The sequence below is a fragment of the Streptomyces sp. NPDC051172 genome, from assembly GCF_040682555.1.
Classification (GTDB): Bacteria; Actinomycetota; Actinomycetes; order Streptomycetales; family Streptomycetaceae; genus Streptomyces.
In genome coordinates this window covers 1-56723 of sequence record NZ_JBFBBE010000047.1, presented here as the reverse complement: position 1 = coordinate 56723, position 56723 = coordinate 1, and the positions used below count along the sequence as shown (strand labels likewise).

Sequence of the window (56723 nt, the reverse complement as noted above, 5' to 3'; positions counted from 1 at the left end):
CGAGGCCCTCGCCGCACTCGGTGCACTGGTACTGGTAGGTGGGCACTGTCTTCCTCCTGGCACTCTCACTCAATGAGTGCTAACGAGCGTCTATAGTGACGTATTCCTGAGGATCAGTCCACCGTCACCGGCACTCGGTGACCGACGCCACGTGCGACGGTCAGACTCCGGGGCCGTGCCACGAGCCGTGACCGAAGGGCCACGAGGGTCGTCAGCGCCAGTACGGTACCGGCCATCGGCACCAGGAATCCGGCCCCGCCCCAGAAGCGGTCCTCCAGCTGTCCGGCGACCGTGACGGCCGCGGCCTGGCCGAGTGCCACCGCGCCGGTCAGCCAGGTGAAGGCCTCGGTGCGGGCGCCCGCCGGGACCAGACCCTCGACCAGCGTGTAGCCGGTGATCAGCGCGGGCGCGATGCACATGCCGACGAGCAGGCCGAGACCGGCCAGGACGAGCACCGAGTGGGCGGCCCACAGGCCGGAGGCCGCCAGGGCGAGGGCGCCGTACCCGAGGACGAGTCGCCGCTGCGGGGCCACCTTCCAGGCGACGGCGCCGCAGACGATGCCGGAGAGCATGTTGCCCGCCGCGAAGACCCCGTAGAGGACGCCGTTCAGGCCGGGCTCGCCGATCGACTCGGTGAACGCGGCCAGCGAGACCTGCATACCGCCGAAGACGGAGCCGATGCCCAGGAAGGCCACGACCAGAACGCGCACACCAGGGACGCGCAGCGCGGAAACGTGCTCCACGCGCGCGTGCCCCGTCGCGGTGACCGCGGGCTGTGTACTCCTCTGCGCCGCGAACAGCAGACCGCCGACGAGCGTCAGCGAGGCCTCGGTCACCAGGCCGGCGGCCGGGTCGACGGCGGTGCACAGGGCGGTGGCAAGGAGCGGGCCGAAGACGAAGGTCAGCTCGTCCGTGACGGACTCGAAGGCGGCCGCGGTGGTCATCAGGGGCGAGCCCTGGAGCTTCACGCCCCAGCGGGCGCGCACCATGGGTCCGACCTGCGGCACCGAGGCGCCGGTCGGAACGGCCGCCGCGAACAGCGCCCACAAGGGCGCGTGGGCCAGCGCGAGCGCGGTGAGGGTCAGGCCCGACAGCGAGTGCAGCAGTACGCCGGGGATCAGCACGGCGCGCTGTCCGTAGCGGTCGGCGAGACGGCCGCTGTAGGGCGCGAACAGGGCCATGGAGACGCCGGTGACGGCCGCTGCGGCGCCCGCCGCGCCGTAGGAGCCGGTGGTGTGCTGCACCAGCAGCACGATGGAGATGGTGAGCATCGCGAACGGCTGGCGTGCCGCGAAGCCGGGGAGCAGGAACGTCCAGGCGCCGCGGGTGCGCAGCAGCTGTCCGTAGCCCGGGCGGGAGGTGACCGTGGATGCCACGGCCCGTGCCTTTCTGCCGCCTGGTAGCGCGCCCCTTTTCCCGGGTGGCGCCGAGAGCTGTCCTCTTGCGCGGAACTGCGGTAGATACCGGCGGTCCACTGCTCAGGGACGTCCCGGCCGCCATACGGTCGCGCCAGCACTGCGTCAGGCAGAGTTGGTTCGATCTGGGTGCGCCTTTATCGTACAGGGATCAGCGGCCGATGTGCCTGTGAATACGAGCACCATGCGGGCGTTCGCCTGCGATTATCCAGGGTGTGAACCGTACGAAACACACCATTAACGCCCCCCCGCCCCGTTCGTCCCGAGCCATCCGGCCAGCTTGCCGCCGTGGCCGACCGAACGCAGTCGCCGCTCGGCCGCGTCCCGCACCGGGTCCGTGGTGACGACGAGCAGTTCGTCGCCGCGCCGCAGCACCGTGGTGGGAAGAGGGACAAACGATTTTCCTTCGCGGACGACCAGGGTGACGGCGGCCCCGGGCGGCAGGCGCAGCTCGGCCACCTCGACGCCGTGCATCTTCGAGCCCTCCGGGATCGCGACGGACAGCAGATGCCCGCGCAGCCGCTCCAGTGGGGCCGACTCGATGCCGAGGTCGGCGGCCTCGGCGTCCTCGCCCAGCTGCAGCTTGCGGGCGAGCCAGGGCAGCGTCGGCCCCTGGACCAGGGTGTAGACGACGACCAGCACGAAGACGATGTTGAAGATGCGGCGGCTGGCGTCCACGCCCTGCACCATCGGGATCGTCGCCAGGATGATGGGGACCGCGCCGCGCAGCCCGGCCCAGGACATCAGGGTCTGCTCCTGCCACGGCACCCGGAACGGCACCAGGCACAGCACCACGCTCAGCGGCCGCGCCACCATGGTCAGCACCAGACCGATGACGAGCGCGGGCACCACGTCGTCGCCGAGATCGTGCGGGGTGACCAGCAGGCCGAGCAGGACGAACATGCCGATCTGTGCGATCCAGCCGAGGCCGTCGGCGAAACCGCGGGTGGCGGGCCAGTGGGGCAGCTTCGCGTTGCCCATCACCATCGAGGCGAGATAGACGCCCAGGAAGCCGCTGCCGTGCGCGAGCGCGCCACCGGCGTAGGCGGTGACGGCGATCGCCATCACGGCGATCGGGTAGAGGCCGGAGGCGGGCAGCGCCACGTGTCGCAGACCCCAGGACCCGAGCCAGCCCACCGCGAGGCCGATGGCCGCGCCGATGGCGAGTTCCAGAGCTATCTCGCCCAGCAGCACGTACCAGTGGGGGACCGGGCCTGCCGTGGAGAAGGCGACGACCAGGATGACGACCGGGGCGTCGTTGAAGCCGGACTCGGCCTCCAGCGTGCCCGTCACGCGCGCGGGCAGGGGGATCTTCCGCAGCACCGAGAAGACCGCGGCCGCGTCCGTCGAGGAGACCACCGCACCGACGATCAGCGCCTGCCGCCACTCCAGCCCGATCAGGAAGTGCGCGGCCGACGCCGTGACCCCGACGCTCACCGCGACCCCGCCCAGGGCCAGCGCGGAGGCGGCCGGCAGGGCCGGCTTGATCTCCTTCCACTTCGTGCCCAGACCGCCCTCGGCCAGGATCACGACGAGGGCCGCGTATCCGATGACCTGGGTCAGCTCGGCATTGCTGAAGTGGATGTTGCCGATCCCGTCCTGGCCCATGAGGACCCCGATCCCCAGGTACACGAGCAGGCTGGGGAGCCCGCTGCGCGAGGAGATCCGGACCGCTGCCACGGCGACGAGCAGGACGAGCGAGCAGACGAGCAGAAGCTGGTTGAGGTGGTGGACAGTCAGCGGCCGTTCCCTTCCCTGACTCACACGCATCCCGCGCGGGAGCTTACGTACATAGGACACGAAGCCGAGAAACTCCGCACCCAAGTACTTCGTTACCTTACCTAACTCTTGACGATTCCTTGACGCTCGCCGAGGCGGGATCGAACACCGGCCGCACCTCGTTCCCGACTCCGCGTCCAGGGGCGCGGAGCCCTGCGCCTATGGTTGCTCCAGCGCTCATTCAAAGTCACAGCCCCGCCTGCCGCTCGCGTTAGGACAGCAAGGACAGCGATGCCCCCCAACATCACCGCCACAACGGGTGACAAGCCCGGCAAGTCCGGCAGGAAGAAGGGGCGCAAAGCCCGATTGGTCGTGCTGGTACTGGTCCTGGCCATCATCGGAGGCGTCGCCTACGGGGCGTACTGGTCCATCAGCACCGTCCGGGCGTCGTTCCCGCAGACCAAGGGATCGATCACGCTCGACGGCCTGTCAGGACCCGTCGACGTGAAGCGTGACGGCAACGGCATCCCGCAGATCTACGCCTCCTCCGACGAGGACCTGTTCATGGCGCAGGGCTACGTCCAGGCGCAGGACCGGTTCTACGAGATGGACGTGCGCCGCCACATGACCTCCGGCCGGCTGTCGGAGATGTTCGGCAAGGACCAGGTCAAGGACGACGAATTCCTGCGCACCCTGGGCTGGGACCGGGTGGCGAAGAAGGAGTACGACACCAAGTTGTCGGCCTCCACCAAGAAGTACCTCCAGGCGTATGCCAAGGGAGTCAACGCCTACTTGCAGGGCAAGGACGGCAAGGACATCTCCCTGGAGTACGCGGCCCTGGGCTTCGTCAACGACTACAAGCCGGCGCAGTGGACCCCGGTCGACTCGATCTCCTGGCTGAAGGCGATGGCCTGGGACCTGCGCGGCAACATGCAGGACGAGATCGACCGCGCCCTGATGACCAGCCGTCTCGGCCCCAAGCAGATCGCCGACCTCTACCCGGACTACCCGTACAGCCGCAACAAGGCGATCGTCCAGGAGGGCCAGTACAACGCGCTCAGCAAGACGTTCGAGCAGAACGGCAGCTCGTCCACGAGCGGTACGTCCGGTACGGCGACGAGTGGCGCGACCGGCGCGTCCTCGTCGGCGACCGGCTCGGCCCTGACGAGCCAGCTGTCGGGTCTCTACAAGGTCCTGGACAACGTGCCCACGGCCGTCGGAGTGAACGGCCAGGGCATCGGCTCCAACTCCTGGGTCGTCGCCGGGGACCACACCATCACCGGCAAGCCGCTGCTGGCCAACGACCCGCACCTGTCGGCCTCGCTGCCGTCCGTCTGGTACCAGATGGGCCTGCACTGCCGCACCGTCTCCAGCAAGTGCCAGTACGACGTGACCGGTTACACCTTCGCGGGCATGCCCGGCGTGGTCATCGGCCACAACCAGGACATCGCCTGGGGCATGACCAACTCCGGTGTCGACGTCACCGACCTGTACCTGGAGAAGGTCTCCGGCGACGGCTACCTCTACGACGGCACGGTGCGGCCGTTCAAGACCCGCGAGGAGACCATCAAGGTCGCCGGCGGCACGTCCAAGACGATCGTCGTGCGCCAGACCGCCGACGGGATGCCTCTGCTCTCCGACCGCGACGACGAGCTCGTCACCGTCGGCAAGAAGGCCACCGTCAACACCGCCGCACCCGACCGCGGCGACGGCTACGGCATCGCGCTGCGCTGGACCGCGCTCGACCCGGGCACCTCCATGGACGCCGTCTTCGCCCTGGACAGGGCGTCGAACTGGAGCGACTTCCGCTCTGCGGCCGCCCTGTTCGACGTGCCCTCGCAGAACCTCGTCTACGCCGACAAGAACAACATCGGCTACACGCTGCCCGGGAAGATCCCCACGCGCGCGAAGAAGGACGACGGCTCGATCCCGGCGCCGGGCTGGGACTCCAGCTACAAGTGGACCGGGTACATCCCCAAGGCCGCGCTGCCGTACGAGTTCAACCCCAAGCGCGGCTACATCGTCACCGCCAACCAGGCAGTGATCGACAAGGACAAGTACCCCTACACGCTCACCACCGACTGGGGCTACGGCACCCGCAGCCAGCGCATCACCGACCTGATCCAGTCGAAGATCAACGGCGGCGGCAAGATCTCCACCGACGACATGCGCCAGATGCAGCTGGACAACAGCAGCGAGATCGCCAGGCTGCTCGTGCCCAAGCTGCTGAAGATCGACATCACGGACAAGGACGTCCGCGGGGCGAAGGACGTCCGCGAGGCCCAGGACCTCCTGGAGGGCTGGGACTACACCCAGGACGCCGACTCGGCGGCCGCCGCCTACTTCAACTCGGTCTGGCGCAACATCCTCAAGCTCGCCTTCGGCAACAAGCTGCCCAAGGAACTGCGGGTCGAGGGCCAGTGCCTGTGGGTCGATCCGGTCAACAGCACCGGGCCCGCGGACGAGACGAACAAGGTGCGCGAGTGCGGCGAGCGCGCCGTCGACCAGGCGCAGCCGGACGGCGGCGACCGCTGGTTCGAGGTCGTCCGCAACCTCATGGACGACCAGAAGAGCGACTGGTGGTCCACGCCCAAGTCGCTCACCCGGCCCGGGGCGAGCGACAACCGCGACGATCTGTTCAAGCGCGCCATGATCGACGCCCGTTGGGAGCTGACGGCCAAGCTCGGCAAGGACATCGACACCTGGAGCTGGGGCCGGCTGCACCGTCTGTTCCTGAAGAACCAGACCCTCGGCACCGACGGGCCCGCCTTCGTGAAGTACATCCTCAACCGCGGCCCCTGGAAGCTCAGCGGCGGCGAGGCGACGGTCAACGCCACCGGCTGGAACGCGGCGGGCGGCTACGGCGTCGTCTGGGTGCCGTCGATGCGCATGGTGGTCAACCTCGACGACCTCGACAAGTCGAAGTGGATCAATCTCACCGGTGCCTCGGGCCACGCCTACAGCGCCCACTACACCGACCAGACGAGCAAGTGGGTCAAGGGTGAACTGCTCGACTGGAACTTCTCGGACAAGGCCTTCAACAATACCCCGCCCGACTCGGTGGTCTTTAAGCTATTAACCCCCGCCCCACCCCCAGGGGTCACGGTTGGGCCCCTCCCCGCGCGCGTGGAGGGCACTTCTCATGTGAACCGCCGTACCCCGGACGGCGTCACCACCGCATGCACCGGCCGGTCGTGCGCCTCCTCCGGAACGTGCCCGACGACCTCCGAGTCGTACAGCAGCACCACCAGCGCGGGGTGGGCGTCCGCGCGCTCCAGACGCGTGAGGACGCGGTCGTACGACCCTCCGCCGCGCCCCAGCCGCATCCCGCGGGCGTCGACGGCGAGACCGGGTAGCAGCACGACGTCGGCGCCGGTCACGGCGCCCGGTCCGAGGCGTTCGCCGGCGGGCTCGAAGAGGGCCATTTTCCCGCCGTGTTGGATGCGCGCGAGGGAGCCCTCCCCGGCGTAGGCGCCCCAGTCGAGATCGTTGTCCGGGAGAAGGGCGGGAAGCAGGACGCGCACGCCCCGCTCGCGCAGCGCGTCCAGCAGCGCGAGCGTGCCCGGCTCGCTCCCCACGGAGACGTACGCCGCCACCGTGCGCGCATGCGCCAGCTCCGGCAGCCCGAGTGCGCGGCGGGCCAGCGCGTCCGCGGATTCCCGCACGTCATCGGCCGTCAATCTGTTTCTCACCGCGAGGAACTCTCGCCGCAACATTCGCTTGTCAGCCTCGGTCGCACGTCCGATGTGACTCATAGGTCGCACCCGTACCCTTCCATATGCGCTCATATGAGAGCCAATTAACCGGAGCCTCAGATTCCCAGCCAAGGCACCGGATATGGTTGCCGCCATGACCCAGTCGCACCCCAGGATCAGCAAGGCTGTCATCCCTGCAGCCGGCCTCGGCACCCGGTTCCTGCCGGCCACCAAGGCCACTCCCAAGGAGATGCTGCCGGTCGTCGACAAGCCGGCGATCCAATACGTGGTCGAGGAGGCGGTGTCGGCGGGCCTCGACGACGTCCTCATGATCACGGGCCGCAACAAGCGTCCTCTCGAGGACCACTTCGACCGCAACTACGAGCTCGAGTCCGCCCTCCAGAAGAAGGGCGACGCGGGCCGGCTCGCCAAGGTCCAGGCGTCCAGCGACCTCGCGACCATGCACTACGTGCGTCAGGGCGACCCCAGGGGCCTCGGCCACGCGGTTCTGTGCGCCGCCCCGCACGTCGGCCGCGAGCCCTTCGCCGTTCTCCTCGGCGACGACCTGATCGACCCGCGCGACCCGCTCCTCGCGCGCATGGTCGAGGTCCAGGAGCAGCGCGGCGGCAGCGTCATCGCGCTCATGGAGGTCGCGCCCGAGCAGATCCACCTCTACGGCTGCGCGGCCGTCGACCCCACCCATGACGCGGACGTGGTCAAGGTCCACGACCTGGTCGAGAAGCCGGCCGCCGCCGACGCCCCGTCCAACTACGCGATCATCGGCCGCTACGTCCTCGACCCGCACATCTTCGACATACTGCGCAAGACCGAGCCCGGTCGCGGCGGCGAGATCCAGCTCACCGACGCCCTCCAGCAGCTCGCGGCCGACGAGAAGGTCGGCGGCCCGGTGCACGGCGTGGTCTTCAAGGGCCGCCGCTATGACACCGGCGACCGCGGCGACTACCTGCGTGCCATTGTCAGACTCGCATGCGAACGTGAAGACCTGGGCCCGGACTTCCGGACCTGGCTTCGCAGTTACGTAGCCGAGGAGATGTAGCAACGTTGAGCAGCGCCGCGCCCCGCACCACCGGCCAGGACCACCTCTGGTCGGTGGACGAGCACCTGGAGGACATCCTCACGACCGTCCGCCCCCTGGAACCCATCGAGCTGCAACTCCTCGACGCCCAGGGCTGCGTCCTGGTCGAGGACGTCACGGTGCCGGTGTCACTGCCGCCGTTCGACAACAGCTCCATGGACGGGTACGCGGTGCGGGTCTCGGATGTCGCGGGCGCGAGCGCGGAGTTCCCTGCCGTCCTGGCCGTCGTCGGGGACGTCGCGGCGGGCCAGGCCTCCCTGCTCCATGTGGGCCCCGGCCAGGCCGCCCGCATCATGACCGGCGCTCCGCTGCCGCCCGGCGCGGAGACCGTCGTCCCCGTCGAGTGGACCGACGGCGGTCTCGGCGAGGGCCCGGCGACCGGTATGCGCGCCCGGTCCCTGGCCCCAGAGGGCGCCGAGGGACATGTGCACGTGTACCGCCCGGCCGAGGCACGCGCGCACGTACGTGCGAAGGGCAGCGATGTGAAGTCCGGCGACCGCGCCCTCGAGGCCGGCACGGTCCTCGGACCGCCGCAGATCGCCCTGCTCGCCGCGATCGGCCGCGGCACGGTACGGGTGCGCCCTCGCCCGCGCGTGGTCGTCATGTCCACCGGCAGCGAACTCGTCCAGCCCGGCGAGAAGCTCGGCAGCGGCCAGATCTACGACTCCAACAGCTTCGCCCTCACCGCCGCCGCCCGCGACGCCGGCGCCATCGCCTACCGGGTGGGCGCCGTCGCCGACGACGCGGAGACCCTCCGCTCCACCATCGAGGACCAACTGGTGCGCGCCGACCTCCTGGTCACCACGGGCGGCGTGAGCGTCGGGGCGTACGACGTGGTCAAGGAGGCCCTGTCGTACGTCGGCGACGAGGACGAGCCGGGCAGCGGCATCGAGTTCCGCAAGCTCGCCATGCAGCCGGGCAAGCCCCAGGGCTTCGGCTCCATCGGCCCCGACCACACCCCGCTGCTGGCCCTGCCCGGCAACCCGGTGTCGTCGTACGTCTCCTTCGAGCTCTTCGTCCGCCCCGCCATCCGCACCCTCATGGGACTCGACGACGTGCACCGGCCGCGCACCCGCGCGACCCTCACCGCCCGCAAGGCGCTGACCTCGCCGAAGGGGCGCAGACAGTTCCTGCGCGGGACGTACGCCGACGGCTCGGTGACCCCGGTCGGCGGCGCCGGATCCCACCTGGTCGCGGCCCTCGCGCACGCCGACGCACTGATCGTCGTCCCCGAGGACGTGGAGTCCGTCGAGCCCGGCTCCGAGGTGGAGGTCGTCCTGCTCGGCTGAGTGCTCCCTGCCCGCGGTACCGTGTCGCGCACAACAGACCCACGCGCCGCACCGCGAGGGGCCCGGACGGGAGCGCCACACAACCAATGAGTACGGACGATCGACTGACCCACATCGACGACGCGGGCGCCGCCCGCATGGTCGACGTGTCCGGCAAGGACGTGACCGCGCGCACCGCCCGCGCCAGCGGACGCGTCCTCGTCTCGCCCCGAGTGGTCGAGCTGCTGCGCGGCGAGGGGGTCCCCAAGGGCGACGCCCTCGCCACCGCGCGCATCGCGGGCATCATGGGCGCCAAGCGCACCCCGGACCTCATTCCGCTCTGTCACCCGTTGTCGGTGTCCGGTGTGAAACTGGACCTGTCGGTCGCGGACGACGCCGTCGAGATCCTGGCCACCGTCAAGACCACGGATCGCACGGGCGTCGAGATGGAGGCCCTCACCGCCGTCTCCGTCGCCGCACTCACCGTGATCGACATGGTCAAGGCGGTCGACAAGGGAGCGGTCATCACGGACGTACGGGTGGAGGAGAAGACGGGCGGCAAGTCGGGCGACTGGAGCCGGACATGACGTATCGCGCTCTGGTCGTCACCGCCTCGAACAGGGCGGCCGCCGGTGTCTACGAGGACAGAGGCGGCCCGCTGGTCGCCGACTGCCTGAAGGGCTTCGGCTTCGCCGTCGACGGACCGCAGGTCGTGCCCGACGGGGACCCGGTGGAGGCCGCCCTGCGCGCCGCCGTGGACTTTGGCTACGACGTGATCGTGACCACCGGCGGCACCGGCCTTTCACCCACCGACCGCACGCCCGAGGCGACGCGCGCCGTGATCGACCACGAGGTGCCGGGCATCGCGGAGGCCATCAGGGCGTTCGGACGGGACAAGGTGCCCACCGCCGCGCTCTCCCGGGGGCTGGCCGGAGTGGCGGGAAGCACGCTGATCGTCAATCTGCCGGGCTCCACCGGCGGGGTGAAGGACGGCCTCGCCGTCCTGGAACCCGTCCTGGTCCACGCCGTCGACCAGATCCGCGGCGGCGACCACCCCAGACCCGGCTCCACCAGTGGGGGTGCGAGCTGAACAGCCCATCCTGGCCCGTCGTGCTGACGGACGGCGACATCGTCCTGAGGCCGATAAAGCTGCGCGACCAGCGGGTCTGGCGCGAGGTCAACCGGCGCAACCGGGACTGGCTGCGCCCCTGGGAGGCGACCATTCCGCCGCCCACTCCGAGCGGGCCGATCGCGCACCGGCCGACCTACCGCCAGATGGTCCGGCATCTGCGGTCGGAAGCGAACTCCGGCCGGATGCTGCCGTTCGTCATCGAGTACCAGGGGCGTCTGGTCGGGCAGTTGACGGTCGCCGGAATCACCTGGGGCTCCATGTGCTCGGGCCACATCGGCTACTGGGTGGACGAGTCGGTGGCCGGACGCGGAGTGATGCCGACCGCCGTGGCGCTTGTCGTGGACCACTGTTTCCGTACCGTCGGACTGCACCGCATCGAGGTCTGCATTCGCCCGGAGAACGGGCCGAGCCGCCGCGTCGTGGAGAAACTCGGATTCCGTGAGGAGGGCCTCAGACCGCGTTATCTCCACATCGACGGAGCCTGGCGCGACCACCTGGTCTTCGCTCTCACCGCGGAAGAGGTCCCCGACGGGTTGCTGAGCCGCTGGCAGCGGGCACGTACTCGGGGGAATCCCGCATAACCCGGGAGGCCGGAAGGACGGGAAGCCCGAGAAGTCCGGAAATTGAATACGTGTTCGAAATTGATCGAGTGGCGATCGCCTCAAGGCGCTAAATTCACGCCCTCGGTGGGGTGCTGATCGCATCGGTCACAAAAAAAGTTCGAAATATCAGCCAGATCGTGCGACACACCGGCTCAATTGGCAGATGGCCTCACGCAAACCCCTCTACCGTGTGAGGCGTGAGCAGCAGCGGCCTCATCTACGCAGTCATTGTCGGGGCCTGGGCCGCCTACTTGGTGCCGATGTGGCTCCGTAGGCAGGACGAGCTGAACGAGGCCCGTCCGACGGAACGCTTCAGCACCGCCATCCGGCTGCTGTCCGGACGGGCGGGAATGGAGCGCCGGTACGCCAAGGACCTGCAGGCGCGCTCCACCGAAGAGGGGGAGCCCAGCGCCGGTCGTCCGGACGTCGTCACCGACTCGGTGGACGTCCGGGCCTTCGCCATGCCTCCGACCCGTCCCCAGGCGCGCGCGGACGTACCGGCACAGGCGCAGGCGCCGGCGCGCGCGCAACCGGCGCGAGAACAGGCGGAAGCCCCGGCACCCGCGTCGGCCCCCGCCCCCGCGCGGAAACGGGTGCCCGCGGCCCGGCGTTCCCCCTCGGAGGAAGCCGCCCTGGCGCGCGCCCGGCGAATGAAGGCGCTCGCGCGACGCCGGCGCACCACCGTGATGCTCTTCATCGCGTTCACGCTCGGCGCGATCGTCGCCGCGGTCGGAGGGCTCGCGTTCCTCTGGGCGCCCGGCGTGCCCGCCGTACTGCTCAGTGCGTACATCGCATATCTGCGCTCCCAGGAGCGACGCCGGTTCGCCTACCAGATGGACCGGCGCCGGGCCGAGGACGCCGCCGAGCGGCTCCGTGAGCGCGCCCGCCAGCCGCGCCGCCGCACGGCCGCCACCGAAGCGGACGCCGACGAATCGGACGAGGGACCGGCGCAGGACGCCGACTCCGGACTGTCCGCGCTCGCCGCCGACCGACGTGCCCTCGTCGAGCAGACCGACCACGCCGAGTGGGTGGACCAGCAGCGCGAGCGGCAGCGGCGGCCCGGGCACGGGGACAGCTGGGACCCGGTGCCGGTGCCGTTGCCGACGTATGTGACCGCGCCGGTCGCTCCGCGGGCCACCGCGGACGTCGACCTCGGGGCGCCGGACACCTGGAGCTCGGCACGGTCGGGCTCCGTGGCCCGGGGCCAGGAGACGCAGGCCGCCGAGATCGCGGAACCGGCCCCCGCGGAGGACAAGGCGGACGACGACGGGCGCAGTGACGCCCGCCGGGCGGCTTCCGCGCGGCGGGCCCGGGAGCGGGGGCGCACACCGCTGTTCGACCAGTACGAGGACGGCGAGCGGCCCCGCGCGGCCAACGAGTAGCCCCCCGACCTGTGCCGCTGCCCCGGCGGCAGGCCGGGAACGGATTTCCAAGCACCCGGATCGGGGTGCTAGAGTTTCACTCGTTGCAAGGGCCTGTGGCGCAGTCCGGTAGCGCACCTCGTTCGCATCGAGGGGGCCAGGGGTTCAAATCCCCTCAGGTCCACCGCAACAACTGGTCAGGGAAACCTGAGGCAGTTGATGAGATCCCGTCCGATCGGAAGATCGGGCGGGATCTTTGTTGTGTCTGACGCTGTGCCTGACGTTCCGTCAGGCAAGCCTGTCACAGCTCCTTCGCGAAGCACCGGCTGCTGTCGTACGACCGGTAGTAGCCGAACTTCTCGCAGGGCTCGTAGCCGCTGGACGCGTACAGGGCGATGGCCTCCGGCTGCTTCGTGCCCGTCTCCAGGACCATCCGCAGGCGGCCGGCGGTGCGGGCGTCCTCCTCCAGGGCGGCCAGGATGCGCCGGGCGAGTCCGCGGCCGCGCGCCGCCTCCACCACGTGCATCCGCTTGACCTCGGCGTCCCCGTCGAGGTTGCCCTCGTCGTTGGTGTCCTGCGCGCGCCAGCCGCCCGTGGCCACGGGGGTGTCGTTCTCGTCGTACACGATGAAGTACACGCCGTTCGGCGGCTCGAAGTCCGCCGGGTCCAGCGATGTGGCATCCCCGCCGTCGCCGTAGCGCACGTGGTACTCCGCCTGGACCTCGTCGTTCAGCTTGACGGCATCCGGGTGGTCGAAGGAGACGCGACGTATAATCATGTGGGGAATCGTACGCCTATGCATAGAGGGGGTCCGGTCTCGATCCAGTGTGCCGGTATCGTTCCCGCGTGCTCACTGTGACCTCCGTCAATGTCAATGGACTGCGCGCCGCCGCGAAGAAGGGCTTCGTGGAATGGCTCGCCGGCACCTCCGCCGATGTGCTCTGCCTGCAGGAGGTGCGCGCCGAGCCGCAGCAGCTGCCCGAGCACGTGCGCACGCCCGACGGCTGGCATGTCGTGCATGCGCCGGCCGCCGCCAAGGGCCGCGCCGGTGTCTCCCTCTACACCCGCCGCGAGCCCGACCGCATCCAGGTCGGCTTCGGCGCCGCGGAGTTCGAGACCAGCGGCCGCTATGTCGAGGTCGACCTGCCGGGCGTCACGGTCGCCTCCCTCTACCTCCCCTCCGGCGAGGTCGGCACCGAGCGCCAGGAGGAGAAGTTCCGCTTCATGGACGAGTTCCTCGTCCATCTGAAGGCGCTGCGGGAGCGCGCCGCCGCCGGCGGACGCGAAGTCGTCGTCTGCGGCGACTGGAACATCGCCCACCAGCCGGCCGATCTCAAGAACTGGCGCGCGAACCAGAAGAACTCCGGGTTCCTCCCGGAGGAGCGGGCGTGGCTCACCCGGGTCTTCGACCCCGAGGACGGCGGCTACGTCGATGTCGTGCGCGCCCTGCATCCGGAGGCGGAGGGGCCGTACACCTGGTGGTCGTACCGGGGGCGGGCATTCGACAACGATTCGGGCTGGAGGATCGACCTCGCCGTCGCGACCCCCGGGCTGGCCGCCCGGACCGTCAAGGCGGTCGTGGAACGGGCGGCCACGCATGCGGAGCGGTGGTCGGACCATGCTCCGGTGACGGTGACCTTCGAGAGGTGAGGCCCCGGCGGATTCACGTCGACACGTGCTGCAGGGGCAGCTCGATGACGGCGTAGGCGATCCCCGAGAAGGCCAGTGCGGTGAACAGCGCCAGGGCCCGTTCCCTGTGCCGACGTGCCATCAGCAGCGGGATGCCGACCAGGAGTGCCGCACAGGTCCAGGCCTGCGGGGCGTAGTGGAGAACCCACGCGTACCGGATGGACTCCATGCCGAACACGCCCGCCAGTGCGGCCAGTGCGACGACTCGACGGGGTGCGGTGCGTCCGCACCGCCACCACGCCCCCGCGGCACCGAACAGCGGGCCGCTGAGGAGCGCCATCGCCAGCCACACCAGCGGCCAGAACGGACTGCCCATGCCGTTGCGGCCGAATTCGGCGTAGCCGTAGTAGCCGACGACCAGGCCGATCGTCGTGCACAGGCCGGTGAGCGCCGGCCTGCGGAGCGCCGGATGCCCGCCGGCCATCAGCGCGCCCGCGGCGAACGCCGGGACGCACCACACCGCCCCGGAGTTGGCGATCTGGTTGGAGGCGCCGGGGAGCCCGCCCTGGGCGAGGTTGGTGAGAATGCCGAGGCCGACTCCTGCCAGTGGCGCGGATATCCACCACCGGTCCGGCCCGAGGGTCGGGCGGATGCCTGTGCTGAGCGTCATGGGCGCGACTATACACGGCATCTATACGCAAAGTGTATAGACGGCGTCGCAGGTGGGTGGGAGGCCCCGGGGGAGGGCTATCCCCGCTTGCGCAACCGCCGGTCCAGTGCCAGCGACAGTTCCGCCTCCACCACGCTCCGGGCCAGAGGGCGCAGACGCTGCAGGTCCTCCTCGCCGGCGTGGCGCAGGACCAGTTCGGCGAACATCTCCGCCAGGTCGTCCACGTGTTCCCGGACCTGTTTGCCCGCTGCCAGGACTTCCGTGAGCGGGATGCCCTCGCTGACCAGGGCCGAGGAGACGTCCAGGAGGCGGCGGCTGATGTGGACGATCTCGTCGCCGTCGGTGCCGAGGTAGCCGAGGTCGAGGGCGGCGGCGAGGTTCTCGGGGGTGACCTGGCCCTCGAAGCGGGCGGCGAGCTCCTCGGGGGTGAGACGGACCGGTTCTTCCTCGGTCGGCTCGACGCCCAGGAGGTCGGCGACGTCCCGGCCGTGATCGAGGGCCTCCGCCAGTTCCGCGATGCCGGTGAGGGTGTGACCGCGTTCCAGCAACGCCGCGATCGTGTGCAGCCGGGCCAGGTGGTGGTCGTCGTACCAGGCGATACGGCCCTCGCGGCGGGGCGGCGGTATCAGTTTGCGTTCTCGGTAGAAGCGCAGGGTGCGTACGGTGATGCCGGCCAGGCGGGCCAGTTCCTCCATGCGGTACTCGCGCTTCTCGGTCACGGTCGCAGCCTATGTTGTACCGCCGGCACCCGCGGCGGAGCCGCTGATGTCACAGTCCTGCCCTCCCACCCCTACCCATCGGTACGGAGCTGCTCTACGCTCCCATTGCGCCAGTGTTCACTGGCGCAGTCGCGGGAGGAAGGGCGTCGGCATGGCTGAGCGGGAGCATGTGCGGGTGGCGGTGATCGGGTCCGGCTTCGGCGGGCTCGGGGCCGCTGTGCGGCTGCGGCGCGAGGGCGTCACCGACTTCGTCGTCCTCGAACGGGCCGGCAGCGTGGGTGGCACCTGGCGCGACAACAGTTACCCGGGGTGTGCCTGCGACGTGCCCTCCCACCTCTACTCCTTCTCCTTCGCGCCCCATCCCGGCTGGCCGCGCACCTTCTCCGGGCAGGAGCACATACGTGCCTATCTGGAGCACGTCACGGACGTCTTCCACCTGCGGCCCCACATCCGCTTCGACTCCGAAGTGAAGATGATGACCTGGGACGGCGAGAAGCTGCGATGGGAGATCGAGACCAGCAGCGGGTCGCTGTCCGCGGATGTCGTCGTCTCCGCGACCGGCCCGCTGTCCGACCCGAAGGTGCCCGACGTCCCGGGGCTCGACTCCTTCCCCGGCAAGGTCTTCCACTCCGCCCGCTGGGACCACGACTACGACCTGCGCGGCAAGCGCGTCGCCATGGTGGGGACGGGCGCCTCCGCCATCCAGATCGTGCCCGCCATCCAGCCCGAGGTCGGCCGGCTCACCCTCTTCCAGCGCACCCCGCCCTGGGTCATGCCGCGCGTCGACCGCGCCATCAGCGGCGCCGAGCGGGCCCTGCACCGCGCGCTGCCCTTCACCGCGCAGGCCCGCCGCGGACTGCTGTGGGGGATCAGGGAGCTGCAGGTCCAGGCGTTCACCAAACACCCCGACGAGCTCGGTTTCGTGGAGCAGTTGGCCAAGCGGAACATGGCGCGGGCCATCAAGGACCCGGCCCTGCGCGCCAAGCTCACCCCCGACTACCGCATCGGCTGCAAGCGGATCCTGCTGAGCAGCACCTATTATCCGGCGCTGGCCCGGCCCAATGTCGACGTCGTGGCCAGTGGGCTGAGCGAGATCCGCGGGTCGACCGTCGTCGCCGCCGACGGGAGCGAGGCCGAGGTCGACGCGATCATCTTCGGTACGGGGTTCCATGTCACCGACATGCCGATCGCCGAGCGGGTGGTCGGCGCGGAGGGCAAGACCCTGGCCGAGGCCTGGAAGGGCGGGATGGAGTCCCTTCGGGGTGCCTCCGCCGCCGGGTTCCCCAACTGGATGACCATCATCGGGCCCAACACCGGCCTCGGGAACTCGTCGATGATCCTGATGATCGAGTCGCAGCTCAACTACATGGCCGACTTCTTGCGGCAGTTGGACGTTCTCGGCGGCCGCGCCGCCCTCGACGCCCGGCCGAGCGCCGTCGACGCCTGGAACACGCGTGTGCAGGAGCGCATGAAGCGGACGGTGTGGAACACCGGCGGCTGCACCAGCTGGTACCTCGACCCGAGCGGCCGCAACACCACCATCTGGCCGGGTACGACGACCGAGTTCCGGCGGGCCACGCGGCAGGTGGATCTCGCCGAGTACGAACTGCTCCGGGCGCCCGCCGAGCAGAAGGCGGAGGTGGACGCGTGAGCCGGCTCATGCACGTCAGGTCCGGGCCGTACGCCCCGCCCACCCCCGTCCGCGAACTCGTCGCCGTCTCCGCCGACGGCGCCCGGTTGCATGTGGAGGTGCACGGACCCGAGAGCGCGCCCCCGGTCGTCCTCGCCCACGGCTGGACCTGCTCCACCGCCTTCTGGGCCGCGCAGATACGGGACCTCGCCGCCGACCACCGCGTCATCGCCTACGACCAGCGCGGCCACGGACGCAGTCCGGCGAGCCCGGCGTGCAGTCCGGACGCCCTCGCCGACGACCTCGAAGCCGTACTGGAGGCGACCCTCGCGCCGGGTGAGAAGGCCGTGATCGCCGGGCACTCCATGGGCGGTATGACGGTGATGGCGGCGGCCACGAGGAAGAGCTTCCGGGAGCATGCGGCGGCCGTACTGCTGTGCAGCACGGGCTCCTCGCGGCTGGTCGCCGAGTCGACCGTCGTACCACTCGGGCCCGGGCGGCTGCGGACCTGGCTCACCAGGCACGTCCTCGGGGCGCGGGCGCCGCTCGGACCGGTCACGCCCCTCGCGCGGCGGATCCTCAAGTACGGGACGATGGGGCCGGCTTCGGCGCCGCACATGGTGGAGGCGTGCGCGCGGATCGTGCACGCGTGTCCGCGCAAGGTGCGCCACGCCTGGTCGCAGGTGCTCGCTCTGCTCGATCTGGACCATGGCGTACGGGAGTTGAGGGTGCCGACGGTTGTCGTCGTCGGGACGGCGGACCGGCTCACCCCGCCCGTGCAGGCGCGGGCGCTGGTGGCCGCGCTGCCGAACTGCGTGGGCAGCACCGAGCTGCCGGGGCTCGGCCACATGACCCCGGTGGAGGCGCCGGAGCTGGTCAGCGGCCGTATCCGGGAGCTTGTGACGACGTACGCAACGATCAAGGAGGGCGCATGAGCAAGGTCAGCCTCGAAGGACAGGTCGCCGTCGTCACGGGCGCCGCGCGCGGTGTCGGCGAGCTGCTCGCGCGGAAGTTGTCGGCCCGGGGTGCCAAGGTGGCGCTGGTCGGGCTGGAGCCGGACGTCCTCAAGCAGGTCTCCGAGCGGCTGCACAGCGACAGCGACCACTGGTACGCCGATGTGACGGACCATGAGGCGATGGCGCGAGTGGCACGGGAGGTCAAGGAGCGGTTCGGGAAGGTCGACATCGTCGTGGCGAACGCCGGTGTCGCCACCGGCGGTCCCTTCGTGGACTCGGACCCCGAGGCCTGGCGGCGGGTGATCGAGGTGAATCTCATCGGGTCCGCGGTGACTGCCCGCGCCTTCCTGCCGGTTCTGATGGAGAGCCGCGGCTATCTGCTGCAGATCGCCTCGCTCGCCGCGATGACTCCGGCGCCGATGATGACCGCGTACTGCGCCTCCAAGTCCGGTGTGGAGGCGTACGCGCACAGTCTGCGGGCCGAGGTCGGGTACAAGGGCGTACGGGTCGGGGTCGGGTATCTGTCGTGGACCGACACCGACATGGTGCGGGGCGCCGACCAGGACGAGGTGATGCGTGAGCTGCGGCAGCGGCTGCCGTGGCCGTCCAGCAAGACGTACCCGCTGGGGCCGTCCGTGGACCGGATCGTCGCCGGGATCGAGCGCCGGTCGAGCCATGTGTACGGGCAGTGGTGGCTGCGCGGGATGCAGGGTGTGCGGGGGTATCTGCCGGGCCTCATCGGGACGGTGGGGCAGCGGGAGATGCGGCGGTTCGGGTCACGGTTGGAGGGCATGCGCTCGGGGCTCGTCGGTGCAGGTGGGGCGGCCGACGAGGAAGCCCGCGCTACGCACCGTAGTTGATCGAAATGCGCTCCGTGGTGGGCCGTGTGAATCTGGTCGAGGCCCGGTCAAGGGCCTTCCCCCCACCCACTACGGGAGTGAACCCACATGGGTATGAAGGACAAGTTCCAGGACCAGTCGCAGCAGTGGCAGGAGCAGGCGAAGCAGAAGGCCCAGCAGGGCCGTGAGCAGGGCCAGCAGCGCGGCCAGCAGCCGCAGCGCGGCAAGCCGGGCGAGCGCATGCGGGACGAGGAGACGGAGCGGTTGCAGCGGGAAGAGCAGGACCGCTTCGACCAGGACTACGACGTCTGACGTCGACGTCCTGACTGACTGGAAGGGTGCCCCTGACGAGGGGCACCCTTTCTCAGTTCGTCCTGGGCGGGAGCTTCGGACGTGAGCGGTCCGGGACGTTGCTGTAGTCCGGAGGGGTGGCCGGAGGGTTGGTCTCCAGCAGCTGCACCGCCAGCTGGACCGCGTCGTCCAGTTGGGCGTGGCGGCCCTCCGCCCAGTCCAGGGGGGTGCGGAGGATTTCCAGGTCCGGGGTGACGCCCTTGTTCTCCACGGTCCAGCCGTAGGCGTCGAACCAGGCCGCGTTCATCGGGACCGTGATGACCGTGCCGTCGCCGAGGCGGTGGCGGCCGGTCATGCCGACCACTCCGCCCCAGGTGCGCTGGCCGATGACGGGGCCGAGCCTGAGGAGCTTGATGGCGGCCGTGATCATGTCGCCGTCGGATGAGGTCGCCTCGTCGGCCAGGGCCACCACCGGGCCGCGGGGCGCGTTGGAGGCGTACGAGACCGGTTGGGCGTCGCGGGTGAGGTCCCAGCCCAGGATCGTGCGGGACAGTTTCTCGACGACCAGTTCGCTGATGTGGCCGCCCGCGTTGCCGCGTACGTCGACGATCAGGGCGGGCCTCGACACCTCCATGCGCAGGTCCCTGTTGAACTGGGCCCAGCCCGAGCCGCCCATGTCGGGGATGTGCAGATAGCCGCAGCGGCCGCCGCTCAACTCCCTTACCACGGCGCGGCGTTTGGCCACCCAGTCCTGGTAGCGCAGGGGGCGTTCGTCGGTCAGGGGGACCACGGCCACGCGGCGGGAGCGGCCCGCCTCGCCCTCTGCCGCGGTGAAGGTCAGCTCGACCGTGGTGCCGCCCGCGCCTGCCAGCAGTGGGTACGGCCCGGTCAGAGGGTCCACCGGGCGGCCGTCGACATGGGTCAGTACGGCGCCCTCCCTGATGCCCGTGCCCGCCAGCGGTGAGCGGGCCTTGGAGTCCGAGGACTCGCCCGGGAGGATCCGCTTGACCACCCAACCCTCCTGCCTGCGGACGAGGTTGGCGCCGAGCAGGCCCTGGAGGCGCTGGTAGTGGGGCGGGCCCTCGTTGCGGCGGGCGGCGGTGACGTAGGCGTGCGAGGTGCCCAGTTCGCCGAGCACCTCGCGCAGGAGGTCCGCGAACTCGTCGGGGGACGCGACCCGTTCGACCAGCGGCCGGTACTGGTCGAGCACCGCCGCCCAGTCGATGCCGCACATCCCCGGATCCCAGAAGTACGCGCGGATGAGACGGCCGGCCTCCTCGTACGACTGGCGCCACTCGGCGGCCGGGTCGACCTCGTGCAGGATGCGGCGCAGGTCGATCCAGACCGTCGTGTCGCCGTCGCCGGACTCGGAGGAGGGGACGGCTCGCAGGTCGCCCTCGTCGACCACGACCAGGCGGGTGCCGTCGCCGCTGAGCGCGAACCAGTCGAGGTGCTCCAGGAGTTCGGACTTCTTCGCCTTGCTGATGTTGAAGTGTTCGAGGGTCGGGCGGCCGGTGGTGTCGTCCGGGTTGGCGAACGTCTCGCCGAGCGCCCCCGAGATCGGCCAGCGCAGCCAGACCAGGCCGCCGCCCGCCACGGGGTACAGCGCCGAGTACTTGGAGGCGGTGACCGGGAAGGGGGTGACCCGGTTCTCCAGCCCTTCGATCTCGACGGTGACCGTGGCGCCGTCGCCGCCCTCCTCCTCGTCCTCCACGGGATCGAGGCCCCCGGCGGCCGGCCGGCCCTCCGGGGTCAGCGCGAAGGGGGAGGGGGTCGCGGAGGACAGGGGGACCAGGTACGGGCGGCAGCCGAGCGGGAACGACAGGTCCCCGGTGTGGACGTCGTACACCGGGTCGAAGCCGCGCCAGGACAGGAAGGCGAGATAGCGGCCGTCCCTGGTGAACACCGGGTTCTCGTCCTCGAAGCGGCCGTTGGTCACGTCGACGATCAAATGGTCCTTTATGCGCGCCATCTTGATCTGCCGCAGGGAGCGGCCGATCCCCGGGTGGGACCAGGTCAGCCAGGCGCCGTCCGGCGAGAAGGCGAGGTCGCGCACCGGGCCGTTGACCGAGTGGATCAGCTCGGTCACCTCGCCTCCCCCAGACTCCGTCCGGGAGGTGCCCCCAGAGTCCTCGGTCACGTCAAGCAGCAGCAGGCGGCCGTCGTGCGAGGCGAGGGCGAGGCGCTCGCCCTGCGGGTCGGCGACGAGTTCCTGTACGCGCCCCAGTGCGCCGGAGGCCAGTCGGCGCGGCTCGCGGTCGCCGGTCGCGCGCGGCAGATAGGCGATCTCCACCGCGTCCTCGCCCTCCGCGTCCGTCACATAGGCGACCTGGCCGGTCGAGCCGAGCATCTCCGGGAGGCGGACCCGTACGCCCGGGGTGTCGGTGATCGTGCGCGCCGGGCCGTCCCGGTGGGTGAGCCAGTACAGACTGCCGCGCACGACGACGGCGCTCGCGCGGCCCGTCTCGTCGACCGAGATGCCGTCGACGTGCTGGGCGGCCGGGACCTGGTAGGTGCGCCGGCCCGCGCGCGGACCGCTCAGCCGCACGTCCAGGCGGCGCGGCCCGGAGTCGGCGGCCAGGTCGTCGACGATCCACAGGTCACCGGCGCACTGGTACACCACCCGGGTGCCGTCGCTCGACGCATGCCGGGCGTAGAAGGCGTCGTGGTCGGTGTGGCGGCGCAGGTCGGAGCCGTCGTAGGCGCAGGAGTAGAGGTTGCCGATGCCTTCGTGGTCGGAGAGGAAGGCGATCCGGCCGCCGACGAACATCGGGGAGTGCAGATGGCCCTCCAGGTCGGCAAGGAGGCGTTCGCCGTGCAGCCAGAGGCGGCCCATGGCGCCGCCGCGGTAGCGCTTCCAGGCGGCGGGTTCGTGGGGCGGGGTGCCGGTCAGGAGAAGGGTCTTGCGTTCGCCTTCGATGTCGGCGACCTGGATGTCGGAGACCGGGCCCCAGGGGAGCTTGCGGCCGGGGTCGCCGTCGGGGGAGACCTTGTAGGCCCAGGTGAAGTACGAGAAGGGCTCGCCGTGGGAGGCGACGGCGAGGATGGTGCCCCCGCTGTCCCCTTGGGAGGGTGTCCAGCCGCAGACCTGGGTGTCCGCGGAACCCCAGTAGGTGAGCCGGCGGCCCGGACCGCCGTCCACCGGGACGGTGTGGATCTCGGGGACCAGGCTGCGCCAGCTCGTGTACGCGATGGTGCTCCCGTCCGGCGAGAATCGGGGGTGGCCGAGCTTCGTGCGGTCGACGGTGAGGCGCCAGGCGCGGCCCGGGCCGTCCAGGGGGGAGAGCCAGAGGTCGTCCTCGGCCACGAAGCACAACAGGTCACCGCTGAGATGGGGCAGGCGCAGATAGCTCACCTCCCCATGCTTTTCCGCCGGATGGGGCCGGGCAACTCGTGGGAACTTACGGATCCTTCACACACGTGAGCCAGCGCACGTACGAAACGGTTTCGTTTCGAACGTGCACAGGGTATCTTCATGAACGTACGAAGCAGGCGCCGAGTCGGCGCATCCCGAGCGGGAAGGTGAGTGGCATGACTGAGGTCGCAACGGCGCGTCGCAGTCGGATCACGCCCGAGCGTGAGGCCGAGTTGTACGAGGCCGTGCTCGACCTGCTCCGGGAGGTGGGCTACGACGCCGTCACCATGGACGCCGTCGCCGCCCGCACCAAGTCCAGCAAGGCGACGCTCTACCGCCAGTGGGGCGGCAAGGCCGAGCTGGTCGCGAAGGCGGTGCGGCACAACAAGCCGGGCGGTCTGGCCCTCGGCGGGATCGACACCGGGTCCCTCCGGGGCGATCTGCACGCCCTCACGATGCGGTCGGACGACTGCGAGATGGAGCAGAACTCCGCGTTGATGCGGGGTCTGGCCATGGCGATCCACAGCAATCCGGATCTTCTGAAGGCGTTCAAGGAGCACCTGATCGAGCCGGAGATGGCGGAGTTCCGCCGTGTCGTGCAGCGTGCGATCGACCGGGGCGAGGTCCGCGCGGACAACCCTGCGGTCGACTACATGATCCACATGATGATCGGCGGGTTCGCCGCCCGCACGATGATCGACGAGCGGCCGCCGACGCAGGACTACCTCCTTTCGTACATCGACGCAGTCGTCCTCCCCGCCCTCTGCGCCTGACACCTCCCCGCACTTCCTCGCCCACCTGACGTCACCGCTCAAGTCGTCGGGCCGATCACCCCTGCCTCCCCGCCGGGCCGATCACCCCTGCCTCCCCGCCGGGCCGATCACCCCTGCCCTGAAACACCCACGACCTGACCGGGAGTACGCCTCCGTGGCCACGTTCCTCTACAAACTCGGCCGATTCGCCTTCAGGCGACGGCACTTCGTCGCCCTGTTCTGGGTGGCGCTGCTGACCCTCGCGGGAGTCGGCGCCGCCCATGCGCCCGCCGCGGGCTCCACCTCCTTCTCGATACCCGGCACCGAGGCGCAGAAGGCCTTCGACCTACTGGAACAGCGCTTCCCCGGGATGAGTGCCGACGGCGCGACCGGACGCGTCGTCTTCAAGGCGCCCGCGGGCGAGAAGATGACCGACGCCGCCAACAAGGCGACCGTCGAGAAGACGGTGAAGGAGCTGGCCGACGGCTCCGAGGTGGTCTCCGTCGCCGACCCCTACCAGGCACACGCCGTCAGCAGGAACGGCACGGTCGCCTATGCGTCGGTGAAGTACAAGGTCTCCGGCATGGAGCTCAAGGAGGCCTCCCGGGACGCCCTGAAGGAGGCCGCGCAGGATGCGCGCCACGCCGGGCTGACCGTCGAGATCGGCGGTGACGCGCTGCAGGCCGGGGCCGAGCCCGGAGCGGCCGGTGAGGTCGTGGGCCTCGCCATCGCCGCGGTCGTCCTCGTCATCACCCTGGGCTCACTGGTCGCGGCCGGACTGCCGCTGCTGACAGCCGTCATCGGCGTCGGTATCGGCGTCTCCACCATCACCGTTCTGGCCAAGGCGCTCGACCTGGGCGACACCACGTCCACCCTCGCCCTGATGATCGGTCTCGCGGTCGGCATCGACTACGCGCTGTTCATCGTCTCCCGCTACCGCAGCGAACTGGCCGAGGGCCGCGGCCGCGAGGAGGCCGTCGGACGCGCCGCGGGGACAGCCGGTTCGGCGGTGGTCTTCGCGGGCCTCACGGTCGTGATCGCACTCGCGGGCCTCTCGGTCGTGAACGTGCCGATGCTGACGAAGATGGGCCTCGCGGCGGCGGGCACGGTCGTCGTGGCCGTCCTCATCGCACTGACCATGATCCCCGCACTGCTCGGATACGCGGGCAGGAAGGTCAGGGCGACGGGCGAGAAGCGCCGCAAGAGCGCGGCCGGCACCCCCGGGAAGCCCGGTCTGGGCGCACGCTGGGCGAGCTTCGTCATCCGCCGTCCGGCCGCCGTACTGCTGCTCGGTGTGGTCGGCCTCGGCACGATCGCGGTCCCGGCCACCCAACTGGAGCTGGGCCTGCCCGACGACGGTTCGCAGCCGACGTCCACGACGCAGCGCCGCGCCTACGACCTCCTCTCGGAGGGCTTCGGCCCCGGCTTCAACGGCCCCCTGATGATCGTCGTCGACGCCAAGGACAGCGACTCCCCCAAGGCGGCGGCCGACAAGGTGACCCACGGGATCAAGGGCCTGGGGGACGTCGCCACGGTGACTCCGGCGGTGTTCAACAAGGCCGGCGACACCGCGACGATCACCGTCATCCCCGGTTCGAAGCCGTCCTCGGTGCAGACCGAGGACCTGGTGCACGCCATCCGTGACCAGGGCACCGGCATCAAGGCCGACACGGGTGCGAAGGTGCTGGTCACCGGTACCACCGCGATGAACATCGACTTCTCGCAGAAGCTCAACGACGCCCTGATCCCGTATCTGGGCCTGGTGGTGGGCCTCGCCTTCCTGCTCCTGATCGCGGTCTTCCGCTCCATCTTGGTCCCGCTCAAGGCGGCACTCGGCTTCCTGCTGAGCGTGCTCGCCGCGCTCGGTGCCGTGGTCGCGGTCTTCCAGTGGGGCTGGCTCGGCGGCCTGCTGGGCGTCGAGCAGACCGGCCCGATCATGTCGATGATGCCGATCTTCATGGTGGGCGTGGTCTTCGGTCTCGCCATGGACTACGAGGTGTTCCTCGTGACCCGGATGCGCGAGGCGTACGTCCACGGCGAGACGCCGGGCCAGGCCGTGGTGACCGGCTTCCGGCACAGCGCGCGGGTCGTGGCGGCCGCCGCGGCCATCATGATCGCGGTCTTCGGAGGCTTCATCACCTCCAGCGAGTCCATGATCAAGATGATCGGTTTCGGCCTGGCGGTCGCCGTCTTCTTCGACGCCTTCGTCGTGCGGATGGCGATCGTCCCGGCGGTCCTCGGCCTGCTCGGCAAGAAGGCCTGGTGGCTGCCGAAGTGGCTGGACCGGGCGGTGCCGAACGTGGACGTCGAGGGCGAGGGGCTGAAGACCCTCGGCGACGGCGACGCGAAGGACAGCGACCCGGACGAGGACCGGGAACTGGTACGGGCCTGACGCTCCGGCCGGTGGCGGGCGGCCTTCCGGGACCCCTGGTGCAGTGCGCTGCACCAGGGGTCTTGCCGGGTGCGGCGGGCGGTCTGGTCGCCGGGCGCCGCAAGCGCCGGGCGATTGTCAGTGGCGCCGCCTAACGTGGCGGCATGACCACTCTTCAGGAACGCCCCCGCACCGCCCTGCTGGTGATCGACGTCCAGCAGGGCGTCGTGGCGTCCGCGCACGAGCGGGACGCCGTCGTCGGCACCATCGCCGCCCTCGTCGACAAGGCCCGCGCCGCGGACGTGCCGGTCGTCTGGGTCCAGCACTCCGACGAGGGACTCGAGAAGGGCAGCGGCGACTGGCAGTACGTCTCCGAACTGCCCCGCCGCGAAGCGGAACCGCTGGTGCACAAGAACTACGGCGACTCCTTCGAGGGCACGGACCTGGAGCAGGTCCTCGCCGCGGCCGGAGTCGGCCATCTCGTCGTGACGGGCGCGGAGACGGACGCCTGCATACGCTCCACGATCCACGGCGCATTCGTACGGGGCTACGACGTCACGCTGGTCGCCGACGCGCACACCACGAACGACAACAGCAAGTGGGGCGCCCCGCCGCCGGACCAGGTCATCGCCCATACGAACCTGTACTGGCAGTACCACTCGGCACCGGGGCGCACGGCGGCGGTGAGGGAGGCGAAGCAGGTGACGTTCGGGGGCTGACGGTCGCTACAGCTCCGTCATGTTCGGGCGTGGTGCCGGACGGTGGCGGGCGGCGGGGCCTTCCGCGAAGGCGTGCAGGAGGTTCTCCGTCGTGCGGGTGACGAAGGTGCGGGTGCGGGCGTCCATACCGTGGTCCCGGCCTCCGTCGGGGGTTTCGGCCATCAGCGCCTCCACCCACCGCATGGTGCCGGTCGCGAAGACGCCGGCGCCGCTTCGCGCGGTGTAGTACGCCGAGTCGCTGCTGCTGCGAACGCCGTTGCACACCAGAGGGGAATGGGCCGTTATCTCCAGGGGGTGGGGGACGGGCGCACCAGGGGTGACCCGGTCGTACTCCACACCGACCAGATGGTCGAAGCCGTCACCGGGGCGTACGCCCGTCCCCTCGTACAGCCAGTGGTCCGCCGCGTGGACGACGTAGGGGGCGTCCACCGGATAGCCCTCGTAGAGCACGCCGGTCAGGGAGGACTCCGGGTCGGCCGCCGGGGACCGGCGGAAGTCCGTCGTCACCAAGGAGGGGTTGGTGGTGTAGCAGGGGTCGGACGGGAAGGAGGACTTGTAGCAGACCACCGTGCGCTCGGGCAGTGCCCCGCCCGGCTCCAGGCGGATCCGGCGGAAGCAGGTGTTGGCGCCCAGGAAGGCCAGGTTGGTGCCGGCGTCGCGGGCCCGGGTGATGTGCCGACGCTGCTCGGGGGTCCAGTACTCGTCGTGGCCGAGGCAGATGACGGCGGCCGCTCCGTGCAGCACCTCCGGGTCCCGGTGCACGTCGACCCCGGTGGTGTACGCAAGGGGGATGCCGAGCCGTTCCGCGAGGACCACCGCCGCCCGCTCGTACACCATGAACTTCTCCGCGCCGTCGGAGTCGTAGGGCCGGTCGAAGCTCACGGCGAGGGACCGTCCGGCGTACGCCCCGGAGGGGCCGACGTAGAGGCTGTAGCCGCCCCACCGGTTGTACGCCTGCCAGGTGGCGGGCGCGTGCATCAGCACCGTTCGGCCCGCGCCCTGCGCGGAGCGCACGATCAGCGGGACGTAGCGCTGGTGACCGTCCTCCGTGTCGAGCCGCAGCAGATACGCGCCCTCCGGCCAGCCCGTCGTCCCGAAACTCAGGGTGCGGCGCCAGTCCGCGCGGACGGTGCGGGTCTCGGTCACGAAGCCCGGCTCCGGCTGGACGCTGCCCGGCACCCGCCCGGACGACCAGACGAGCCGTGCCCCGGCTCCGCCGTACCAGCCGATACGGAACGCCGAGACGCGGAAGGACGGGGCGGTCGTGGAGACGTACAGACCGCACTCCTCGCCCGGTGTCACACTCACCCGATCGGCGTACCCCACGACGGCCGCCGCCGGACCCGGCGAGCGGATGCGCCAGTCGAGTGTCCCCGGGCGGTCCCGTTCCGCCTCGGGCCGGTGCGCGGCCGTCGTCGCCCGGGTGCCGTGGGCGGCATGAGAACGGTCGCAGGCACCGGCCGCCGCCGAGACGAGCCCGGCGCACGCACACGCCTCCAGGAAGGTCCTGCGGCGCAGCGCCGAGCCGTCCTCGGTCCCGTGCCGCGGCGTTTCCCGCCTTTCGGGGCCCATATCGCCTCCCGTGTGTGCGCACTCGCGGAGAGTCCGACCTGGGAACAGCCTGCAACGGCGCGGCCCTGGGCGCCATGAAAGGGCGAGGCCCGGGAAGGCGACGTTACTCTGTGGAACAACTGTGCCCGTGGGGTGTGAGGTGCCTCTCCCGGTGCGACGCCTCCTACGGGTCGTAGTAGCTTCGTTCGGCAGTAGTGCCAACCGCCCGTAGTCGGCCGGAGGTCATGCGTGGAGCCGTCCCAGGAGCTGATAAGCCTCGTTCTGCCGGTGTACGGCGTGGAGGAGTATCTGCGTCCCTGTCTGGATTCGATGCTCGGGCAGTCGTTCTCCTCCTTCGAGGTGATCGCCGTGGACGATGCCTCGCCCGACGGGTGCGGGGCGATCCTCGACGAGTACGCGAGCAGGGATCCGCGGATCCGGGTCGTGCATCTGGAACGCAACGGCGGGCTCGGCGAAGCCCGTAATGCGGGGCTGGAACTTGCTCGCGGGGAATATGTCTGGTTCGTCGACAGTGACGACCTGATCGCCGACGACTCGCTGGCCGCGATAGCCGACAGACTGACCTCGACCCGACCTGACGTGCTCTTCTTCGACTACGCACGACTGTTGCCCGAGGGCGGGGTCGAGCCCGCTCCCCGCGCGCACCTGCTGCGTGATCCGCCGCCGCCCGAGGCGTTCGAGCTGCGGAGCCGGCCCAGTGTGCTCGAGCTGATGATGACCGCGTGGAACAAGGCGATCCGCCGTGACTTCCTGACCGGTCTGGGTGTGCGCTTCGGACCGGGGCTGTACGAGGACCTGCCGGTCACCTACCCGATCCTGGTGGCCGCCGAGCGAATATCGCTGCTGGAACGGGTCTGCTACGTCTACCGCGAGCGGCGTACGGGCGCGATCACCACCACCGTCAGCGACCGCCACTTCGACGTGTTCGACCAGTACGAGAAGGTCTTCGCCTTCCTGGACGAGCGGGGCGCGGCGGCCGAGGAGTTCCGCGGCCGGCTGTTCGACCGGGCGATCTGGCACTACACGACCATCATCGACGAACCCGGCCGGGTCCCGGCGGCCCGGCAGCGCGAGTTCTTCGCCCGGATGGCAGAGCACTTCGCGCGCTTCCGGCCCGCGGGCCACCCCTATCCGCCCGGCGCCCGAGGCGTGAAGTTCCGCCTGGTCGAGCGGGGTGACTACCGGCTGTTCGCCGCGCTGCGCCCGGTCAACCGGCTGCGCCTGAAGGCCGGCCGGGGCGTGCGCGGAGCGGTCGGCGCGGCACGGACGGCGACGCGGCGGGCCCGCGCCCTGCCGGCCCTCCTCTACTACGAGGCGTACAAGCGCCTGCCCGCCGACGACGAGCTCGCCGTATACGCCGCCTACTGGTACCGCAGCTACTCGTGCAACCCGCGCGCCATCTACGAGGCGGCCCGCGAACTCGCCCCGGACATCCACGGGGTGTGGGTGGTCCGCAAGGACGCGGTCGCCTCGCTGCCCGCCGGGGTGGACCACGCCGTCGAGGGTTCGCTGCGCTCCCTGCGCGTCCTGGCGCGGGCGAAATACCTGGTCAACAACGTCAACTTCCCGCACACGGTGTCCAAGCGCCGCGGCTCGGTGCATCTCCAGACGCTGCACGGGACCCCGCTGAAGGCCATGGGCCTGGACCAGCAGCACTACCCGGTCGGCGCCCAGGGGATGAACTTCACGCGGCTGCGTGAGCACTCCGCGCGCTGGGACTTCCTGCTGTCGGCCAACCCGCACTCCTCCGAGGTGTGGCCGCGCGTCTACCCCGGCAGCTACGAGCTGCTGGAGACCGGCTATCCCCGCAACGACCGCTACTTCCGCACCGGCCCGGAGGAGATCGCCGCCATCCGCGCCCGCCTGGGCATCGAGCCCGGCCAGACCGCCGTGCTGTACGCCCCGACGTTCCGGGAGTACGGGGGCGCCGGTCCGCTGCCGGATCCGTCCCGCCTGGCGGCCGCCCTCGGACCGGATCACGTGCTGATGCTGCGCTCGCACTACTACGACGCCGAAGGCGCGAAGGCGGGCGCGGAGGGGCGGGCCGAGGGTGCCGCGCGGGTCGTCGACCTCTCGTCGTACCCGGTCGTGGAAGACCTGTGCCTGGCGGCGGATGTGCTGGTGACCGACTACTCGTCGATCATGTTCGACTACGCCTGCCTCGACCGGCCGATCGTCGTCTACGCCCCGGACTGGGAGACGTACCGGGCGACCCGGGGCGTCACCTTCGACCTGCTGGCCGAGCCGCCGGGCGCCGTCGCGGAGAGCGAGGAGCAGCTGATCGAGGTGTTCCGCTCCGGGGCGGTGACCTCCGGCGAGGCGGGGGAGTTGCGTGCCGCGTTCCGGCGGCGGTTCTGTGCGTTTGATGACGGACATGCGGCTGAGCGGGTTGTGCGGCGGGTGTTCCTCGGCGAGAAGTGACAGGTCGTCGATTGTCTGCGGGCTCGTTGTGGCTGGTCGCGCAGTTCCCCGCGCCCCTAGGGATGCTGCCGAACCGTACGCGACTTCGCTGAACGGAGGAGGGCGTCCAGGGCCCGTTCGAAGGGGGCCAAGGGGTCGGTCGTGGCCGGGCCCAGCAGGTAGGTGCGCAGGTGCTGCCGCTCCTCGGCCAGTGGGTCGGTGCCGTCGAGGAGGTCGTCCAGGCCGGTCAGGTCGGGGGTGATGAGGTGGGCGGCCCGGGCGGCCGGGTAGCGGTCGCGGAAGGTGTCGGGGGCGAGGCCTGCGGGGTTGGCGACGGCGTACGGCTTGCCGGTGGCCAGGTAGTCGGTGACGACGCCGGACACGTCGGCGATGAGCAGGTCGGCGTGGTCGAAGCAGTCGTACAGGCCCGGTCGGGAGCCGCCCGTGACGCGGTGGCGCCACCAGCCCTCGGCCGCCCAGTACGCCTCGTTCCACTCCGCCAGTGCCGACTCCCAGGCGGCCGAGGGCGGCTCTTCGGACACTCCGGCGTCACGCGCGGCCTGCGCCTCGTCGCCGCGTGCGGGCCGGCGCAGCTCGTCGAGGCGGCGGGCGAGCGCCGGGAGCCGGGCCGCCTGCGCGGCCTGTTCCCGCGTGTCCTGCCGCCGGAACTCCTCGCGGGCGTCCCGTGCGGTGTTCGCCTCGTCGATCATCGCGAGGATCTCGGCGTGCGCCGCGCGCGCCCGGAGGTCCAGGGTGCCGGTCAGCGGGTGCGGCCGGTAGAGCAGGCGGACCGGCGGTTCCCGTTCCAGCAGGGTCTTCACGATCCGCGGTCCCATACCGGTCAGTGATGTCGCCGCGCCCGGGTCGCCGTGGAAGCCCTCCCAGGTGGGCGCGTAGAGCACGGTCGGCATCGGCGACGCGGAGGTGCCGCCGGTGGCGTTCAGCCGCCCCAGCGACGGGCGGCCGACCTCGACGACGTCCGCGTCGGCCACGCCGGACCCCGAGCGCGCGTAACGCTCACGCCCGGCGGGCCCCGCCACCCACACCTCGTCGTACACCTTGGTGAACGGATTGGAGCTGGTCGGCTTGTCGCTGTCCCCGTGACCGAGGTAGACGCTCCGGAACTCCGGCAGCCGCAGCAGGTGGGTGTTGTTCGCGGCGTTGGCCACGAACAGCGCCACCTGCGCGTCGGGCAGCCGGAAGGCGGTCAGATCCTTGCCCAGCGGCAGGCACACCACGGGCCGGGACGTCGGATCGAGCCGGGTGAGCATCTCTCGCTCGCGCAGCACGACGACCACCTGCCGGTGCAGCCGGTCGAGGACCGGCAGCCAGCCGTTGAGCTGGTACGCCGATTCCAGGGCGCCGGAGAAGTACACGACGACCTCGGGACGGTACGCCTCCACCTGCTCGTTCACCGTGCGCAGCACCTTGCCCTTCGCGGCCAGGTGCCGTCCCCGCCAGGCGTGCAGCGCCAGCCACCCGGCCGCGGCCAGGGCGGCGAGCACCGCGGTCCCCGCGCCGGCCGCCGCCCACTTCGGCCCGGCCGCCGCCGCGAGGGCCACGCCGACGACCAGCGGCAGGTCCACGAGCGCGAGCGGCCCCCGGTGGAGGTCCATCAGCAGCCGCGGCGGGGCGTCGGGGATCCGCAGCGCGGACAGATCCACGTTCCGGGTCACCACCGGCAGCCGCCGGCACCACCAGACGAACAGCAGCAGTCCCGCGTAACCGCCGCGCAGTGCCTGCAGCGCCAGGAAGCCGAGGGCGGTCAGGACGAACGCGCCGCACTGGGCGTCCCCCAGCCGCGCCAGCAGCACGAGCGCCGCAGCGCCGCGCAGCAGCGACCCCGCCGTGACGCTCAGACACACCTGGCCCAGCGGCTGCATCGAACCGGCGATCCGGCGAAGCGCCCTGGGCTCGGCGAGGTAGTCCGCGGCCGCGAACACGGCGAACGCCCAGCCGCTGGGCACCACCGCGGCCACGAACAGCCCGAGCAGCGCCACCGGGAACCCCGCCACCCCTGCAACCGCCGTCACCCTGCGCACCGTGCTCACCGCCATCCGACACTTGTATCAGAGCCCCGTGCGCTGGTCCGGGGCAGGACCGTGGCCGGTGATCTCCGCCCGCCGACGGCGTAGCGCGTCAGGCGGAAGTCGGGGCTACCGGTCCGCGGTTCCGGGACGTACGACCCACTCGGTCGGTTGTCCGGTGATCGATGCGATCATGTCGAAGTCGCCGTCGTAGTGGAGCACGGTCGCCCGATGGCGTTCGGCGGTTGCGGCGATCAGAAGGTCCGCCATGGACAGGGCGCGGTGGAAACCCCGTTCCAGAGCGATGCCCTGCACTTCCAGTACGCGGTCGAAGACCTCGTCGCCGCAGTGCAGGAAGGTGAAGCCGCGCAGCAGCAAGCGGATACGGCCCAGGTCCGGCTTGTTCCGGGCGTTGTAGACCATCTCCCACTCGACTGCCGCACAGGTTGCCAGGACGCCCCGGTCACTGAGGTTGTCCAGGACGCGGGCGACGGCGGGGTGGCCCCAGCGTGCGAGCGTCGACTTGTCGGCGAGGTAGTCGGTCACGCAGCGCCTTGCGCAGGCCGCTGGAGGGTTCCGTCGGCGTTGCGGGGGCCGGTGTTCTCGACGATCTCACTCAGGTCGAGTTCCCCGCGCTTGATCGCGTCCGCGAACTCCTGGCGCAGGTGGCGCTTCACGGCGTCCTCCATCGCCATCCGCACAGCCTTGGCTTTGGTTTTGGTGCCGTAGATGCGCATGGCCTCGGCGACCATGTCGTCATCGAGGTCGATCACTGTTCGAGCCATGGTGAGGACCCCTTCCGTAACCAGTGGTGCGCGAAATGATATCGCGCCAATCGACAAGGAGATATCGTTTTGGCTTGGTGGAGGTCCTGACGCTGGCGGCCGTCTGCTTCATACCTTCACCTCTGCCCAGACGGTTTTGCGCGGATACGGCCCCGGGGCGACGCCCCACCGGTCCGCGAGGGCGTCCACCAGGACGAGACCCCGGCCCGACTCGGCCCCGGGGTCGCCCTGCGCGAGGCGGGGGAGGCAGTCTGGGCGGGTGTCCGTCACCTCGATACGGAGGGTGTCTCCGACGATGTAGGGGGTCAGGCGGAAGTCCCGTCCGGGTACGCGCCCGTGCGTTGCGGCATTGGCGGCCAGTTCGGCGACGATGTGCGTCGCGTTCTCCAACGTGAGCCCCCAGGTGCGGAGTTGCTCCTCCGCGAGGAGGCGGGCGAGGCGGGCGCCGAGGGGTGTGGGGGACAGGCGGACGCTGAAGTTGCGGACGGTGACTTCTTGGTTCATGTCACTCAGCGTGGTCGGTTCTGCTTCCCTGAGTGAGTGCTGTTGCCCGTGCGTAGCGTGACTGTCTCGGCTTTGTCTCGTGCTGTCTTGGCTGTCTCGGGGGTTGATCGGGTACGGAAGCGCGTTGGAGGTGGGGCATGAACGAGGTTGCGGACGAGGCGGGTTGGGACGTCGAGCCGGGGGATGAGATCGAGCCGGTGGTCCAGGCGGTCGGGCGGTTGCTGAAGGTCTGCCGGGAGTCGGCGGGGATGCGGGCTGCCGACTTCGCAGAGGTGATGGGGTACGGCGAGGACATGGTCCGGAAGATGGAGCGAGGTCAGCGGATTCCCCGGCCGGAGTTCCTGGACAGGGCGGACACCGTGCTGAAGGCGCAAGGGCATCTGCGGGCCTTCATGGACGACATGAGAAAGGCGCGGTATCCCAAGAAGGTGCGGGAGCTGGCGGATTTGGAATCGCGGGCGGTCGAGGTCCTGGTGTACAGCGACCACAACATCCAGGGTCTGCTGCAGACACCGGAGTACACCAAGGCGCTGTTCGAGATGGCGCAGCCCGCCTACTCGCAGGACGAAATCGAGCGAGGCACCGCCGCGCGTGTGGCTCGCAAGGCCATCTTCGAGCGGGACCCCGCCCCGACCCTCAGCTTTGTCCAGGAGCAGGTGACGCTCGAACGTCCCCTCGGCGGACGGGCGGTATTGCGTCGCCAGCTCGAACACATGCTGGAACTGGCACAGTTGAGGAACGTGACGCTTCAGGTCATGCCGACCGATCGGGACGAGCATGCCGGGATCCATCACGGCATGATCCAGCTGTTGAAGTTCGAGGACGGCACCGGAATCGGCCGGTCGCCGGGCGCCTTCAACGGTCGTCCGGTCCAAAGCCCTAGGGATCTTCGTATCCTTGAGTTGCGCTACGGCTTGATCCGGGCGCAGGCTCTCACGCCGAGAGAGTCACTGGCCTTCATCGAGCAAGTGCTGGGGAGACTATGAGCACGCCGGAACTGCACTGGTTCAAGAGCAGCTACAGCGACAGCAGCGACATCAACGACTGCGTCGAGGTGGCCACCACCCCCGCCACCATCCACATCCGCGACTCCAAGACCCCCGAGACAAACCACCTCACGGTGGCCCCCACCACGTGGGCGAACTTCCTCACGCACGTCTCCACACACTGACCCCGCGGAGCTTCTCGCACGTCTCCTCGTGCTCGCGCTCCGGGCGGGACTGCCGTACCACGCCCGCCCCCGCCTGGAGCCAGCACTTGCCGTCCCGTTCGTACACACTGCGGAGCACCAGCGCCGCGTCGAGGGTGCCGGAGGCGTCGCAGGTGAGGACGGCTCCGGCGTAGAGGCCCCGGGGGCGGCCTTCCAGGGCGCGGATCAACGGGTAGGCGGGAGCTTTGGGGATCCCCGTGGCCGTCACCGCCGGGAACAGTGCGGCGAAGGCCTGCCAAGGGCCCAGGCCCGGGCGCAGGCGGCCGACGACCCTGGACGCCAGGTGCTGGACCGTGCCCCGCTCCTCGACCGTCATGTACTGGCTGACGTAGGTGTCGTCGCAGACCGCGGCCATCTCCTCCACCGACAGGCGTACGGACACCGCGTGTTCGTGGATCTCCTTCGGGTCGCTCAGCAGCTCCGCGCGGAGGCGGGCGTCCTCGGTCGGGGAACCCGTACGTGCGCGAGTGCCCGCCAGGGGGTGGGTCCGTACGTGCCCGTCGGCCGCCACCTCGACCACCGTCTCCGGGCTGAAACCCGCCGCCCGGATGCCGCCCAGGTCCAGCAGGAACGAGCGTGCCGGGGTGTTGGCGGTGCGGCCGAGGGCGTATGTGGTGATCAGGTCGACGGGGCCGGGGACCGGCACCCGGCGGGACAGGATGACCTTCTCCAGTGGGCCGGGGCCGTTGAGCTCCACCAAGGCGGCCGACACCGCCGCACGGTAGTTGCCGGTGCCAGCACGGGCAGCCGCTCCGGGAGGTGGAGCAGGACCAGACGGGCGTGGATCAAATCGTAGTGGGCGGCGGGGAGCGGGTCCGTCACGATGTCGTGTCGCAGCAGGCTCACGTGGGGCAGGCGTTGAGGTTCTTGCCGCTGCGCCCAGCGCGGGTCGATGTCGGTGATCGTGACCTCGCCGTCCGGCCCGACCCGCTCGCCGAGCCAGTCGCCCAGCGAGCCGCCGCCTCCGCCGACTTCGAGGCATCTCCAGCCCGGTGCCAGTCCGGTCAGCTCCAGCCGGCGGCGGGAGACCGGGTCATAGCAGGTCTCCAGGGCGGAGAAACGGCCGGGGGTCTGGGCGTCGGCGTTGTCGAACAGGTAGCGGGACATGGGGCTTCCTCGTGCTTGCTCCCGGCCGTACGGCCGTACGGACCCCATGATCAGGGCTCGGGACGGCGCAGCGGCAGGGCGCGCCGAGGTACGGGGACAACTCGGTCGCGTGCCGTGTACACCCAGCGCTACCGTGCCGTGCATGACGACCCCCGATGCCGCCGCAAGCTCCGGAGCCAACCCCCGTTTCGTCGCCGCCCTGGGCGAACTGGGGCTCGACGACCTGAACCGCCGTATCCGCCGCTTCCCGGACGCGACCCGCACCGCCGCCGAGGCGGCCGCCGCGATCGGGTGCGAACTGAGCGAGATCTGCAAGTCGCTGATCTTCGCGGCGGACGGGGTTCCGGTGCTGGTGCTGATGGACGGGGCGTCGCGGGTGGACGTCGAGCGGGTGCGGGAGGAACTCGGTGCGGAGAAGGTGACTCGGGCGAAGGCGGACGTCGTACGGGAGACCACCGGGTACGCGATCGGGGGTGTGCCGCCCTTCGGGCACCGGACGAAGACCCGGGTGCTGGCCGACCGTTCGCTGCTGGAGCACGACGTGGTGTGGGCCGCCGCCGGGAATCCGCACGCCGTGTTCCCCATGGAGCCCAAGGAACTCGTCACCCGCGCGGGAGCCACCCTGGTGGACGTGCGCGAGCGCAGCTCGTGACGCCGCTGGTCGCCACGGCCGTCCTGTGTGCCGCGGTCACCCATGCCGGCTGGAACGCGATCGCCCACCGCATCACGGACAAGCTGGTCGGGTTCACGCTGATCGCGGGCGGCGGGATGCTGATCGGTCTGGCGATGGTGCCGTTCGTCCCGCTCCCGGCGTCCGGGGCGTGGCCGTACCTCGCCGCCTCCGCCTTCATCCACCTCGCCTACTACGTCCTGCTCATGCGGTCCTTCCGGCTCGGGGACTTCGGGCAGGCGTACCCGATCGCCCGCGGGACCGCGCCGCTGGTCGTCACGGTGCTCGCCGCCGTGTTCGCGCACGAGGTGCCGAACGGGTGGGCCGCCGCCGGTATCGCCCTGTCCTGCGCGGGCCTGACCGGTGTCGCGCTGTGGGGGCTGCGCGGCAGCCGGCCCAACTGGGCGGCGATCGGCGCGGCGCTTGCCACCGGGCTGACCATCGCCGCGTACACGGTCGTCGACGGGCTGGGGGTACGGGCGTCCGGCTCGTCCCTCGGGTACATCGCCTGGCTGATGGCGGTGGAGGGGTTCGCGATCCCGGCGTACGCGCTGACCCGCTGGCGGGGGGAGTTCCTCGCCGTTCTGCGTCCGTTCGCGGGCGTGGGCCTGCTGGGCGGCGCCATGTCCGTCGCCGCGTACGGGCTGGTCCTGTGGGCCCAGACCAAGGCCGAACTGGCACCGATCGCGGCCCTGCGGGAGTCGTCGATCATCGTGGGGGCGGCCATCGGTGCGGTGTTCTTCAAGGAACGGTTCGGGGCGCCACGGATCGCGGCGGCGGTTCTGTTGGTGGCGGGGATCGGGCTGATGCTGCGGGCCGGCTGAGCGCCTGGCTTGCCCGTCGGTCGTCTGCGGCGCCGTCGTGGCTTGTCGCGCCCGCGCGGCGGAGCCGCATGTCGACACAGCCCCGCGCCCCTTCAGGGTGCTGCCGCACCGCAGGGTAATTCGTGGACCGCAGTGCGATTCGCGCACCCCGCGCCGCCCCTGTCCGATTCACGTCGGTGTTCACGCGAGCGATTTGCCGACGCCTTGACGATCCGTTCCGCGGGAGTTCAACTCGGCGTTTGTGCCTGGGTTGTGTGTTGTCCCTATGGTCCCAGCGGACATCGGGAGAAGGGGGACCCATGGGGACACTCCACGCGGTTGTGGCTCGCGGGATCACCAAGTGCTTCGGCGACGTCGTCGCACTCGACGGTGTCGACCTGGATGTGACGCAGGGTCAGATCCATGGGCTGGTCGGTCCGAACGGTGCCGGCAAGACGACGCTGCTCGGTCTGCTGCTGGGGCTGGCCGTCGCGGACAGCGGGCGGCTCGACATCCTCGGTATGCCGGTGGGGCGGGCGTTCGACGCTCCCGAAGGTGTCGCCGGGTTCGTCGACGGGCCCGGCCTGTATCCCTCCCTCAGCGCCCGGCAGAACCTCGCCGCACTGGCCCGGCTCCGCGGGCTCGAGGCGGGCTCCACGGGCATCGACGAGGTGCTCGACCAGGTCGGGCTCACCGCCGTCGCCGACGACAAGGCCCGCGGCTTCTCGCTCGGTATGCGGCAGCGGCTCGGGCTGGCCGCCGCCCTGCTCACCAAGCCCCGGCTGCTCGTGCTCGACGAACCCTCCAACGGCCTCGACCCGGCCGGGAAACGGCACGTGCACCGCGTCCTCAACCGGCTCGCCGCGGACGGCACCAGCGTGGTGCTGTCGAGCCACCGTATGGACGACCTGGAGGCGCTGTGCTCCGAGGTCACCATCCTCGCCACCGGACGGGTCGTGTTCTCCGGCCCGCTCGGCAAGCTGGCCGCCGAGAACCGTGAACTCGACTACCGGATACGGACCTCCGACCTGCAGGCCGCGCGACGGCTGGCCGACGCCTCGGACGGGATCCGGGTCGTCGACGACGCCGGGATACGGCAGGACGACGAACTGCTGGTCGTGCGCGCCCTGGTGCCCGCCCTCGACGAACTGGTGGCGGGCCTCGTGCGCTCGGGCGTCGCGGTGCGCGAGCTCGCACCCGTCGTATCGCCGCTGGAGGCCGCCTTCCTCGCCCTCACCGATCAGCAGGAGGAGGCCGGCCGATGAGCGCGACCGTCACCGCCGACAAGGTTGTCAGGGCCCGCCGGGTCCCCGTCTCCCGCGGCTACCGCTTCGAACTGGTCAAGCTGGTCTCGCAGTGGCGGATCCGGCTGCTGGTGCTCGCCTGCTGGATCGCTCCCGCCCTCTTCGTCGCGGGTGTGAGCCGGCAGAGCACGCTGCCCTCCGACACGCTCTTCGGGCGCTGGATGCACGCCACGGGCTGGGCCGGTCCGCTGGTGATGCTCGGGTTCGCGGGCACCTATGCGCTGCCGCTGCTGGCCTCGGTGGTCGCCGGTGACGTGTTCGCCGCCGAGGACCGCCTCGGCACCTGGCGGCATCTGCTGGTCGCCGTACGGTCGCCGCGACGGATCTTCGTGGCGAAGTCCCTCGCCAGCCTCACCGTCATCCTGCTGCTGGTCGCCGGGCTGGCCCTGTCCAGCGCGGTCGGCGGGCTGGTGTCGGTCGGCAACCAGCCGCTGGTCGGCCTCGACGGCCACCTGCTGGCACCGGGGGATGCCGCCCTGCGGGTCCTGCTCGCCTGGACAGCGGCCCTCGCGCCGACCCTGGCGCTCGCCGCGATCGGACTGCTCGGGTCGGTCGCGCTGGGGCGGTCCCCGATGGGGCTGCTGCTGCCCCCGCTCCTCGCGCTCGCGATGTCGGTCGCCCAGATGCTGCCGCTGCCCGTCGCCGTGCGCCTCGCCCTGCCCGGTTACGCCTTCATCTCCTGGAACGGCCTGTTCACCAGCCCCACCCAGCTCGGCCCGCTCCTGATCGGCGTCGCGGTCGGCCTGGTGTGGGCCGTGCTCGCGACCGTGCTGGCGTATCTCCTCTTCCTGCGGCGCGACTTCACCAACCTCGCCTACGACGGTTCCGGACGCCGGGCGCTCACCGTCGGCGCGCTGCCGCTGGCCGGGCTGACCGCTCTCACCGTCGGCGTGGTCGCCGTGGCGACTCCCTCCATGGGATCCGGCATCGAGCAGGACAAGGTCCAGCGCTCGGTGGCCACGGCGTTCGCCCACCTCTACCGCATGCAGACGCAGGAGCTGCACCGTCCCGCCGTCACCGAGGCGCAGCTTCGAACCTCGGCGGCCTGCACCAAGAGCGACGGCCAGTCGGCCCAGGAGGGCGCGGGCAACGACTGGCGGTGCGTCGTGACCTGGCATCTGCCCGGGGTCCCGGTCCCGGGGACGGCGATCTATCAGCTCGACATCACCTCAGACGGGCGGTTCGTGGCCGACGGCGACGGTCCCAAGGAAGTCAACGGCTACTTCCTGCTGCGGACGTCGACCGGGGACGCACCGAATCCGCTTTGGCAGTTCGACGGCAACGTCGAGTTGCTCACCCCCCACTGAAGGTTCCAACGAAGGGTCCACTGAAGGGACAGCTCGTGCAGGTAACACGGCAGCGTCGGATCAACGAGAAGAATCAGGTCAACCTGTTCGGCAGACGCGTCGGCCGCCGCGCCGTGCTGGTCACGGCGGGCATCGCGGTCGCCCTCGGTGTCACGGGCACCGCGGTCGCGTCGACATGGCAGTTCGGCACCCAGCAGGTCGCCGACGAGACCGCGAACGGCCAGGTCATCTCCAGTGACCAGTACATCAAGCCGTACGGCACCCGTTCGGTCATCAACGACGGCAAGATCATGTCGTCGACGGTCAGCCCGGACGGCAGCCGGCTCGCGGCCTCGGTGGCCGACGGTGACGCCTCGCTGGTCGTCCTGGACCTCGCGAGTGGTCGGGTGATCCAGAAGGTCGGCACCAACGCGGCGGACGACCTGCGCATCAAGAGCGGCTCCGTCGGCCAGGAGGGCCCGACGTACTCGCCGGACGGCAAGCAGCTGTGGCTGGGCCAGACCGACGGCTACACCAAGTTCACCGTGGGCGCCGACGGCACCCTCTCCGACCCGGTGACCGTCCCGATCCCGGCCGACGGCACCAAGCACGCCCTCGTGGCCGCCGCGGTGTTCTCGGCCGACGGCTCCACCGTGTACTCCGCGGTCAACGGCCAGAACCGGGTCGTCGCCATCGACGCGGCCACCGGAACCGTCAAGCAGAGCTGGTCCGTCGGCAACGCCCCCCGGGGCATCGCCCTGGTCGGCGGCAAGCTGTACGTCAGCAACGAGGGCGGCCGTCCGGCCAAGGACGGCGACACCACCATCAACTCCTACGGCACCCAGGTGCCCGCCAACCCGGACACCGGCGCCAGCACCACCGGCACCGTCAGTGTCATCGACACGGCGGACCCGTCCGCCGCCGTCGGCAGCATCGACGTAGGACTGCACCCGACCGCGGTGTACGCCAACAAGGGCGCGGTGTTCGTCACCAACACCACCGACAACAGCGTCTCCGTCATCAGCCCGGCCAAGGACAAGGTCGTACAGACCATCGCCACCCAGCCCTGGCCGGAGGCGAAGGTCGGCTACGAGCCGAACGCCGTGACGCTCACCGACGACGGCCGTCTGCTGGTGACGCTCGGCCGAGCCAACGCGGTCGCCGTCTACCGCTACAAGTCCCCGCAGGAGCCCGCCCGTTACGTCGGCCTGCTCCCGACCGACTACTTCCCCTCCGGGATCGCCACCGTCGGCAAGAACGTGGTCGTCTCCAACACCCGCGGCATCGACGCCCGCCGCCCCACTGCCGCCTCCGGCCACGGCACCCACGACACGACGTCGAGCCTGACCCAGTTCACGCTCCCGGACGACAAGACCGTCAAGGCCCAGACCGCCAAGGTCTTCAAGCAGAACGGCTGGACGCCCGGCTCGGTCCTGACGGCCGGCGGCAAGACCTCCGGGAAGGCGCTCCCGGTCCCGCTGCGGCTCGGCGACCCCTCGACGATCAAGCACGTCTTCCTGCTCGTCAAGGAGAACCGGACGTACGACCAGGTCTACGGCGACCTGCCGCAGGGCAACGGAGACCCCTCGCTCACCACGTTCGGCGAGAACGTCACGCCCAACCAGCACGCCCTGGCCCAGCAGTTCGGCCTCTACGACAACTTCTACGACGTCGGCACGAACTCCGCCGAGGGCCACAACTGGCTGATGCAGTCGGACAACCCGGAGTACACCGAGTCCTCCGCCGGCGAGTACCAGCGCAGCTACGACACCGAGGACGACGTCCTCGGCCACCAGAAGAGCGGCTTCATCTGGAGCGGCGCGCAGGCGGCCGGCAGGTCGGTCAGGGACTTCGGCGAGTTCCAGTCGCTGGAGACCAAGCCGGCCGGGGCGACCTGGCAGAACCTGTACTGCGACAGCAAGAACATGGCAGCGACCGGGGCGCAGACCCAGTACCCGATCCAGACGGGCTCGGCGATCCCCTCGCTCAACAAGGTGTCCGTGCAGGGCTTCCCGATGTTCGACCTCGGCGTCCCGGACATCTACAAGGAACAGATCTGGAAGCAGGACTTCGAGAAGAACGGTCCCGCGAACCTGAACATGTTCTGGTTCTCCAACGACCACACCGGCGGCCCGGCCAACGCGGCGGCCGAGGTCGCTGACAACGACCTCGCGGTCGGCCGGATGGTCGACGAGATCTCCCACAGCAAGTACTGGAAGAACTCGGCGATCTTCGTCGTCGAGGACGACTCCCAGAACGGCCTCGACCACGTCGACGGCCACCGCGCCCCGGTCCAGATCATCAGCCCCTGGGCCAGGCACGACACCGTGGACAGCCACTACTACTCGCAGATCACGATGGTCCGCACCATCGAGCAGATCCTCGGGATCCACCCGATGAACCAGCTCGACAGCGCGGCCACCCCGATGTACGGGGCGTTCTCGCTGAAGCCGGACAACACCCCGTTCACGGCCGAGCCCAACCGGACCTCGCTGACCCTCGGCGTGAGCCCCCAGCCCACCTGCGGCTCGGACACCCCGGCCCCGCAGGACACCAAGGCGGCACTCGCGCCGACCTCCGCAGCGGTGCCGCAGGCCCAGCAGAACCTCGCCGCGCAGTGGAAGGCCTGGGCCTCCCACCAGCGGCTGACCGGCCCGCACGCCGTGCCCGACTACGCCAACAACGAGCAGATGAACCGCTACACCTGGTACCAGACCCACAACTGGACCAAGCCGTACCCCGGCGACAAGAAGGTCTACGCGCCGAACGACGTACCCGGCGCCTACCTCCCGTCGGCGGAGAACGACGGCTGACACGCGCCCAGCGCGCAGCGGACCCCGGGCCGACGTCACACCGGCCCGGGGCCTGCGTGCGTCCGCGGGCTCGCAGGAGCACCCTGGAAGCAGGTCTTCCGGAGGTGATCGTCATGATGCACACCGCAGTGGGATGGCACGTCGAGCTGGAGTTCCAGGAGGACGAGACGCACACGCGGGCGGTCGCGCTGGTACGGCTGTCCGACGGGACCGAGGTCAAGGCCCACGGGCATGCGAGCCGGCACCAGACCGACGCGAATCAGCCGCGTGTGGGGGAGGAGATCGCCGGTGCGCGGGCGCTGAATGAGCTTGCCATGCAGCTGCTGACGAAGGCGCATGGGGAGATCGACTCGGCGTCCGGGCGGACTTCGCACTCGATCAACGTGTGAGCCGCAGGGGTCCCGTCACGTGAGAGAGACGCGCACTGCCCGTACCAGCGCCTGCGCCCGCGGGTCCGCCGTCACCGACTTGCGGAAGCCGTTCGTCACGTAGCCGAAGGCGATGCCCGACTCCGGGTCGGCGAAGCCCAGGGCGCCGCCGCGGCCCGGGTGGCCGAAGGAGGTGGGGGACAGGAGCGGGGATGCGGCCCCGTGGAGCATGTAGCCGAGGCCGAACCGTGTGCCCACCACCAGCACGCGGTCCGGTCCCGCGCTGCGTTCGGTGCGGGCCAGCTCCATGGTCTCCGGTGTGAACAGCCTTGCGCCGCCGTCCTCCCCCACTGCCTTAAGGGCGTGGGAGGTGCCCCCAACACCGATCAGGGAGGCGTAGAAACGCGCGAGGCCCCCCGCCGTGGCGATGCCGTTGGTGGCCGGGAGCGCGGCGGCGCGGTAGGCGGGGTCGTTCTGGTCCGGGAAGGGGCTGATCGCGGCGAAGGCGCGGCGGGTGAGGGAGTCCGGGTCCTCGTAGGCCTCGGTGACCGAGCGCTTCGGGCGCGAGCGCAGACCGCCGACGGGCTCGGGCCCCTCCACGCGCCCGACGCGGCCCACCCGGCCCGCCTCCGACCCCGGCAGGCCCAGTCACAGGTCGAGCCCCAGCGGCCCGGTGACCTCCGCCGCGAGCCACTCCCCGGCCCACCGGCCCGTGACGCGCCGTACCAGTTCGTCGAGCATCCAGCCGTACGTCAGCGCGTGATAGCCGTGATCGGTGCCCGGCTCCCACGCGGGCGCCTGCGCGGCGACCGCCTCGGGGCCGCGGTGCGGGTCCAGTGCGTCGGACGGCGTGAGCGGACGGTCGAGCACGGGCAGCCCGGCCCGGTGGCTCAGTACGTGCTGCACCAGCAGCCGCTCCTTGCCGTGCGCCTTGAACTCCGGCCAGTACTCGCCGACCGGCGCGTCCAGGTCCAGCTCCCCGCGCTGCTGCAGCAGCAGGAGTACGGCGGCGGCGACTCCCTTGGTCGCCGAGCGCACGACCTGGGCGGTGCCGTGCTCCCAGGGGTCCGTGCCGTCGACGTCCTTCGTGCCGCCCCACAGGTCGGCGACCTTGTGCCCGTCCCGATAGACGGCGACGGCCGCCCCCCGCTCCCCGAGCACCTCGAAGTTCCGTACGAACGCTTCCCTGACCGGCTCGAAGCCCTCGGCCACCGCACCGTGCACGTCCACGCCCGTGATCCTCCTGCCTGTGTGTACTCCCTGCTCACCCAAGCAGAATCGTCACGTCGATGTTCCCGCGGGTCGCGTTCGAGTACGGGCAGACCTCGTGCGCCGCGTCCACCAGCTTCGCCGCGACCTCCTGGTCGAGGACCGGCAGCGAGACGCTGAGGGCGACCGCGAGACCGTAACCGCGCTGCTTGTTGGGGCCGATGCCGACCTTCGCGGCGACCGTGGAACCGGTGAGGTCGAAGCCGGAACGGCGGCCGACCAGCACCAGCGCGTTGTGGAAGCAGGAGCTGTAGCCGGCCGCGAACAGCTGCTCCGGGTTGGTGCCGTTGCCGTCCCCGCCGAGCTCCGGCGGCATCGCGACCTTGACCTCGATCTGCCCGTCCTGGCTGGTGACATAGCCGTCCCGGCCGCCGTGCGCGGTCGCCTCGGCCACGTACATGATTTTCGTCGGTCGGGTGTCGGTGTCGGTGTCGGTGTCGGTGTCGGTGAGATCGTCACTCATGGCGCTCATGGTTGGCCCCCCAAAACGAGTGCGCGCAAGTACATCGTGCACAAGATACTGGCTGGTAGGTCAGCAGCCGGTCCCAGGGGGTGGGAACCGTGAGTAACCCGAGATCAGCGCTCTGCGGCCGCTTCGGCCCTCGCCGCCAGTCGCCGGAGTTCCTCGCGGAGGCGTGCGACCTCGGGCGCTTCGAGCCCCGTCGCCGCGAGCAGCGCGCCGGGTACGCAGGCCGCGCGCTCCCGCAGTTCCTCCCCGCGCCCCGTGCACGCGACCAGCACCGAGCGCTCGTCGTGCGCCGCGCGCTCCCGGCGCACCAGGCCCGCCGCCTCCAGCCGCTTCAGCAGCGGAGACACCGTGCCGTAGTCGAGCCGCAGCGCGGCCGCCAGTGCCTTGACCGGGATCTCGCCGCGCTCCCACAGGACGAGCAGCACGAGGTACTGCGGGTAGGTGAGGCCGAGTTCGTCGAGGAGCGGGCGGTAGGAGGACGTCACCGCGCGCTGGGCCGCGTACAGGGCAAAGCACAGCTGGTCGTCGAGGAGCAGCGAGCCCTCAGAGCCGGTCCCGGCCGCCGTGTCGTCCGCGTTCGTCACGCGCCCATTGTCACGGACCGCGGGTCGAAACCGAAGGGCAGCTCCAGGCGGTGGGCGCGCATCAGGTCCTCGTCCGAGAGCAGCTCGGCCGTCCTGCCGTCCGCCGCGATCACGCCCTCGCTGAGGATCAGCGAGCGGGGGCACAGCTCCAGGGCGTACGGCAGGTCGTGCGTGACCATGAGGACGGTGACGTCCAACGAGCGCAGGATGTCGGCCAGTTCGCGTCGGGAGGCCGGGTCGAGGTTGGAGGACGGCTCGTCCAGGACGAGGATCTCCGGTTCCATCGCGAGTACGGTCGCGACGGCCACCCGGCGCCGCTGCCCGAAGGAGAGGTGGTGCGGGGGGCGGTCCTTGAACTCCGCCATGCCGACCTGCGCGAGCGCCCGGTCGACCCGCTCCTCCAGCTCGGGCCCCTTGAGCCCGGCAGCCGCGGGACCGAACGCCACGTCCTCGCGGACCGTCGGCATGAACAGCTGGTCGTCCGGGTCCTGGAAGACGATGCCGACCCTGCGGCGGATCTCCGCCATGTGCTGCCTGCCGACGGGCAGCCCGGCGACCGTGACGGTGCCCGCGCCGCCGGTCAGGATGCCGTTGAGGTGCAGCACCAGGGTCGTCTTGCCGGCACCGTTCGGCCCGAGCAGCGCGACCCGCTCGCCGCGCCCGATGGAGAAGTCGACGCCGAACAGGGCCTGGTGGCCGTCGGGGTAGGCGAAGGCGAGGCCGCAGACGTCGAGAGAAGCAGGGGAAGCAGTACTCACAGGGTCCATCCCAGCAGGCAGACGACGAGGGCGGCGAGGGGGAGCGTGAGGGCGTACGACCACTGCGTCCGGGAGGCGGTCACCTCGTCGATCACGGGCATCGAGCCCGCGTAGCCGCGGCTGACCATGGCCAGGTGGACGCGCTCCCCGCGCTCGTAGGAGCGGATGAACAGGGCGCCGGCCGACTTCGCCAGTACGCCCCAGTGCCGCACGCCGCGCGCCTCGAAGCCCCGGGACTCGCGCGCGATCCGCATCCGCCGCATCTCGTCCGTGATGACGTCACCGTAGCGGATCATGAAGGACGCGATCTGCACGAGCAGCGGCGGGAGCTTCAACCGCTGGAGGCCGAGGAGGAGTTCACGCAGCTCCGTGGTGGAGGCCAGCAGGACGGAGGCGGCGACACCCAGGGTGCCTTTGGCGAGCACGTTCCAGGCGCCCCGCAGGCCGGTCACGCTCAGGGACAGCCCGAGGACGTCCACCCGCTCGCCCTCCGCCACGAACGGCATCAGCACCGCGAACGCGACGAACGGCACCTCGATCAGCAGCCGCTTGAGCAGGAACCCGGCGGGCACGCGCGCGTGGTGCGCGACGACTGCGAGCAGCACGGCGTACAGGCCGAAGGCCCACACCGCCTCCCGCGGGGTCGACACCACGACCACCACGAACGCGAACGCGGCGGCGAGCTTGGTGTGCGGCGGCAGGGCGTGCACGGGGGAGTGCCCGTGCCGGTAGAGCCTGTGTGCGTGCCCGGCGCCCACGTCAGACGCCCGTGCCGACGGGAGAGGCGTCGGTCGTACGGCGCCTGCGCACCGCCCAGAAGACCGTGCTGCCCGCGACGACCGTGACACCGACGCCGATCAGGCCCGCCGCGCCCTTGGAGACGCGGCCGTCGGTGATGTCCTTGACGCCGTAGCCGGCGAGCGGGGAGCTGGCGGAGGCGTGCTTCTGGGTCTTCTTGTCGATGCCCTGGTCCTGGGCGACCTTCATCAGGCCGTCGGGGTTCGCGTTGGCGTAGAAGCTGACGAAGCCCGCGAGGACGAGGGAGGTGACCAGGCCGGTGACCCACAGCGTGCGCCGGGAGGCGCGCGCCGCGACGGGTGCCGGGCGGGAGGCGGGAGCGTCCACGAGTTCGCCGTTCACCCGCAGCTTGAGCTTCTGCTCCAGGCCGCGCGCGCCGTGCACGAGATCCGGGCGTACGGCGATCACCGCGCCCACGGTCAGTCCGGTGATCGCCGCCTCGCCGATCCCGATCAGCACGTGTACGCCGATCATCGCGGTGGCGACCTTGCCGATGGAGACGTCCGTGGTGCCGCCGACGGCGTAGATCAGCGTGAAGGCGACCGCCGCCGCCGGGACCGAGAGGAGCGCGGCGACGAAGGAGGCCACGGTCACCGAGCGGCGCCTCCGCGGGAGCAGCTTCACCAGACCGCGGAAGACGGCGTACCCGACGACCGTCGTGACGATCGCCATGTCCGTGATGTTCACGCCGAGCGCGGTCAGGCCGCCGTCCGCGAAGAGGATGCCCTGCATCAGCAGGACGACGGACACGCACAGGACACCGGTGAAGGGTCCGACGAGGATCGCGGCGAGCGCACCGCCGAGCAGATGGCCGCTGGTCCCCGCCGCGACGGGGAAGTTCAGCATCTGCACCGCGAAGATGAACGCCGCGACCAGCCCGGCCAGCGGCGCCGTCCGCTCTCCCCCACTCTCGGCTTCGCTCGAGCGGGAGGTGCCCCCCTGCTCACGGCGGGCGCCGCGCAGGCTCACCGCGATGGCGCCCGCGGCGACGACTCCGGTGGCGGCGGAGACGGGGGCGTTGATGAATCCGTCAGGCACATGCACCGTTCGATGATAGTGCCTTGTTGCGAACTACTTGCAAGAGCGAGGGTCTCGTGACGGGAGTCGTCCCATGCCAAGGGGCGTGCTGGGGAAAATATGGGACATTAGGAGGGGGTGGACGCACAGCTTCCGCACAGGACACGCAGCGTGAGAGGGCCGTCACGATGTCTGTAGTCGAGCAGTACGCACGAGCCCACCTGGTCACGGATGCGGCGGTACCGGAGGACGAGACGGTGCCGGTGGTCCTGCGCTACGACCCCGAGGTCGACCCGCGTGAGGTGCGGGTCGGTCTGCCCGGGGCGGACGAGTGGAGTTTTTCGCGGTCCCTGCTGGAACAGGGGTTGCGGGCGCCTGCCGGGAACGGTGAGGTGCGGGTTTGGCCCTGCGGGCGGGTTCAGGCCGTCGTCGAGTTCCACTCGGCGGACGGTGTCTCGGTTGTGCAGTTCGAGTCGAAGACTCTGCTGCGGTTTCTGCGCCGCACCTATACGGCTGCGGCGCCTGTCTCCCGGTAAGTGATTTCTCCTGCGGGCCGGTGGGGGCGCTCAGCCGCCCATTTTGAGCAGTGCCGCCACGATGGGACCCGCCGTGTCGCCTCCGTGGCCGCCTGCCTGGACCACGCCTGAGGCTGCGAGGTCGCCGCAGTAGGCGGTGAACCAGCCGTTGGGCTTCTTCTGGCCGTCGACCTCGGCCGAGCCCGTCTTGGCGCCGCAGCCGGACATGCCCGCCATCGCCTTGGCCGCCGTGCCGTAGGAGGCCGTGTAGGACATGACCTCCTTCAGTTCGGCCTGTGTCTTCGCGGACATCGTGCGGGAGGCCTTCGCCAGAGTGCGGTGGTCCACCGACGGGGCGACCAGGTACGGCTGGTGGAAGGTGCCGTCCGCCACCGTCGACGACACCGACGCCATGTTCAGCGGGTTCATCCGCACGCCGCCCTGCCCGATCAGCGAGGCGCCCATCTGTGCGCCGCTCATCACGGGGATCGAGCCGTCGAAGGTCGGGACGCCGATCGACCAGTTGTTGAGGCCGAGGCCGTAGACCTGCTGGGCCTCCTGCGTCAGGTCGCTGTTGGACAGCTTCGGCGCGAAGTTGATGAAGGCGTTGTTGCAGGAGGCCCCGAAGGCCAGCTTGAACGTGCCCTTCTTGATCTCGGAGTCGCCGTCGTTGTGGAAGGTCCAGCCCGCGAGCTTGTACGTCTTGGGGCACGGGTGCGAATCGTCGGGGTGGACGAGGTCCTTCTCGAACAGCATCGTCGACGTCACGATCTTCATCGTGGAGCCGGGCGCCAGGGAGCCCTGGAACGCCACGTTGAAGCTGGGGCTGTGGTTGGCGACGGCGAGGATCTCGCCGGTCGACGGACGCATGACGACGACCGAGGAGTTGTCCTTCGCGGCGACCTGCTTCTCGGCCGCGGCCTGGAAGGTCGGGCTCAGCGTCGTGTTGACCCTGCCCGGTGTGCCCTTGGTCAGCGTGAGCAGCGTCTTGTCGGACAGCTTGGCCTTCTGTGACGCCTTGCCGCGCACCACGTCCAGCTCGATGCCCGCCTTGCCGCCGGCGGTCTTGCCGTACTTCTCCCGCAGACCGTCGAGCACCGGGCCGAGCGAGGGGTACTTGGCGGTCGTCAGCTCGCCGCCGTGGCGGTCGTAGGCCTTGACCGGCGGCGTCCCGGCCTCGCCGGTGACCAGGGTGTCGCCGTCCCTGAGGTCGGGGTGGACGACGGAGGAGTGCCAGTCGACGTACGGCTTGCCGTCCTCCTTCTTGCGTACGACCGTCAGCGCACTCTGGTACGAGAGCGGCAGCTTGGTGCCCTTGTAGGAGACCGTGCCCTTGACGGAGAAGGGGACCTTGTCGCCGGTGCGGGTGCCCTCGGTGACGGTGGCGCCCGAGATGTGGGCGTCCTTGGTGAAGCCGGTCAGCAGGGCGGTGGCCGCCGTCGGGTCGTTCGTGGCGGCGGCGGCCTGTGCCACCTTGCCCTGCTGCCAGCCGGTGAGGAACCGCTCGGCCGTCGTCTGGACCTCGGTCGCGGACAGCGGACCGGTCTTGACGGCCTTGTGGTCGGAGGACGCGGACGTCGAGGCCGACCGGTCGTCGGCCGACGCCCCGCCGCCGTACAGCGCGTAGGCGCCGAAGCCGGCGCCGCCGATCACCACGGCGATCATCCCGCCGACCACGGCGGGTTTGGTCTTCGGTCGCTCGGCGACGCGCCTTCTGTTGCCCACTGTTCCCGTTCCTCCGAGAGATCCCCAGGGTCCCCGTTGCCACATCCATTCCAACCAACGACGGCAACAGCCTAGAGTCCCTTCCTCAACGGGTGACTTCAGGAGCCCGTCCGTAGCACAGCTGCGACAATCGGCCCGGCCGCCGTGCCGCCGTGGCCGCCCTCCTCGGTCATGGCCGCCGCCGCGAGGTCACCACGGAAGCCCGTGAACCAGCTGTTGGACACGGCCTGTCCGTCGACCTCCGCGGAACCGGTCTTCGCGCCGAAGTCCCCGCTCAGCCCGGCCATCGCCTGCGCCGCGGTGCCCTGGGTCGCGGTGAGCCGCATCATCTGCTTCAGCTGCGCGGCGGTGCTCGCGGGCAGACCCTTCGCGGTGGCCAGTTGACGGTCGTCGAGCCCCGGCGAGACCAGATACGGCTGCCGGAACGTGCCGGTGATGGCGGTCGCCGTGACCGAGGCCATGTTCAGCGGGCTCATCTGGACCTGGCCCTGGCCGATGGCGTTCGCCGCCCGGTCCGGGCCGCTGACCGCGGGGACCTTGCCGTCGAAGGAGACGATGCCGGTCTTCCAGTCGTCCCGGCCGAGCCCGAACCGGTCCTGGGCCTCCGACGTCAGCGAGGAGTCCGAAAGCGGCTTCTCGTCGATGAGCTTGATGAAGGCCGTGTTGCAGGAGCGCAGGAAGCTGTTCGCGAGCGTGGCCTTCGGATTGGGCTGCATGCCCTTGAGGTTCTTGAAGGTCTGGCCCTGCCACACGGCGTCCGGAGGGCAGGGTGCCGGGCCGTTCATCGAGGTCACGCCGTTGTCGATGAGCATCGCGGCGGTGATGATCTTCATGGTGGAGCCGGGTGCCACCTCGCCCTGGAAGGCCGCGTTGAACTGGTCCTTGCGGTTGTTGGCGACCGCGAGGACCTCACCGGTGCTGGGCTTGACGGCCACCACCGACGACTGCGCGAACTTCTTCACGGCCGTCTCGGCCGCCGCCTGCGCGCTCGCGCTGATCGTGGTCTGCAGCCTGCCCGCCCTGCCCTTGGCGAGGGTGAGCAGCGAGGTGTCGCCCGCGTCCGGGGACCGGTGCTTGATCGCCAGCTCGATGCCGGGGGTGCCGCCCGCCTTGTCGCCGTACCGCTCGCGCAGGGTGTCCAGGACGGGGCCGAGCGAGGGGTACTTCTCCTTCGTCAGCACGGCCCCGTTCCGGTCCACGGCCTCGATCGGCGGGTTCGCCGCCTCGCCGGTGAACAGGGTGTCGCCCTTCTGCAGCTGCGGATGGACCACGGACGGCCGCCAGTCGACCAGCGCCCGCCCGGTGGTCTTCCCGCGCACGACGGTCAGCTCGCTCCGATAGGTCAGGGGCTTGGACCTGCCGCCGTAGGACACCGTCGCCCTGACCGTGTAGGGGACCGTCGCGCCGTTCGCCGTACCCGGGGTGATCTTCACGCCGGTGATGTGCGCGGCGTTGCCGTAGGAGGTCAGCAGCGGTTCGGCCGCGGCGCCGTCGTTCGTGTACGTGGCCGCCTGGGCCGCCTGGCCCTTCTCCCAGGCCGCGAAGAACTCCGCCGCGGTCTCCTTGATCTCGTCGCCGCTCGGCGGACCGGTCTTCACGGACGCCGATCCGCCCGAGCCGCCGCTGTTCAGCGCGGACACGATGTTGTACGCGCCGTATCCGGCGCCGCCCACCATCACAGCGAAGACGCTGCTGATGACGGTGATCTTGACCCCCTTGCCCATGAAGGGCTCCCCTCCCCGTTCCCCGTTGGTGCTCGCACTGTATGTGGCGTGAGGGGGAGCTGTGAGGGGTGTTTACGTATGTTGTCCGATTGGAGACCCGGAGGGTCCGCTATACCCAGGTATCGAGCCACATACGTGAACGCCAGTCGTTGATCGGGATGGCGGTTCCGGTGTACAGCGGCCAGAAGTAGATGAAGTTCCAGGCGATCAGCAGGACCAGCACGCCCGCCCCCGTCGCGCCCGCCACCCGTCGGGTGTCGCTCGACCCCGGTGGCCCGACGATCGCGCCCAGCAGCATCGCGACGGCAAGGCACAGGAACGGCACGAAGACGACGGCGTAGAAGAAGAAGATCGTCCGCTCCTGGTACAGGAACCAGGGCAGATAACCGGCCGCGATGCCGCAGGCGATGGCGCCCGCCCGCCAGTCGCGGCGCAGCAGCCAGCGCCACAGGATGTACAGGACCGCGAAGCAGGCCACCCACCACAGCAGCGGGGTGCCGATCGCGAGGACCTCGCGGGCGCACTTCTGGCCCGCGCCCACGGGGCAGCCGTCCTTGCCGGGCGAGGGGGACTCGTAGAAGTAGGAGACCGGGCGGCCGTCGACGATCCAGCTCCAGGGGTTGGACATGTAGGTGTGCGGCGAGTGCAGGTTGCGGTGGAACTCGTAGACCTCGTGCTCGTAGTGCCACAGGCTGCGCCACCAGTCGGGGAACAGCCAGGTCCAGTTGCCGCCCCTGCCGTCGGTGGCGGCCCAGTTGCGGAAGTAGCCGCCCTTGCCGTTGGTGGGCGAGAGGATCCAGCCGGTCCAGGAGACCAGGTAGGTGACGAGCGCGACCGGGACCGTGGCCACGAACGTGACGGCCGCGTCCGGCAGCACCGCCTTGTACGGGTTCCCGGCGCCGGCCACCTTGCGGGCGCCGATGTCCCACAGGACCGCCATCAGGAAGAACGCGACCATGATGTACAGGCCGTTCCACTTGGTGCCGATGGCCAGGCCCAGCATCAGGCCCGCCAGCCAGCGCCACGGGCGCCAGCCGAGACGGGTGGTCTCGGCGATGTGTGCGTCCGGGCGTCCGCCGGGGCTGAGGCGGCCGTCGGCATCCGGCTGGAGCGCGGCCGCGAGTTTCTCGCGCGCCTTGTCACGGTCGATGACCAGGCAGCCGAACGCGGCCAGCACGAAGAACATCAGCACGCCGTCCAGCAGCGAGGTGCGGGCCATCACGAAGGCCAGCCCGTCGACCGCCATCAGCGCGCCCGCGAGGCAGCCGAGGAAGGTCGAGCGGAAGATGCGGCGGCCGATGCGGCACAGCATCAGGACCGACAGCGTGCCCAGCAGCGCGGTCATGAACCGCCAGCCGAACGGGTTGAACCCGAAGACCAGCTCCCCGAGCCCGATGACGTACTTGCCGACCGGCGGATGCACCACGTATGCCGCGTCCGTCGGGATCGTGACGTGCCCGTTCAGCGCCAGGATCTGGTCGTTGGCGTTCTTGTCCCAGTTGACCTCGAAGCCGCGGTGGACGAGCGCCCAGGCGTCCTTGGCGTAGTACGTCTCGTCGAATATCACCGCCTTCGGGCTGCCCAGGTGCCAGAACCGCATCACGCCCGCCATCAGCGTGACCAGCAGCGGGCCGCCCCAGGCCGACCAGCGCGTGATCCGCTCGACGAGCGCCGGCGGCACCCCGAGGACCTGCCACAACCGGGGGCTGGGCTGCACGTACGGCGGCACCAGACGCTCGCGGACGTCGCTTCTCGGCCCGGCCGTGTAGCCGAAACGGCGCAGCCGCTGCTGCCACGACGGCCGCTGGTCCTGCGGGCTCTGGCCTTGCCGGGTGTCCGGGGAGGACGCGGTACTGGTCACCGCGCCATCGTAGGGAACCGTTCTGTGTGAGTCCCGTGCATGGGTGGTAAGGGCTCGGATGCGTCCTCATCGGTGTGCCACTGGGAGGATGGGGGCGTGACCGGAATCCTCGTACTTGCAGGCACCCCCATCGGCGACATCGCGGACGCGCCGCCCCGGCTGGCCGAGGAGCTGGCGGGGGCCGATGTCGTCGCCGCCGAGGACACCCGGCGGCTCAGGCGGCTGACGCAGGCCCTGGGCGTCACGCCCAAGGGGCGGATCGTGTCGTACTTCGAGGGCAACGAGACCGCCCGTACGCCCGAACTCGTCGAGGAACTCGTCGGCGGTGCGCGTGTGCTGCTCGTCACGGACGCCGGGATGCCGTCGGTGTCCGACCCCGGGTACCGGCTGGTCGCCGCTGCCGTGGAGAAGGACATCCGGGTCACCGCCGTGCCCGGCCCCTCCGCGGTGCTCACCGCGCTCGCGCTGTCCGGGCTGCCCGTCGACCGGTTCTGCTTCGAGGGGTTCCTGCCGCGCAAGGCGGGCGAGCGGCTGACCCGCCTGAAGGAGGTCGCCGAGGAGCGCCGGACCCTCGTCTACTTCGAGGCCCCGCACCGCCTCGACGACACCCTCGCCGCGATGGCCGAGGTCTTCGGCACCGAGCGGCGGGCCGCCGTGTGCCGGGAGCTGACCAAGACGTACGAGGAGGTCAGGCGGGGCGGGCTCGGCGAGCTGGCCGCCTGGGCCGCCGAAGGTGTGCGCGGTGAGATCACCGTGGTCGTCGAGGGTGCCCCGGAGAAGGGACCCGGGGAACTCGACGCGGCCGAACTGGTGCGCAGGGTGTGGGTGCGGGAGGAGGCGGGGGAGCGGCGAAAAGAAGCCATTGCGGCCGTTGCGGCAGAGGCCGGGCTTCCCAAAAGGGAAGTGTTCGACGCCGTTGTGGCCGCGAAGAATGCCCATTCGGCCAGTGGTTCGTGAGGCTTTCGTGAAGTGGGCCACACCCCCTCTGAGCAGGGCGCATCTCGCCTGAGCAAGCGCCCCACAAAAGGGCAAAGCAAGGTCGTGAAAAGCAAAGCCCAGACCCCCTGTGCAGGGTCGCTGAGGCAAGGAAAATCCAAATCGGCTCCAACAGTCGACAGGGCTGATGCATTCGCTCCGCCGGAAGCGTCCACTGGTTGAAGGGACGCACCCGTCCCTTGGTCCAGCAGATCAAGAGGAGCTGGCATGAGCGAGATCGCAGGGCAGTCCGGCCTCCGCGGCGCGGCCACCGCAGTCGTCCACGAGTCGTACTCCTTCGCCTGCATGCGCTGCGGGCACGGCTGGGAGCAGTCGTACGAGATAGAGCACCACAACGACGCCGAGGGCCACGAGTTCGTGATGTACGTGGCCGAGGGGCAGGTCGTGCCGTCTCCGCTGTCCAAGCCCACCTGCCAGAACTGCGACAGTCACGTCGTACGGATCATGCGACCCGGGCAGGTCTCGTCGGTGCGTGACGCGGTGCACAAGCAGCAGCGCCGGACACCGCAGACCGAGGCCCAGGAGCCCGCAGCCGACGGTGCCGAGGCCGGCGAGCGGGACCACCACTGGCATCTCTCCGATCTCCTGCACCCCTTCCACCGCAAGGCGGGCTGACAGCTCCGGCGGCCGGGCGGGCATGCCCCTTTCGTAGGATCGGAGCATGCCCTCCTCGAGCTCACGCGAGAAGACCGTCGACAAGAGCGCGCCGCCGCTCCCGGAACCCCTCCGGGTGGCCGTCGCCGACTCCCACACCCACCTCGACATGCAGAACGGCACGGTCGAGGAGGGCCTCGCGAAGGCCGCTTCGGTGGGCGTGACGACGGTCGTACAGGTCGGCTGCGACGTGGCCGGCTCGCAGTGCGCCGCGAAGACGGCGGGACTGTACGAGGCCGTCCACGCGACGGTGGCCCTGCACCCCAACGAGGCGCCGCGCATCGTCCACGGAGACCCTGATGGCTGGTCGAGGCAGGGGGCGCGCGAGCCCGGGGGCACGGCGGCGCTCGACGAGGCGCTCGGGCAGATCGACGCGCTGGCCGGACTCACTCAGGTCAAGGGCGTCGGCGAGACGGGTCTCGACCAGTTCCGCACCGGCCCCGAGGGCATGGAGGCGCAGGAGGCCTCCTTCCGCGCCCACATCGAGATCGCCAAGCGGCACGGCAAGGCCCTCGTCATCCACGACCGCGACGCCCATGCCGATGTGCTGCGCATCCTCAAGGAGGAGGGCGCCCCCGAGCGCACGGTGTTCCACTGCTACTCCGGGGACGCGGAGATGGCTCAGGTGTGCGCCCGCGCCGGGTACTTCATGTCCTTCGCCGGCAACGTCACCTTCAAGAACGCCCAGCATTTGCGGGACGCGCTCGCTGTGGCACCCCTGGAACTGGTCCTGGTGGAGACCGACGCGCCCTTCCTCACACCGGCGCCGTACCGCGGACGGCCCAATGCGCCGTATCTCATTCCGGTCACGGTGCGCGCCATGGCCGCCGTGCGCGGCATCGACGAGGACGCGCTGGCGACGGCCCTGGCGGCGAACACGGCCCGCGCATTCGACTACTGAGCGTAGCCGTCCATAACCCTACGATAAGGCTCCGGCGGACTCGCGTTCGCCGCGACCGTAACTCTTCGTGATCACGCCGCTTTGGAGAGTGATACGGGCTCCGCTAGGTTCTGGTGCCCGATCCGGACCCCTCTGGACCCCTACGGCCCCTGGAGCGTGTCGGCGTGAGCAACTCGCAGTACTCGCAGTACGGGACATATGAGGCGTACGACCCGGCGTATCCGCCGGCGTACGCCTACGACGTCCACAGCGCGCAGACCCTGGCCTCCGGGGTGCCCGGGGCGTACGAGGACACGTACCGGCCCGCCTACGAGGCGGCCCAGGTACCCGAGCCGCCGCTTCCGCGGCAGGTGGGGAGCGCGGCGGGCGAGGAAGTGCCCGCGC

50 protein-coding genes, 1 tRNA gene and 3 pseudogenes (1 of these 54 running past the window's edge) are annotated in these 56723 nt (G+C 70.4%); 30 read left to right on the top strand and 24 right to left on the bottom strand.

Annotation, left to right across the window (positions count from 1 at the left end; all coding sequences use genetic code 11):
* The 3 genes from AB0N07_RS26585 to AB0N07_RS26575 form a co-directional block, all read right to left on the bottom strand.
* A protein-coding gene (locus AB0N07_RS26585; protein ID WP_365839174.1) for an FmdB family zinc ribbon protein crosses the window boundary here: on the bottom strand, positions 1-46 show its 5' end (the start). The gene continues 266 nt to the left of window position 1, outside the view; the window shows 46 of its 312 coding nt (coding positions 1-46); it begins with the start codon at positions 44-46; its stop codon lies off the left edge, out of view.
* A 67-nt stretch (positions 47-113) separates the two neighbouring features.
* Entirely contained in the window at positions 114-1376 is a 1263-nt protein-coding gene (locus tag AB0N07_RS26580; protein ID WP_365839172.1) for an MFS transporter, read from the bottom strand.
* 276 nt (positions 1377-1652) lie between these two features.
* Positions 1653-3185, bottom strand: coding sequence for a potassium/proton antiporter (locus tag AB0N07_RS26575; RefSeq protein WP_365839170.1), 1533 nt, complete (start codon positions 3183-3185; stop codon positions 1653-1655).
* Positions 3186-3425: 240 nt separating this feature from the next.
* Here AB0N07_RS26575 and AB0N07_RS26570 point away from each other — a divergent pair.
* Positions 3426-6206, top strand: a pseudogene (locus tag AB0N07_RS26570) (penicillin acylase family protein); the annotation flags it as partial.
* 68 nt (positions 6207-6274) lie between these two features.
* On the opposite strand, the gene AB0N07_RS26565 reads toward AB0N07_RS26570, so the two are convergent.
* Complete coding sequence (locus AB0N07_RS26565; RefSeq protein WP_365839168.1) at positions 6275-6889, bottom strand: 5-formyltetrahydrofolate cyclo-ligase; 615 nt, start codon at positions 6887-6889, stop codon at positions 6275-6277.
* A 94-nt stretch (positions 6890-6983) separates the two neighbouring features.
* Between AB0N07_RS26565 and galU the strand changes: the two genes are divergently transcribed.
* The 7 genes from galU to AB0N07_RS26530 all read left to right on the top strand — a co-directional run bounded on the left by galU (position 6984) and on the right by AB0N07_RS26530 (position 12472).
* A complete protein-coding gene (gene galU, locus AB0N07_RS26560) occupies positions 6984-7886 on the top strand; it encodes a UTP--glucose-1-phosphate uridylyltransferase GalU (protein WP_365839166.1) in 903 nt (300 codons plus the stop codon).
* 5 nt (positions 7887-7891) lie between these two features.
* The gene (gene glp, locus AB0N07_RS26555; protein ID WP_365839164.1) at positions 7892-9214 is read left to right on the top strand and encodes a gephyrin-like molybdotransferase Glp; all 1323 of its coding nucleotides are present in this window, start codon (positions 7892-7894) and stop codon (positions 9212-9214) included.
* An 86-nt stretch (positions 9215-9300) separates the two neighbouring features.
* Positions 9301-9780 carry a cyclic pyranopterin monophosphate synthase MoaC gene (gene moaC / locus AB0N07_RS26550; RefSeq protein ID WP_030941990.1) on the top strand — a complete coding sequence of 160 codons (480 nt, stop codon included), beginning with the start codon at positions 9301-9303 and terminating at the stop codon, positions 9778-9780.
* Positions 9777-10283 (top strand): MogA/MoaB family molybdenum cofactor biosynthesis protein, encoded by a 507-nt coding sequence (locus AB0N07_RS26545; protein ID WP_365839161.1) that lies wholly within the window; start codon positions 9777-9779, stop codon positions 10281-10283. Before moaC ends, AB0N07_RS26545 begins: the two co-directional genes overlap by 4 nt.
* Positions 10284-10303: 20 nt before the next feature.
* Positions 10304-10906, top strand: coding sequence for a GNAT family protein (locus AB0N07_RS26540; RefSeq protein ID WP_365839159.1), 603 nt, complete (start codon positions 10304-10306; stop codon positions 10904-10906).
* Between the two features lie 218 nt (positions 10907-11124).
* Entirely contained in the window at positions 11125-12309 is a 1185-nt protein-coding gene (glpR, locus tag AB0N07_RS26535; RefSeq protein WP_365839157.1) for a gephyrin-like molybdotransferase receptor GlpR, read from the top strand.
* Positions 12310-12398: 89 nt separating this feature from the next.
* Positions 12399-12472, top strand: a tRNA-Ala gene (locus AB0N07_RS26530).
* A 117-nt stretch (positions 12473-12589) separates the two neighbouring features.
* On the opposite strand, the gene AB0N07_RS26525 is transcribed toward AB0N07_RS26530, so the two are convergent.
* Positions 12590-13066, bottom strand: a complete 477-nt coding sequence (locus AB0N07_RS26525; protein WP_365839155.1) for a GNAT family N-acetyltransferase — start codon at positions 13064-13066, stop codon at positions 12590-12592.
* 47 nt (positions 13067-13113) lie between these two features.
* Between AB0N07_RS26525 and AB0N07_RS26520 the strand changes: the two genes are divergently transcribed.
* Positions 13114-13938, top strand: a complete 825-nt coding sequence (locus tag AB0N07_RS26520) for an exodeoxyribonuclease III (RefSeq protein WP_365839153.1) — start codon at positions 13114-13116, stop codon at positions 13936-13938.
* 13 nt (positions 13939-13951) lie between these two features.
* Here the strand turns inward: AB0N07_RS26520 and AB0N07_RS26515 are convergent, their stop codons facing one another.
* Positions 13952-14587 carry a DUF6518 family protein gene (locus tag AB0N07_RS26515; protein WP_365839151.1) on the bottom strand — a complete coding sequence of 212 codons (636 nt, stop codon included), beginning with the start codon at positions 14585-14587 and terminating at the stop codon, positions 13952-13954.
* Positions 14588-14664: 77 nt separating this feature from the next.
* On the bottom strand, positions 14665-15306 hold the full coding sequence (locus AB0N07_RS26510) for a MerR family transcriptional regulator (RefSeq protein WP_365839149.1): 642 nt from the start codon (positions 15304-15306) through the stop codon (positions 14665-14667).
* A gap of 151 nt (positions 15307-15457) precedes the next feature.
* Between AB0N07_RS26510 and AB0N07_RS26505 the strand changes: the two genes are divergently transcribed.
* The 4 genes from AB0N07_RS26505 (at position 15458) to AB0N07_RS26490 (ending at position 19043) form a co-directional block, all read left to right on the top strand.
* On the top strand, positions 15458-16957 hold the full coding sequence (locus AB0N07_RS26505) for an NAD(P)/FAD-dependent oxidoreductase (protein ID WP_365839147.1): 1500 nt from the start codon (positions 15458-15460) through the stop codon (positions 16955-16957).
* Positions 16954-17871 (top strand): alpha/beta hydrolase, encoded by a 918-nt coding sequence (locus tag AB0N07_RS26500; RefSeq protein ID WP_365839145.1) that lies wholly within the window; start codon positions 16954-16956, stop codon positions 17869-17871. Before AB0N07_RS26505 ends, AB0N07_RS26500 begins: the two co-directional genes overlap by 4 nt.
* A complete protein-coding gene (locus AB0N07_RS26495; RefSeq protein ID WP_365839143.1) occupies positions 17868-18752 on the top strand; it encodes an SDR family oxidoreductase in 885 nt (294 codons plus the stop codon). The genes AB0N07_RS26500 and AB0N07_RS26495 overlap by 4 nt, the downstream gene beginning before the upstream one ends.
* Positions 18753-18839: 87 nt before the next feature.
* Positions 18840-19043, top strand: a complete 204-nt coding sequence (locus AB0N07_RS26490) for a hypothetical protein (protein ID WP_365839141.1) — start codon at positions 18840-18842, stop codon at positions 19041-19043.
* 52 nt (positions 19044-19095) lie between these two features.
* Here the strand turns inward: AB0N07_RS26490 and AB0N07_RS26485 are convergent, their stop codons facing one another.
* Positions 19096-22377 carry a S41 family peptidase gene (locus AB0N07_RS26485; RefSeq protein WP_365839139.1) on the bottom strand — a complete coding sequence of 1094 codons (3282 nt, stop codon included), beginning with the start codon at positions 22375-22377 and terminating at the stop codon, positions 19096-19098.
* A gap of 176 nt (positions 22378-22553) precedes the next feature.
* Between AB0N07_RS26485 and AB0N07_RS26480 the strand changes: the two genes are divergently transcribed.
* The 3 genes from AB0N07_RS26480 (at position 22554) to AB0N07_RS26470 (ending at position 26219) form a co-directional block, all read left to right on the top strand.
* Positions 22554-23150 carry a TetR/AcrR family transcriptional regulator gene (locus tag AB0N07_RS26480; RefSeq protein ID WP_365839136.1) on the top strand — a complete coding sequence of 199 codons (597 nt, stop codon included), beginning with the start codon at positions 22554-22556 and terminating at the stop codon, positions 23148-23150.
* Positions 23151-23304: 154 nt separating this feature from the next.
* Entirely contained in the window at positions 23305-25521 is a 2217-nt protein-coding gene (locus AB0N07_RS26475) for an MMPL family transporter (protein ID WP_365839134.1), read from the top strand.
* Between the two features lie 143 nt (positions 25522-25664).
* Positions 25665-26219 (top strand): cysteine hydrolase family protein, encoded by a 555-nt coding sequence (locus tag AB0N07_RS26470; protein ID WP_365839132.1) that lies wholly within the window; start codon positions 25665-25667, stop codon positions 26217-26219.
* A 6-nt stretch (positions 26220-26225) separates the two neighbouring features.
* Here AB0N07_RS26470 and AB0N07_RS26465 read toward each other — a convergent pair whose 3' ends face one another.
* On the bottom strand, positions 26226-27791 hold the full coding sequence (locus AB0N07_RS26465) for a N,N-dimethylformamidase beta subunit family domain-containing protein (protein ID WP_365839130.1): 1566 nt from the start codon (positions 27789-27791) through the stop codon (positions 26226-26228).
* A 228-nt stretch (positions 27792-28019) separates the two neighbouring features.
* Here AB0N07_RS26465 and AB0N07_RS26460 point away from each other — a divergent pair, with 228 nt between their 5' ends.
* Positions 28020-30212 carry a bifunctional glycosyltransferase family 2 protein/CDP-glycerol:glycerophosphate glycerophosphotransferase gene (locus tag AB0N07_RS26460; protein ID WP_365839128.1) on the top strand — a complete coding sequence of 731 codons (2193 nt, stop codon included), beginning with the start codon at positions 28020-28022 and terminating at the stop codon, positions 30210-30212.
* Between the two features lie 56 nt (positions 30213-30268).
* On the opposite strand, the gene AB0N07_RS26455 is transcribed toward AB0N07_RS26460, so the two are convergent.
* From AB0N07_RS26455 to AB0N07_RS26440, 4 genes are all read right to left on the bottom strand, one after another.
* Positions 30269-32248 (bottom strand): hypothetical protein, encoded by a 1980-nt coding sequence (locus AB0N07_RS26455; RefSeq protein ID WP_365839126.1) that lies wholly within the window; start codon positions 32246-32248, stop codon positions 30269-30271.
* Positions 32249-32347: 99 nt separating this feature from the next.
* Positions 32348-32764, bottom strand: a complete 417-nt coding sequence (locus AB0N07_RS26450; RefSeq protein ID WP_365839124.1) for a PIN domain nuclease — start codon at positions 32762-32764, stop codon at positions 32348-32350.
* Entirely contained in the window at positions 32761-33003 is a 243-nt protein-coding gene (locus AB0N07_RS26445) for a type II toxin-antitoxin system VapB family antitoxin (RefSeq protein ID WP_365839122.1), read from the bottom strand. The genes AB0N07_RS26450 and AB0N07_RS26445 overlap by 4 nt, the downstream gene beginning before the upstream one ends.
* 108 nt (positions 33004-33111) lie before the next feature.
* Complete coding sequence (locus tag AB0N07_RS26440; protein WP_365839120.1) at positions 33112-33507, bottom strand: ATP-binding protein; 396 nt, start codon at positions 33505-33507, stop codon at positions 33112-33114.
* Positions 33508-33644: 137 nt separating this feature from the next.
* On the opposite strand from AB0N07_RS26440, the gene AB0N07_RS26435 reads away from it, so the two are divergent.
* Both AB0N07_RS26435 and AB0N07_RS26430 read left to right on the top strand, forming a co-directional pair.
* A complete protein-coding gene (locus tag AB0N07_RS26435) occupies positions 33645-34493 on the top strand; it encodes a helix-turn-helix transcriptional regulator (protein ID WP_365839118.1) in 849 nt (282 codons plus the stop codon).
* Positions 34490-34678, top strand: a complete 189-nt coding sequence (locus tag AB0N07_RS26430; protein ID WP_365839116.1) for a DUF397 domain-containing protein — start codon at positions 34490-34492, stop codon at positions 34676-34678. Before AB0N07_RS26435 ends, AB0N07_RS26430 begins: the two co-directional genes overlap by 4 nt.
* Here the strand turns inward: AB0N07_RS26430 and AB0N07_RS26425 are convergent.
* Together AB0N07_RS26425 and AB0N07_RS26420 are read right to left on the bottom strand one after the other, a co-directional pair.
* Positions 34656-35429, bottom strand: coding sequence for a salicylate synthase (locus AB0N07_RS26425; RefSeq protein WP_365839114.1), 774 nt, complete (start codon positions 35427-35429; stop codon positions 34656-34658). The two genes, AB0N07_RS26430 and AB0N07_RS26425, sit on opposite strands and share 23 nt — an antisense overlap.
* Positions 35336-35824: a class I SAM-dependent methyltransferase gene (locus AB0N07_RS26420; RefSeq protein ID WP_365839112.1), complete on the bottom strand. Its 489-nt coding sequence runs from the start codon at positions 35822-35824 to the stop codon at positions 35336-35338. The genes AB0N07_RS26425 and AB0N07_RS26420 overlap by 94 nt, the downstream gene beginning before the upstream one ends.
* Positions 35825-35966: 142 nt before the next feature.
* Between AB0N07_RS26420 and AB0N07_RS26415 the strand changes: the two genes are divergently transcribed.
* The 6 genes from AB0N07_RS26415 (at position 35967) to AB0N07_RS26390 (ending at position 43089) form a co-directional block, all read left to right on the top strand.
* Positions 35967-36476: a YbaK/EbsC family protein gene (locus tag AB0N07_RS26415; protein WP_365839110.1), complete on the top strand. Its 510-nt coding sequence runs from the start codon at positions 35967-35969 to the stop codon at positions 36474-36476.
* Positions 36473-37318, top strand: coding sequence for an EamA family transporter (locus AB0N07_RS26410; RefSeq protein WP_365839108.1), 846 nt, complete (start codon positions 36473-36475; stop codon positions 37316-37318). Before AB0N07_RS26415 ends, AB0N07_RS26410 begins: the two co-directional genes overlap by 4 nt.
* A 299-nt stretch (positions 37319-37617) precedes the next feature.
* Positions 37618-38562, top strand: coding sequence for an ABC transporter ATP-binding protein (locus AB0N07_RS26405; RefSeq protein WP_365839106.1), 945 nt, complete (start codon positions 37618-37620; stop codon positions 38560-38562).
* Positions 38559-39908, top strand: a complete 1350-nt coding sequence (locus tag AB0N07_RS26400; protein WP_365839104.1) for an ABC transporter permease — start codon at positions 38559-38561, stop codon at positions 39906-39908. Before AB0N07_RS26405 ends, AB0N07_RS26400 begins: the two co-directional genes overlap by 4 nt.
* Before the next feature lie 35 nt (positions 39909-39943).
* The gene (locus AB0N07_RS26395; protein WP_365839102.1) at positions 39944-42700 is read left to right on the top strand and encodes an alkaline phosphatase family protein; all 2757 of its coding nucleotides are present in this window, start codon (positions 39944-39946) and stop codon (positions 42698-42700) included.
* 113 nt (positions 42701-42813) lie between these two features.
* Positions 42814-43089: a DUF1876 domain-containing protein gene (locus tag AB0N07_RS26390; protein ID WP_365839100.1), complete on the top strand. Its 276-nt coding sequence runs from the start codon at positions 42814-42816 to the stop codon at positions 43087-43089.
* A 15-nt stretch (positions 43090-43104) separates the two neighbouring features.
* Here AB0N07_RS26390 and AB0N07_RS26385 read toward each other — a convergent pair.
* The 6 genes and pseudogenes from AB0N07_RS26385 to AB0N07_RS26360 form a co-directional block, all read right to left on the bottom strand.
* Positions 43105-44298: pseudogene (locus AB0N07_RS26385) on the bottom strand (serine hydrolase domain-containing protein).
* Positions 44299-44332: 34 nt separating this feature from the next.
* Positions 44333-44800, bottom strand: coding sequence for an organic hydroperoxide resistance protein (locus tag AB0N07_RS26380; protein ID WP_365839098.1), 468 nt, complete (start codon positions 44798-44800; stop codon positions 44333-44335).
* Between the two features lie 113 nt (positions 44801-44913).
* Positions 44914-45390, bottom strand: a complete 477-nt coding sequence (locus AB0N07_RS26375; RefSeq protein WP_365839096.1) for a MarR family transcriptional regulator — start codon at positions 45388-45390, stop codon at positions 44914-44916.
* Positions 45387-46157, bottom strand: a complete 771-nt coding sequence (locus tag AB0N07_RS26370; protein ID WP_365839094.1) for an ABC transporter ATP-binding protein — start codon at positions 46155-46157, stop codon at positions 45387-45389. The genes AB0N07_RS26375 and AB0N07_RS26370 overlap by 4 nt, the downstream gene beginning before the upstream one ends.
* The gene (gene cbiQ / locus AB0N07_RS26365) at positions 46145-46906 is read right to left on the bottom strand and encodes a cobalt ECF transporter T component CbiQ (protein ID WP_365839092.1); all 762 of its coding nucleotides are present in this window, start codon (positions 46904-46906) and stop codon (positions 46145-46147) included. The genes AB0N07_RS26370 and cbiQ overlap by 13 nt, the downstream gene beginning before the upstream one ends.
* A 1-nt stretch (position 46907) precedes the next feature.
* Positions 46908-47990: an energy-coupling factor ABC transporter permease gene (locus tag AB0N07_RS26360; protein ID WP_365839090.1), complete on the bottom strand. Its 1083-nt coding sequence runs from the start codon at positions 47988-47990 to the stop codon at positions 46908-46910.
* A gap of 161 nt (positions 47991-48151) precedes the next feature.
* Here AB0N07_RS26360 and AB0N07_RS26355 point away from each other — a divergent pair, with 161 nt between their 5' ends.
* Positions 48152-48499 carry an SsgA family sporulation/cell division regulator gene (locus AB0N07_RS26355; RefSeq protein ID WP_365839088.1) on the top strand — a complete coding sequence of 116 codons (348 nt, stop codon included), beginning with the start codon at positions 48152-48154 and terminating at the stop codon, positions 48497-48499.
* A gap of 30 nt (positions 48500-48529) precedes the next feature.
* Here the strand turns inward: AB0N07_RS26355 and AB0N07_RS26350 are convergent, their stop codons facing one another.
* The 3 genes from AB0N07_RS26350 to AB0N07_RS26340 form a co-directional block, all read right to left on the bottom strand.
* The gene (locus AB0N07_RS26350; protein ID WP_365839086.1) at positions 48530-50203 is read right to left on the bottom strand and encodes a penicillin-binding transpeptidase domain-containing protein; all 1674 of its coding nucleotides are present in this window, start codon (positions 50201-50203) and stop codon (positions 48530-48532) included.
* A gap of 98 nt (positions 50204-50301) precedes the next feature.
* Positions 50302-51927 carry a penicillin-binding transpeptidase domain-containing protein gene (locus tag AB0N07_RS26345; protein ID WP_365839084.1) on the bottom strand — a complete coding sequence of 542 codons (1626 nt, stop codon included), beginning with the start codon at positions 51925-51927 and terminating at the stop codon, positions 50302-50304.
* A 109-nt stretch (positions 51928-52036) separates the two neighbouring features.
* Entirely contained in the window at positions 52037-53788 is a 1752-nt protein-coding gene (locus tag AB0N07_RS26340; protein ID WP_365839082.1) for a phospholipid carrier-dependent glycosyltransferase, read from the bottom strand.
* Between the two features lie 96 nt (positions 53789-53884).
* Between AB0N07_RS26340 and rsmI the strand changes: the two genes are divergently transcribed.
* The 4 genes and pseudogenes from rsmI to AB0N07_RS26320 form a co-directional block, all read left to right on the top strand.
* On the top strand, positions 53885-54745 hold the full coding sequence (gene rsmI / locus AB0N07_RS26335; RefSeq protein ID WP_365839080.1) for a 16S rRNA (cytidine(1402)-2'-O)-methyltransferase: 861 nt from the start codon (positions 53885-53887) through the stop codon (positions 54743-54745).
* A 246-nt stretch (positions 54746-54991) separates the two neighbouring features.
* Positions 54992-55399: a hypothetical protein gene (locus tag AB0N07_RS26330; protein WP_365839078.1), complete on the top strand. Its 408-nt coding sequence runs from the start codon at positions 54992-54994 to the stop codon at positions 55397-55399.
* Between the two features lie 46 nt (positions 55400-55445).
* Positions 55446-56339: a TatD family hydrolase gene (locus tag AB0N07_RS26325; RefSeq protein ID WP_365839076.1), complete on the top strand. Its 894-nt coding sequence runs from the start codon at positions 55446-55448 to the stop codon at positions 56337-56339.
* Between the two features lie 164 nt (positions 56340-56503).
* Positions 56504-56723 (top strand): annotated as a pseudogene (locus AB0N07_RS26320) (resuscitation-promoting factor); the annotation flags it as partial.

Coding starts and splice junctions, on each gene's coding strand:
- AB0N07_RS26575 (WP_365839170.1), bottom strand. CDS start 3,185: ATGCGTGTGAGTCAGGGAAGGGAACGGCCGCTGACTGTCCACCACCTC.
- AB0N07_RS26565 (WP_365839168.1), bottom strand. CDS start 6,889: ATGAGTCACATCGGACGTGCGACCGAGGCTGACAAGCGAATGTTGCGG.
- galU (WP_365839166.1), top strand. CDS start 6,984: ATGACCCAGTCGCACCCCAGGATCAGCAAGGCTGTCATCCCTGCAGCC.
- moaC (WP_030941990.1), top strand. CDS start 9,301: ATGAGTACGGACGATCGACTGACCCACATCGACGACGCGGGCGCCGCC.
- AB0N07_RS26545 (WP_365839161.1), top strand. CDS start 9,777: ATGACGTATCGCGCTCTGGTCGTCACCGCCTCGAACAGGGCGGCCGCC.
- AB0N07_RS26525 (WP_365839155.1), bottom strand. CDS start 13,066: ATGATTATACGTCGCGTCTCCTTCGACCACCCGGATGCCGTCAAGCTG.
- AB0N07_RS26515 (WP_365839151.1), bottom strand. CDS start 14,587: ATGACGCTCAGCACAGGCATCCGCCCGACCCTCGGGCCGGACCGGTGG.
- AB0N07_RS26505 (WP_365839147.1), top strand. CDS start 15,458: ATGGCTGAGCGGGAGCATGTGCGGGTGGCGGTGATCGGGTCCGGCTTC.
- AB0N07_RS26495 (WP_365839143.1), top strand. CDS start 17,868: ATGAGCAAGGTCAGCCTCGAAGGACAGGTCGCCGTCGTCACGGGCGCC.
- AB0N07_RS26490 (WP_365839141.1), top strand. CDS start 18,840: ATGGGTATGAAGGACAAGTTCCAGGACCAGTCGCAGCAGTGGCAGGAG.
- AB0N07_RS26480 (WP_365839136.1), top strand. CDS start 22,554: ATGACTGAGGTCGCAACGGCGCGTCGCAGTCGGATCACGCCCGAGCGT.
- AB0N07_RS26470 (WP_365839132.1), top strand. CDS start 25,665: ATGACCACTCTTCAGGAACGCCCCCGCACCGCCCTGCTGGTGATCGAC.
- AB0N07_RS26465 (WP_365839130.1), bottom strand. CDS start 27,791: ATGGGCCCCGAAAGGCGGGAAACGCCGCGGCACGGGACCGAGGACGGC.
- AB0N07_RS26455 (WP_365839126.1), bottom strand. CDS start 32,248: ATGGCGGTGAGCACGGTGCGCAGGGTGACGGCGGTTGCAGGGGTGGCG.
- AB0N07_RS26445 (WP_365839122.1), bottom strand. CDS start 33,003: ATGGCTCGAACAGTGATCGACCTCGATGACGACATGGTCGCCGAGGCC.
- AB0N07_RS26440 (WP_365839120.1), bottom strand. CDS start 33,507: ATGAACCAAGAAGTCACCGTCCGCAACTTCAGCGTCCGCCTGTCCCCC.
- AB0N07_RS26435 (WP_365839118.1), top strand. CDS start 33,645: ATGAACGAGGTTGCGGACGAGGCGGGTTGGGACGTCGAGCCGGGGGAT.
- AB0N07_RS26430 (WP_365839116.1), top strand. CDS start 34,490: ATGAGCACGCCGGAACTGCACTGGTTCAAGAGCAGCTACAGCGACAGC.
- AB0N07_RS26420 (WP_365839112.1), bottom strand. CDS start 35,824: ATGTCCCGCTACCTGTTCGACAACGCCGACGCCCAGACCCCCGGCCGT.
- AB0N07_RS26415 (WP_365839110.1), top strand. CDS start 35,967: ATGACGACCCCCGATGCCGCCGCAAGCTCCGGAGCCAACCCCCGTTTC.
- AB0N07_RS26405 (WP_365839106.1), top strand. CDS start 37,618: ATGGGGACACTCCACGCGGTTGTGGCTCGCGGGATCACCAAGTGCTTC.
- AB0N07_RS26400 (WP_365839104.1), top strand. CDS start 38,559: ATGAGCGCGACCGTCACCGCCGACAAGGTTGTCAGGGCCCGCCGGGTC.
- AB0N07_RS26390 (WP_365839100.1), top strand. CDS start 42,814: ATGATGCACACCGCAGTGGGATGGCACGTCGAGCTGGAGTTCCAGGAG.
- AB0N07_RS26380 (WP_365839098.1), bottom strand. CDS start 44,800: ATGAGTGACGATCTCACCGACACCGACACCGACACCGACACCGACACC.
- AB0N07_RS26370 (WP_365839094.1), bottom strand. CDS start 46,157: ATGGACCCTGTGAGTACTGCTTCCCCTGCTTCTCTCGACGTCTGCGGC.
- AB0N07_RS26355 (WP_365839088.1), top strand. CDS start 48,152: ATGTCTGTAGTCGAGCAGTACGCACGAGCCCACCTGGTCACGGATGCG.
- AB0N07_RS26345 (WP_365839084.1), bottom strand. CDS start 51,927: ATGGGCAAGGGGGTCAAGATCACCGTCATCAGCAGCGTCTTCGCTGTG.
- AB0N07_RS26330 (WP_365839078.1), top strand. CDS start 54,992: ATGAGCGAGATCGCAGGGCAGTCCGGCCTCCGCGGCGCGGCCACCGCA.
- AB0N07_RS26325 (WP_365839076.1), top strand. CDS start 55,446: ATGCCCTCCTCGAGCTCACGCGAGAAGACCGTCGACAAGAGCGCGCCG.